Origin of the sequence: Parabacteroides chongii (genome assembly GCF_029581355.1) — a bacterium.
Lineage (GTDB): Bacteria > Bacteroidota > Bacteroidia > Bacteroidales > Tannerellaceae > Parabacteroides > Parabacteroides chongii.
Genome location: NZ_CP120849.1, coordinates 5,566,281 through 5,623,951, shown reverse-complemented (window position 1 = coordinate 5,623,951; position 57,671 = coordinate 5,566,281). Strand labels below are relative to the sequence as shown.

At 42.1% G+C, this 57,671-nt stretch carries 54 protein-coding genes and 1 tRNA gene (2 of these 55 cut by a window edge); 16 read left to right on the top strand and 39 right to left on the bottom strand.

All coding sequences use genetic code 11. The annotated features are described in order from the left end of the window. On the top strand, positions 1-225 hold the 3' portion of the coding sequence (locus tag P3L47_RS21660; protein WP_277782096.1) for a BT4734/BF3469 family protein. The gene continues 1,857 nt to the left of window position 1, outside the view; the window shows 225 of its 2,082 coding nt (coding positions 1,858-2,082); its start codon lies beyond the left edge, outside the window; it ends in the stop codon at positions 223-225. A 197-nt stretch (positions 226-422) separates the two neighbouring features. Further along, complete coding sequence (locus P3L47_RS21655) at positions 423-638, top strand: hypothetical protein (RefSeq protein ID WP_277782095.1); 216 nt, start codon at positions 423-425, stop codon at positions 636-638. Between the two features lie 77 nt (positions 639-715). Here P3L47_RS21655 and P3L47_RS21650 read toward each other — a convergent pair whose 3' ends face one another. From P3L47_RS21650 to P3L47_RS21615, 8 genes are all read right to left on the bottom strand, one after another. After that, complete coding sequence (locus P3L47_RS21650) at positions 716-1,036, bottom strand: DUF4339 domain-containing protein (protein ID WP_277782094.1); 321 nt, start codon at positions 1,034-1,036, stop codon at positions 716-718. A 30-nt stretch (positions 1,037-1,066) separates the two neighbouring features. Continuing rightward, a complete protein-coding gene (locus tag P3L47_RS21645; RefSeq protein WP_277782093.1) occupies positions 1,067-2,389 on the bottom strand; it encodes an SPFH domain-containing protein in 1,323 nt (440 codons plus the stop codon). A gap of 5 nt (positions 2,390-2,394) precedes the next feature. After that, positions 2,395-3,330: a hypothetical protein gene (locus tag P3L47_RS21640; RefSeq protein WP_277782092.1), complete on the bottom strand. Its 936-nt coding sequence runs from the start codon at positions 3,328-3,330 to the stop codon at positions 2,395-2,397. A 1-nt stretch (position 3,331) separates the two neighbouring features. Then, entirely contained in the window at positions 3,332-4,315 is a 984-nt protein-coding gene (locus P3L47_RS21635; protein WP_277782091.1) for a hypothetical protein, read from the bottom strand. 11 nt (positions 4,316-4,326) lie between these two features. After that, positions 4,327-5,274, bottom strand: a complete 948-nt coding sequence (locus tag P3L47_RS21630; RefSeq protein WP_277782090.1) for a DUF6175 family protein — start codon at positions 5,272-5,274, stop codon at positions 4,327-4,329. Between the two features lie 9 nt (positions 5,275-5,283). Then, positions 5,284-5,655, bottom strand: coding sequence for a hypothetical protein (locus P3L47_RS21625; protein WP_277782089.1), 372 nt, complete (start codon positions 5,653-5,655; stop codon positions 5,284-5,286). 138 nt (positions 5,656-5,793) lie between these two features. Continuing rightward, the gene (locus P3L47_RS21620; RefSeq protein ID WP_277782088.1) at positions 5,794-6,273 is read right to left on the bottom strand and encodes a hypothetical protein; all 480 of its coding nucleotides are present in this window, start codon (positions 6,271-6,273) and stop codon (positions 5,794-5,796) included. Positions 6,274-6,286: 13 nt separating this feature from the next. Continuing rightward, positions 6,287-7,846 carry a hypothetical protein gene (locus tag P3L47_RS21615; RefSeq protein ID WP_277782087.1) on the bottom strand — a complete coding sequence of 520 codons (1,560 nt, stop codon included), beginning with the start codon at positions 7,844-7,846 and terminating at the stop codon, positions 6,287-6,289. Positions 7,847-8,449: 603 nt separating this feature from the next. On the opposite strand from P3L47_RS21615, the gene P3L47_RS21610 reads away from it, so the two are divergent. Next, a complete protein-coding gene (locus tag P3L47_RS21610; RefSeq protein ID WP_277782086.1) occupies positions 8,450-9,055 on the top strand; it encodes a Crp/Fnr family transcriptional regulator in 606 nt (201 codons plus the stop codon). Between the two features lie 96 nt (positions 9,056-9,151). Beyond that, positions 9,152-9,283 carry a hypothetical protein gene (locus tag P3L47_RS21605; protein ID WP_255419298.1) on the top strand — a complete coding sequence of 44 codons (132 nt, stop codon included), beginning with the start codon at positions 9,152-9,154 and terminating at the stop codon, positions 9,281-9,283. Between the two features lie 114 nt (positions 9,284-9,397). Here the strand turns inward: P3L47_RS21605 and P3L47_RS21600 are convergent, their stop codons facing one another. The 6 genes from P3L47_RS21600 to P3L47_RS21575 all read right to left on the bottom strand — a co-directional run bounded on the left by P3L47_RS21600 (position 9,398) and on the right by P3L47_RS21575 (position 16,542). After that, the gene (locus P3L47_RS21600) at positions 9,398-10,558 is read right to left on the bottom strand and encodes a sodium ion-translocating decarboxylase subunit beta (RefSeq protein WP_122363506.1); all 1,161 of its coding nucleotides are present in this window, start codon (positions 10,556-10,558) and stop codon (positions 9,398-9,400) included. Positions 10,559-10,562: 4 nt separating this feature from the next. Continuing rightward, on the bottom strand, positions 10,563-10,994 hold the full coding sequence (locus P3L47_RS21595) for a biotin/lipoyl-containing protein (protein ID WP_075558371.1): 432 nt from the start codon (positions 10,992-10,994) through the stop codon (positions 10,563-10,565). A 22-nt stretch (positions 10,995-11,016) separates the two neighbouring features. Further along, the gene (locus P3L47_RS21590) at positions 11,017-11,901 is read right to left on the bottom strand and encodes an OadG family transporter subunit (protein WP_075560077.1); all 885 of its coding nucleotides are present in this window, start codon (positions 11,899-11,901) and stop codon (positions 11,017-11,019) included. Positions 11,902-11,922: 21 nt separating this feature from the next. Further along, the gene (locus P3L47_RS21585) at positions 11,923-13,476 is read right to left on the bottom strand and encodes an acyl-CoA carboxylase subunit beta (RefSeq protein ID WP_075558370.1); all 1,554 of its coding nucleotides are present in this window, start codon (positions 13,474-13,476) and stop codon (positions 11,923-11,925) included. A gap of 38 nt (positions 13,477-13,514) precedes the next feature. Then, the gene (gene mce / locus P3L47_RS21580) at positions 13,515-13,925 is read right to left on the bottom strand and encodes a methylmalonyl-CoA epimerase (protein ID WP_075558369.1); all 411 of its coding nucleotides are present in this window, start codon (positions 13,923-13,925) and stop codon (positions 13,515-13,517) included. Between the two features lie 202 nt (positions 13,926-14,127). Continuing rightward, positions 14,128-16,542: a TonB-dependent receptor gene (locus tag P3L47_RS21575; RefSeq protein WP_277782085.1), complete on the bottom strand. Its 2,415-nt coding sequence runs from the start codon at positions 16,540-16,542 to the stop codon at positions 14,128-14,130. A 145-nt stretch (positions 16,543-16,687) separates the two neighbouring features. Between P3L47_RS21575 and P3L47_RS21570 the strand changes: the two genes are divergently transcribed. From P3L47_RS21570 to P3L47_RS21555, 4 genes are read left to right on the top strand one after another with little or no spacing between them, the layout of a single operon-like run. Then, a complete protein-coding gene (locus P3L47_RS21570) occupies positions 16,688-17,242 on the top strand; it encodes a nitroreductase family protein (RefSeq protein WP_122363504.1) in 555 nt (184 codons plus the stop codon). Then, the gene (locus P3L47_RS21565; RefSeq protein WP_277782084.1) at positions 17,239-18,006 is read left to right on the top strand and encodes a Rossmann-like and DUF2520 domain-containing protein; all 768 of its coding nucleotides are present in this window, start codon (positions 17,239-17,241) and stop codon (positions 18,004-18,006) included. Before P3L47_RS21570 ends, P3L47_RS21565 begins: the two co-directional genes overlap by 4 nt. Then, positions 17,999-18,520, top strand: coding sequence for a KdsC family phosphatase (locus P3L47_RS21560; RefSeq protein WP_122363502.1), 522 nt, complete (start codon positions 17,999-18,001; stop codon positions 18,518-18,520). The genes P3L47_RS21565 and P3L47_RS21560 overlap by 8 nt, the downstream gene beginning before the upstream one ends. A 15-nt stretch (positions 18,521-18,535) precedes the next feature. Next, positions 18,536-19,117: a Maf-like protein gene (locus P3L47_RS21555; RefSeq protein ID WP_277782083.1), complete on the top strand. Its 582-nt coding sequence runs from the start codon at positions 18,536-18,538 to the stop codon at positions 19,115-19,117. Positions 19,118-19,121: 4 nt separating this feature from the next. Here P3L47_RS21555 and P3L47_RS21550 read toward each other — a convergent pair whose 3' ends face one another. Next, the gene (locus P3L47_RS21550; protein WP_277782082.1) at positions 19,122-19,937 is read right to left on the bottom strand and encodes an MBL fold metallo-hydrolase; all 816 of its coding nucleotides are present in this window, start codon (positions 19,935-19,937) and stop codon (positions 19,122-19,124) included. A gap of 204 nt (positions 19,938-20,141) precedes the next feature. Between P3L47_RS21550 and rplU the strand changes: the two genes are divergently transcribed. Continuing rightward, positions 20,142-20,459, top strand: a complete 318-nt coding sequence (gene rplU, locus P3L47_RS21545; protein ID WP_007657805.1) for a 50S ribosomal protein L21 — start codon at positions 20,142-20,144, stop codon at positions 20,457-20,459. A gap of 22 nt (positions 20,460-20,481) precedes the next feature. Next, positions 20,482-20,748 carry a 50S ribosomal protein L27 gene (rpmA, locus tag P3L47_RS21540; protein WP_075558364.1) on the top strand — a complete coding sequence of 89 codons (267 nt, stop codon included), beginning with the start codon at positions 20,482-20,484 and terminating at the stop codon, positions 20,746-20,748. 77 nt (positions 20,749-20,825) lie between these two features. On the opposite strand, the gene P3L47_RS21535 is transcribed toward rpmA, so the two are convergent. Next, positions 20,826-22,049, bottom strand: coding sequence for a sensor histidine kinase (locus P3L47_RS21535; RefSeq protein WP_277782081.1), 1,224 nt, complete (start codon positions 22,047-22,049; stop codon positions 20,826-20,828). Then, a complete protein-coding gene (locus P3L47_RS21530) occupies positions 22,046-23,398 on the bottom strand; it encodes a sigma-54-dependent transcriptional regulator (protein ID WP_277782080.1) in 1,353 nt (450 codons plus the stop codon). Before P3L47_RS21530 ends, P3L47_RS21535 begins: the two co-directional genes overlap by 4 nt. Before the next feature lie 213 nt (positions 23,399-23,611). Between P3L47_RS21530 and P3L47_RS21525 the strand changes: the two genes are divergently transcribed. From P3L47_RS21525 to P3L47_RS21505, 5 genes are all read left to right on the top strand, one after another. Next, positions 23,612-24,310, top strand: coding sequence for an ABC transporter ATP-binding protein (locus tag P3L47_RS21525; protein WP_277782079.1), 699 nt, complete (start codon positions 23,612-23,614; stop codon positions 24,308-24,310). 13 nt (positions 24,311-24,323) lie between these two features. After that, positions 24,324-26,705, top strand: a complete 2,382-nt coding sequence (locus tag P3L47_RS21520; RefSeq protein ID WP_277782078.1) for an ABC transporter permease — start codon at positions 24,324-24,326, stop codon at positions 26,703-26,705. A gap of 193 nt (positions 26,706-26,898) precedes the next feature. Beyond that, a complete protein-coding gene (locus tag P3L47_RS21515) occupies positions 26,899-27,432 on the top strand; it encodes a C40 family peptidase (RefSeq protein ID WP_277782077.1) in 534 nt (177 codons plus the stop codon). A gap of 92 nt (positions 27,433-27,524) precedes the next feature. Next, a complete protein-coding gene (gene serS, locus P3L47_RS21510) occupies positions 27,525-28,799 on the top strand; it encodes a serine--tRNA ligase (protein WP_277782076.1) in 1,275 nt (424 codons plus the stop codon). A gap of 97 nt (positions 28,800-28,896) precedes the next feature. Next, positions 28,897-30,192 carry a DUF3472 domain-containing protein gene (locus P3L47_RS21505; RefSeq protein ID WP_277782075.1) on the top strand — a complete coding sequence of 432 codons (1,296 nt, stop codon included), beginning with the start codon at positions 28,897-28,899 and terminating at the stop codon, positions 30,190-30,192. Between the two features lie 78 nt (positions 30,193-30,270). On the opposite strand, the gene P3L47_RS21500 is transcribed toward P3L47_RS21505, so the two are convergent. From P3L47_RS21500 to P3L47_RS21470, 7 genes are all read right to left on the bottom strand, one after another. Beyond that, a complete protein-coding gene (locus P3L47_RS21500) occupies positions 30,271-32,727 on the bottom strand; it encodes a CoA-disulfide reductase (RefSeq protein ID WP_277782074.1) in 2,457 nt (818 codons plus the stop codon). 65 nt (positions 32,728-32,792) lie between these two features. Next, positions 32,793-33,158, bottom strand: a complete 366-nt coding sequence (locus P3L47_RS21495; RefSeq protein ID WP_122363484.1) for a MarR family winged helix-turn-helix transcriptional regulator — start codon at positions 33,156-33,158, stop codon at positions 32,793-32,795. Positions 33,159-33,315: 157 nt separating this feature from the next. After that, positions 33,316-34,293 (bottom strand): dihydroorotate dehydrogenase-like protein, encoded by a 978-nt coding sequence (locus P3L47_RS21490; RefSeq protein WP_075558340.1) that lies wholly within the window; start codon positions 34,291-34,293, stop codon positions 33,316-33,318. A 22-nt stretch (positions 34,294-34,315) separates the two neighbouring features. Next, positions 34,316-34,984, bottom strand: a complete 669-nt coding sequence (locus tag P3L47_RS21485; protein WP_277782073.1) for a YggS family pyridoxal phosphate-dependent enzyme — start codon at positions 34,982-34,984, stop codon at positions 34,316-34,318. Further along, positions 34,981-35,490, bottom strand: coding sequence for a DUF4494 domain-containing protein (locus tag P3L47_RS21480; protein WP_075558338.1), 510 nt, complete (start codon positions 35,488-35,490; stop codon positions 34,981-34,983). Before P3L47_RS21480 ends, P3L47_RS21485 begins: the two co-directional genes overlap by 4 nt. Positions 35,491-35,775: 285 nt before the next feature. After that, positions 35,776-36,237: a nucleoside-diphosphate kinase gene (ndk, locus tag P3L47_RS21475; RefSeq protein WP_122363482.1), complete on the bottom strand. Its 462-nt coding sequence runs from the start codon at positions 36,235-36,237 to the stop codon at positions 35,776-35,778. A gap of 618 nt (positions 36,238-36,855) precedes the next feature. Beyond that, a complete protein-coding gene (locus P3L47_RS21470; protein ID WP_122363480.1) occupies positions 36,856-37,458 on the bottom strand; it encodes a master DNA invertase Mpi family serine-type recombinase in 603 nt (200 codons plus the stop codon). Between the two features lie 279 nt (positions 37,459-37,737). On the opposite strand from P3L47_RS21470, the gene P3L47_RS21465 reads away from it, so the two are divergent. After that, on the top strand, positions 37,738-40,575 hold the full coding sequence (locus P3L47_RS21465; protein WP_277782072.1) for a bifunctional fucokinase/fucose-1-phosphate guanylyltransferase: 2,838 nt from the start codon (positions 37,738-37,740) through the stop codon (positions 40,573-40,575). Here the strand turns inward: P3L47_RS21465 and P3L47_RS21460 are convergent. The 15 genes from P3L47_RS21460 to P3L47_RS21390 form a co-directional block, all read right to left on the bottom strand. After that, positions 40,562-41,602 (bottom strand): GNVR domain-containing protein, encoded by a 1,041-nt coding sequence (locus tag P3L47_RS21460; RefSeq protein ID WP_427910525.1) that lies wholly within the window; start codon positions 41,600-41,602, stop codon positions 40,562-40,564. The genes P3L47_RS21465 and P3L47_RS21460 overlap by 14 nt on opposite strands. A 5-nt stretch (positions 41,603-41,607) precedes the next feature. Then, entirely contained in the window at positions 41,608-44,001 is a 2,394-nt protein-coding gene (locus P3L47_RS21455) for an SLBB domain-containing protein (protein ID WP_277782071.1), read from the bottom strand. Further along, positions 43,998-45,158, bottom strand: a complete 1,161-nt coding sequence (gene wecB, locus P3L47_RS21450) for a non-hydrolyzing UDP-N-acetylglucosamine 2-epimerase (protein ID WP_277782070.1) — start codon at positions 45,156-45,158, stop codon at positions 43,998-44,000. The genes P3L47_RS21455 and wecB overlap by 4 nt, the downstream gene beginning before the upstream one ends. Before the next feature lie 11 nt (positions 45,159-45,169). Beyond that, positions 45,170-45,877, bottom strand: a complete 708-nt coding sequence (locus P3L47_RS21445) for a WecB/TagA/CpsF family glycosyltransferase (protein WP_122363576.1) — start codon at positions 45,875-45,877, stop codon at positions 45,170-45,172. Between the two features lie 69 nt (positions 45,878-45,946). After that, positions 45,947-47,023 carry a glycosyltransferase family 4 protein gene (locus P3L47_RS21440; RefSeq protein WP_277782069.1) on the bottom strand — a complete coding sequence of 359 codons (1,077 nt, stop codon included), beginning with the start codon at positions 47,021-47,023 and terminating at the stop codon, positions 45,947-45,949. Then, a complete protein-coding gene (locus P3L47_RS21435; RefSeq protein WP_277782068.1) occupies positions 47,024-48,394 on the bottom strand; it encodes a glycosyltransferase family 39 protein in 1,371 nt (456 codons plus the stop codon). It abuts the gene before it with no gap. Further along, on the bottom strand, positions 48,372-49,466 hold the full coding sequence (locus P3L47_RS21430; protein WP_122363474.1) for a glycosyltransferase family protein: 1,095 nt from the start codon (positions 49,464-49,466) through the stop codon (positions 48,372-48,374). Before P3L47_RS21430 ends, P3L47_RS21435 begins: the two co-directional genes overlap by 23 nt. Positions 49,467-49,478: 12 nt before the next feature. After that, complete coding sequence (locus tag P3L47_RS21425; RefSeq protein ID WP_277782067.1) at positions 49,479-50,642, bottom strand: glycosyltransferase family 4 protein; 1,164 nt, start codon at positions 50,640-50,642, stop codon at positions 49,479-49,481. A gap of 14 nt (positions 50,643-50,656) precedes the next feature. Further along, entirely contained in the window at positions 50,657-51,646 is a 990-nt protein-coding gene (locus tag P3L47_RS21420; RefSeq protein WP_277782066.1) for a polysaccharide deacetylase family protein, read from the bottom strand. 11 nt (positions 51,647-51,657) lie between these two features. After that, complete coding sequence (locus P3L47_RS21415) at positions 51,658-53,175, bottom strand: lipopolysaccharide biosynthesis protein (protein ID WP_277782065.1); 1,518 nt, start codon at positions 53,173-53,175, stop codon at positions 51,658-51,660. Beyond that, complete coding sequence (gene wecC / locus P3L47_RS21410; protein ID WP_277782064.1) at positions 53,172-54,380, bottom strand: UDP-N-acetyl-D-mannosamine dehydrogenase; 1,209 nt, start codon at positions 54,378-54,380, stop codon at positions 53,172-53,174. Before wecC ends, P3L47_RS21415 begins: the two co-directional genes overlap by 4 nt. A 16-nt stretch (positions 54,381-54,396) precedes the next feature. Beyond that, the gene (locus tag P3L47_RS21405) at positions 54,397-55,524 is read right to left on the bottom strand and encodes an MraY family glycosyltransferase (RefSeq protein WP_122363469.1); all 1,128 of its coding nucleotides are present in this window, start codon (positions 55,522-55,524) and stop codon (positions 54,397-54,399) included. A 676-nt stretch (positions 55,525-56,200) separates the two neighbouring features. Further along, positions 56,201-56,272 (bottom strand) — tRNA-Met (locus P3L47_RS21400). 178 nt (positions 56,273-56,450) lie between these two features. Continuing rightward, entirely contained in the window at positions 56,451-56,765 is a 315-nt protein-coding gene (locus P3L47_RS21395; RefSeq protein ID WP_122363468.1) for a chaperone modulator CbpM, read from the bottom strand. Between the two features lie 15 nt (positions 56,766-56,780). Then, positions 56,781-57,671, bottom strand: the 3' portion of a protein-coding gene (locus tag P3L47_RS21390) for a J domain-containing protein (RefSeq protein WP_277782063.1). The gene runs 24 nt beyond the window's last position; 891 of the gene's 915 nt are visible here — the last part of the coding sequence; its start codon lies beyond the right edge, outside the window; its stop codon occupies positions 56,781-56,783.

Here is a 57,671-nt window from a genome sequence, read left to right as displayed (position 1 = left end):
GAAGAGCAATTGTTCCTGCGTTATTTCTGTATTTCAGAGGATACGGAAGGGATAGAACCTTTGCTGGCATCGGAGATATTAGATATAATTGCAGAGAAACAGCCCGGTTTTGTTATTACGAAGAAGATGATACTCAACTTTGGTAAACTTTTGAAGCGAAACAATGTACCTAATAAACGGATGACGCGAGGGACTTGTTATTATGTAAAAGTGGTATGTGATTGATTATTAAATATTTGTGTAAGTTGTGTATGATAGTATGATAGATGCCATGATAGTTAAAATAAACAACTATCATGGCATTAATGTGTTTATAATCAGAGTGTTATTTCTCGGTTATGATAGTATGATACTTACTTTATTGTTTTGATTTATAGATACTTTGTGCAGTCAATATATAAACAAGCAAAAGTAATCCGTCTATGATTAGGAACGCTGTTCGATTGAAAGTAAAGAGTGCCTGGAAAGCATGGATTATGATACCTATCAGGAAGAATATTCCTGAAAAGGTCGTTAGCATAATAGCTCCATTGGTTCTCAATGAGCAACCGATGGTGAAACAACTTGTGATCGATAAGAATATGAACGTGCTGCAAAGAAGGACGATCCTTTGTGTCTCATCCTCACATAGTTCATAGAAACCATAGGATATTAAAGCGCTTATCACCAATGCTATAATGGATTTTACCAAGTCTATTTTCATACGAATGCAAACTTATAAAGTTGAATTTAAGACTAAAAGTTCATTCACCTCTTTGATCTCCTGTGCCGATGACCAAGCGGGTAACCCGGGATGCCACATCAGGGAATCTTGTGTCACTTTTTTATTCTTGATCAACTCGGAGAGCTCCCCGCTTGTCACAGGACCGACCTGACGGTTTTCGATAATGACGTGATATATATACTCCGGTTGTTGCTTCGGTGGCGTATAAGCTGGAGAGGGTGTTTGTTTCAATGTGTTCATCATTTGTTGTGAAAGTGACAATCCCATACCAAATTCAACCAGTTTGTCTATGGTATCTAAATTATGATTCATCGTTTATTCGTTTTATGTTTATACTTTTAGTTAAAGGACTCCCGGTGGTGGAGGGGGAGGTGTGTTCCCGTTGAGTTGAAGCAGGTTGTTCAGTTCGTTTATGTTTTCGAGTGACTCCCAGTTGCTCATACCTTGTTTCCAGACATATGTCTTGGTTGTTATCTGGCCTGAGTTGTATAATCCGATCAATTCTTCGGGATTGAAAGGCCCGCATTGTTGTCCGTTTACAATAACCATATATTGTACGACAGGTGGAGGAGGGGGAGTTTGCATGTTTTGATACATGTCCTGGTTCATTCCTTGTCCCATCATATTCATCATATTAGCCATCTGTCCGCCGACGGCACCTCCCATCATCATACCGGCCATCATGTTTGCCGGATTCATACCTGAACTGTCTCCGGTTCCCATATTCCCCATCTCTCCCAGACTGGCTGCGGCTGTTTTCAGTACGTCTGTTTGCTGATTTAAAGCGTGTGTCCGGATATAATTGCTTTCCGTCTGTAGTTTTTGTGCCCGTTGATGTTCTTCCCGGTTGATACGGAGTGTCTCTTCCATATTGTCGAGGTTGATATTTGTTTGCGTATCGATCATTTTTTCTTCCTGTTTACCGGCAACCTGCTGCAAACGTTTATATTCGTCGTTTTCACGATTTACCTGGATGGAACCTATGTCCGCCCTTTTCAGGTTGATCCCGAAATCGTCATAAAACAGGGGTTTCAGCTTCTCTTCGATAAGCGTATTGACTTCATCCAACTTCTGTTCAATTTGTAGGACCGGAATACCGTATTCTTTGGGTGCTTTGGCTATGGCACTTTTTACATATCGGTTGATTGCTGTTTTGACCTGTTCGTGGAAATCATCCAGATTGAATGCTGCCATCCTGTTGAGTTTGACGAACTGCCTGTAATCGGCGATATTGAAGATAAGTCTGCCTTTTACTTGAATAGGAGCACCGAAATTTTGGAAACGGTGATCGTACACCATAAAATCGGGGATATAAAAGGGTATTTGTATATTTCCAGCCAGATTTATGAAATATATCTCTGCCTGGAAGGGGGAACTTCCGCCGAAAGCGAGTCCGACGATGCTGGTCAGTATCGGAAAGTTGGCGGTTTTTATTGTTTCCTGAAAAGGACCTTCTATAAAATCCTGCATAGTCCCGTTGTTTTGCTTGTATACGAAGACTGCTACTTCACCATCTTTTACCTGCAAACTGCTACCATAACGTATGGCATTTTCTTTTTTGCTTTTTTCTCCTGTCGGGCTCCATTTCCAAATCAGGAATTCTTTCTCATCGCAACGGATAGTATCCATGATACCACCTTCTTTGTTATTTCGGAATAGTCCCATATCGATTATTTATAGATTAATTTTTTCAGTTTATTGAAGTCGGAAGGATAATGTAGAGAACTGCATGTCTCCAAAAAATCGATGGCTCCCTCTTTTCTGTTGTTTTTTAGTTGATCTTCGATGATGATTCGGGCACAGCTATAATCGCCCCTCTTTCCCATACAATGCAGCAAAAAGAAAGAAGAAGCCTTTTCCCATTGTTGTTTTTGGGATAAGTGATGGATAACCTGTGTTCTGATATTTTCTCCCTCGTCTATACTGTTCTTTTCTACATCCGGGTAGATGGCGATCGCTTTGTCATATTCTTCCTGTTCCAGATAAGTGATGATCGAACTTTCTTCAGGAGGCAGGTCGGCGGTTGCTATAAATTTTGATAGGGAGAAAATGACAGATCCGGTTACGATCAGGATACAGATGATACTGATGACACCAAGCGTATTATATTGGAAAGCCTGTTTCCGCCATTCTTTTTTAATAGTATCCATTTCCTGGTCCAACGTCAGTGATAACTCCTTCACCTGTTTGTTTTTACCGAAATGGGTATTGGCTTGCCGGCGGTATGTTTCGTAATCGGCTGTTATCAAGTTGAATTGACTGGAGGCTTCATTTTTCTTATTTCTGAACTTTTTTATAATGGAAAAGATAGATAAAAACAAGAATAATGAAACAGCGGACCAAGCCATTATACTCATACTCACAGCCGCCAGTACGAATAGCTGAATGGTAAGGATGATATAAAAGATAAACATATATTTTTTTATACCGGTGAATACAGTCGGTTTATCCTGTTGTTTGAGCTTATGCAGACAACTTTCCATTTTTTCGACCAGTTGTTCCAGCAGGTTGCCTGTATTATCTGTTTGGGTCGCTACGTAACCGCAAACCGGGCAGACTTTCGATAAAGCCGGCATCGGCTCTTTACATACGGGACAATGTTCCATATTAATTGAATTTAGAGATGAACCAGTTATTGATACTTTTCATTAGCGAAGGTTTGTTTGCTTCGTTGTTTGCTATTGCGATATCTCGGGATGCGTTGATTGCCATTTTTTGTAAAGCCACTTCGTCATCGTGGATACGGCGTGCCTCTTCTTGTTTGGCCTCGTAATGTTGCATCTGGCTCGTAATAGCAGCACGCTCAGATGCGTCGATGGATGATTTAATGCTGTTGATCAGGGATGTCGCTGTTTTATATCGGTCGCTTAACGGACTGATATCTGCCAGTAACTCAATGGCTGCCGGATATTCACGAATGGCAATATGTCCTTTAGCTTCTTTGAGTAATTGGTCGGCCTGGTGATTGGCATATTGTTTGTAAATAATTTTTGTTTTATTGGCGATGGCCGGATAACCTTCTACCGATTCCGGTACACCGGCAAGAAGGTTTAAAGCGTCTTCGTAGAAGCCCTGAGCAGCAAGTGTTTCAGCCTGTTTACTTAATGTTGGGATGCGCATTTTGTAATAATCTGTAATCCTGTTTTTAGTTTCTTCTATAAATGCCGATACTTTTTCAGAACGGGGATTGATACGATTTATCGCCTGTATCAGAGCTTTGTGCTCCTGCTGGTCAATACCTTTGCCTGGAAATACGATTTCACTGATAATAGTTTGATCGAAGACATCCACTACATAAAATGATATTTCCATGCTGATCGAGAACATAGGAGGGGCAGTGGGAGTCGCTTCTTTCGTGAGAATAGTGATGTTAGGAGTTAATACAAATCTTTCGGAATAAGAGGCCAGTCCATTCATTGTCAACATTTGCCTTGCTTTCAATTCCAATATCTTTTTTACTCCGTCAGCTACGGGAAGTTCGGTACTGACAAGCGGGGTAATGTCTATCATGTCTTTGGACGACAAGGTTTGCTGCGCCCATCCACTGAGGACAGATGCGAGTAATAACAGGATTGTTTGTATTATTTTCATGATTACAGGTTTTATTTTTCACCGATGATTAAAAGACTTTCTCCTAAACTTTTCAGAACGATTTTGCCTGGTATCCTATAAGGATCCTTTCGCAGATATTTGCGGAGAGAGTTTGTGAAATCTCTTGTATCCATAGCTCTTCCGTCTTCATCATATAAGGGGATACGGACTTGGCTGAAACGTATGTGTGTCTCTGTCGCATCATCAATGGAATAACGTCCTTTGACTGTGTTGTCGGTCATCCAGTTTTTTATAATATCGTATAGTTCATCATCTCCGAATTCAGATTCAAAATCGACTTCGGAGTTTTCGAACAGTTTGATTTCGACGATTACTTCCCGACCGTTTTCAGCCATGTCTTCGAAGTGTTTTTGTAGTCTGTCTGAGAAAACATTCATATTCGATTGGACTGCTTCTCTGAGCATACTGGCTATCTCGGCTGAAAACGAAGGATTACCGACACCGTTGGAACCGGCTATTTGTTTATTTGTAGCAGCGTCCATTCCTCGTAAATCATACGTGATCGAGGCTTCCGGACCGGACCAGTTGATCGTATAATCAATATCCAGAATGATATCAGGTTTCGCTCGTTTTCTTATTTGGTCGAAAGGACTTTCACTGATTGTCGATCCGGATTTACTTGTTATTAGTTCGTCCTCGGCTTTGCTTGTTTCCAATTTTTTCAGTGTGGCTTCCAAATCTTCCAATTCAAATCCACGGTCTTTCATTAAATTATTAATGGTAGAGATAACAATCCTTAAGTCTTTGTTTTTCACTGCTTCATTATAATTGGCGACTTCAGAAACGAGACCTTGGTCATCGTATTGAGTCATGCAATGATTTTGCCGACACCAACTATCGCTGGGGATAACCATCAATTTTGGTTTTCGCGCCTGGCCATATACTGCTAATGAACTGATCCAAAAAACGATAAATAATATGTGTATTTTTATATTCATGATTGTTTTTTATTTTAGTATACCATCTGCTTGTAAGCGTCTTTTTAGTTCGGAACGAAATACACGCACTACAATTCCGTATTTAAGCTGATTTTTATTTGCCTCCTGAATGCGTGTGGTTCTGCCGTTTTCTTCTCCGGAGACAAAGGTTTGATATGAACCTTTGTCCTGAAAGAAGGCATTGAAATAATCCTCGTATTTGTCTGCCGCATTAACCTCAGTTAATAAAGGTTTGACAGAGCATTTTGATTGCCCGTCATGTATTCCTTGGAAAAGAATATCATGTATAGCATTTTTTTTCGCTTGTTCTATTGCATCTTTTTTGTTTTTTCCTGTTCCCCATGCCCGAAGCGTTTGGGAGCCGTCTAATTCGACTCCCAAACATTCGGTTTTATAAGTGTAATAAGAAGATGTCACCGTCTGCTTATTATTACAGGCATTTAGAAAAAGGAGACATAAGAAGCATAAACTTATTTTTATAAAGTTGGATTTCATACTATTCTTTCTTGTGTTAATTGATTAGAATATATTGCCTCCCAGTTTACTGATAATACCGGCTTCTTCCAAGTCTTTCCTCAGCTGACTTTCGGATATGGATATAATCATTCCCAGTCGATATTCCTTCTTGGTTATTTTAAGGTTTTTGACTGTGTTTCCCAGCACGGATGCATATTTGCTATAATCTCCATTTTCAAAGAAGGCATTAAAAAAATCGCTTTTGGCCTGTCTGATTGCATCTGATACCATAGGGGCGACCCGTTCTTGTTGAGGACGTGCGTAACCTTTAAACAGAATGCCTTCTACTGCGTATCTTTTGAATTCTTCGGTGGATAGTGTCGCTTTAGTCGTATTGATCCATACTTGTATCATATAAGTGCCAGATACTCCTTCTGCTCCGCTGTATTCGATGTCATACCCGATAATCGGTTCTTTCTTTTTGGCATTGCTATTGCATACGACAGAAAGACATAGTATTAATAGGATAAGTCTGATTTTCATGGAATTTTTATTATTATTTTTTCTTTTCCAGTTTTAATAAGCATCCTCGCCATTCCGGTTTTACTTTCCCTTTGAATGCCGTATATTTAATCGGGGTGTCTGCTTTTTCTCCGTTTTCAGCATCTTCTTCTCTTTCAATATCTGCTTGATAACGGTTGTCACAAATCTGATTTTTGATGGCTTTTACTTTTCCTACCGTTTCAAAAGAAGTTATTTCGTAGGTAGCAGGATCTATGATCGGTTGAAGAACTGCGTAGACATCTCCTGCTTCCACTCCTTCCCGTAATCCGATAGATGCATAAAGTACGCCTTCTTTGTCATCGATATTAATAACAGGAGTTTTCGTTTTGAATTCGTCATGCTCTCTTTGTAGTTTAACAATTGCAGCATCGATTGCCCGGGTTGTGGCTCTTTTTAATAATTCACTTTCCGGGCGGTTGGAGAAACGGCTGGCCCTGACATTACTGTATGCTTTGTCTTTGCCAACGAATCGTAACTGGCAGATGCCTGATTTGATTAGGTCATCTAATGATTTGTCATATAATTCTTTATAAAATTTGAGCGTTTTTTCTTCATTCCAATCTAATCTGTACAAATAGGAAGTTGCCTGTACGAAATATCCGCTACCCATTGATGCTCCGGCAACTGCTCCGGCTGCCTGGGTTCCAAGAAGCATTAAGTCAGTATTGACTCCAAAGGCTCCGGCTATGCCTGTAGCTACTGTCATACCATCTTGTACTTGCTTCATGATTTCTTCTTTGCTTAAATATTGCAGATAGATAGCCATGATAAAAGTATTCTCTAATAATTCTTTTCCTGCATCTTTGAAGAAAGCTTCTCCTCTTTCTGCATTCAGAGCAATATCCGTTTCCTCCGCAGTAGCACTTTGTCTTCCTCTTTCTTTGATTAATTCCATATTATAATGACTCATGTAATTAGGTCTGATTTCTTTTGCTTCATCATTATAATTGAACCATTTACATAAGAGCATGCTCGGCACTTCATTCTGTTTGAAATATTTGTCAATAACGGCTGGTAAATAGGTCTTAATACTCATTGTATCGATTTCCAATGAGCCGGCAGTTAAGGTGGAGGCTGCTACACTTCCGACCGATTTTACGAATTTACCGAATCCTTTTTGCTTTTTTTCTCCGGTGGTTGTAGCGTTGATAGCTTCCACCTCTTCAAGCGTTACAGGATATTGGTCAAAATCGACTACCCGGGTTTCTAAGCAAAGAGAATCAAACTGTGGTGGAATGGGTATTTCTGCAAATTCTCTTGCGATTAACTCTATTTTAGGAATGCTGTCATCTGCACTTATTTGCTTTTTGCCGGCTTGTGTTTCGGCAATTACGTCTGTAAAGATATTTCCGCTACTATCCAGCTTCTTATCCATTTTTAAGCTGTCTTTATCCGATTTTATTATAAATGTGTAAAGAGAACTGCGACGGAAGGAGAAAGACTTGTCACTGGTTTGTTCTTGTGCCATACCAGATAGTGTAATGCTGAGGGATACTGATAGTAAAAGTGCTTTTTTTACCCATTGGGTACTTGGGATAACAATTTCATTCATGATCATATAGTTTTATAAGTTAAATTTATATGCTGGTTATATTTGCAAAAGTATTGGATTGAAACCTTAATTTTCTTAAGCTATCTTAAGATTTTGTATTCTGCTTGTTTTAATATCTTTTGATCAATCAGGAGATGACTATTTATTCTTTTTAGTTTAATTCTCTTATAATTAGTGGGTTATGTTTAATCTTCTGAATAGGGTATATTTCTTCTTAAAAAAATACAAGTCGTAGTCATTAATTCTGGTTTTGGGTTTCTGTTTAGTTTTCAATATCTTTGTAGCAATTCCTGAGTGTTAAAGCGTTAACTGCTGAAGGAAAGACATATAGGAAACGAAAGCGTTAAAGATATTATTCCCTAATCAGGAAATCCCCAATTTTCAGTATCACAGGAATAATGGCAACAAACGCTCACGTCATTGTTATATACATACCGAATAGGTTGTATAATAGTATTGGCGTGGGCTTGTTGTCTATTATTTGTGATACGGGTATGGGGATACCTCTGATTAAATAATAGCAACAAGTCCCACGCTTTCTATTTATAATTTTCCGGACTGAGAAGTTGAAATGTGAAGATGCCGGATAGCTAGTATTTAATAATGACAAAAGATGTAGTAGTTGATTTAGAAAAATTTCGTTCTTATTTAAACGCTTATTACGCTGTTTCTGATGAGTTGTTTGCTTTACTATGCAAATTGCTGTCACCGGTATTGGTAGCCAGAGGTGAATCGGCAATATTGGAAAAGCATGGGAAGAAAAAGATTTATTTTGTTTATGAAGGGGTATGTGCCTATTGTTATAATAAGAAAGGGAAAGAATGTGTGGTTGATTTTGTGAAGGAAGGTGAATTTGCTATTATATCTCATTGCTTATATCGACAAAAAGGGATTGAATTTTATTTTAAAGCTTTAAATAACTCCTTGTTGCTGGTTCTTTCTTATGATGATTTTATTTCGTTATGGAAAACGCAACATGAGTTTACTTGTTTATTTTATAATGTGATAGAAATCTATTTGGCAAAGGTGGAAATGTTTCATTACCATTCCCGGTATTGTACGGCGAAAGAACGGATTTGTCATTTTCTTCAAGAGCCTGTTGGTTATTATCTTTTGTTACAGATTCCTAGATATTATATCGCTTCTTATTTGGATATTTCTCCAGAGACATTCTCTTCTATTCTTGGACAACTGAGCAAAGGAGAGTAAGACTTACTGATGGAGTAGTCTTGACTATTGAACAAATAGAATCAATTTGCTGTTTTGTTACAAATATTAGGTATAATATCAAAGAATGTCATAAATATGAAAAAGAAAAATGTATGGTTGGTCATCGGGGTAGTTGTGGCAATTGTCCTCCTGATGGTATGGTTATTCGTCGGAACAACAGTGGAAGAAGTGGCTGATCCGGTAGTGAGTCCGATGGTGGTTGAATAAAGTATGTAAGTGAACTGCTATTAATGCAAGGATGGCATGCTAAATGGAGTCTTAAACCCATTTCACATGCCACCTTTTATTTTTAGGATATCTATTGAATATCCCTATTGAATCTTATCCCAAGAATCCTAACAGGATACCGGCAGCTACAGCAGAACCGATCACACCTGCTACGTTCGGACCCATAGCGTGCATCAACAGATAGTTGGTCGGGTCATATTCCAAACCTACGATCTGGGAGATACGTGCAGAGTCAGGAACGGCGGATACACCGGCGTTACCGATAAGCGGATTGATCTTGTTACCTTGTTTCAGGAACAGGTTGAAGAACTTAACGAACAATACACCGGCACATGTTGCGATAACGAATGACAACGCACCCAGACCGAAGATCTTAACAGAGTTCAAGGTCAGGAACTGAGTTGCCTGTGTAGAAGCACCTACCGTGATACCTAACAGGATTGTGATTGTATCGATCAGCGGACCGCGGGCAGTTTCTGCCAGACGACGTGTCACACCACTTTCTTTCAACAGGTTTCCGAAGAACAGCATACCCAACAGAGGCAGACCGGAAGGAACCAGGAAACAAGTCAGCAACAGACCAATAATCGGGAAAACAATCTTTTCTGTAGAAGAAACAGCTCTCGGCGGTTTCATACGGATCAGGCGTTCTTTTTTTGTCGTGAGCAGTCTCATGAACGGCGGCTGGATAATAGGTACCAACGCCATGTATGAGTAGGCTGACACCGCAATAGCCCCCATGAGGTTTGGAGCCAGTTTTGAAGACAGGAAGATAGCCGTAGGACCGTCAGCACCACCGATAATACCGATAGCACCAGCCTGGTTCGGTTCGAATCCCATCTGAAGAGCAATAATGTAAGCACCAAAGATACCGAACTGGGCTGCAGCACCGATCAACATCAACTTTGGATTGGATATCAAAGCGGAGAAGTCGGTCATGGCCCCGATACCGAGGAAGATCAATGGTGGATACCATCCGGAGGTTACCCCTTGATAGAGGATGTTCAGTACAGACCCTTGTTCATAAATACCTACCTGTAATCCTGCATCTTTGAAAGGAATATTACCGATCAGGATACCGAATCCGATAGGAATCAGAAGCATAGGTTCAAACTCGTATTTTATCGCAAGGAATATAAAGAGCAAACCTACCAAAATCATGACGATATGGCCCGGAGTTGCATTATATACCCCTGTGTAGGTGAGGAACAACTGTAGGTTGTCACCCAGGAATGACATAAAACTCTCTTGCATATTCTTATCCGATTACGACGAGATCGGCACCTTCCAGTACAGAATCTCCTTTGTGTACTTTAATTTCAATAATCTTACCATCGCGGTCTGCGTTGATGTTGTTTTCCATCTTCATGGCCTCAAGGATAAGAAGAGTTTGTCCTCTTTTTACAGTGTCGCCTACATTACATTTGATCTGCAGGATAACACCGGGCAGCGGAGTTTTAACAGCTCCCTGTGTGGTAGAGGCAGCCGGGCGTGTGATAACCGATTCTCCTGAAGGGGTTGTCGGAGCCTGAGCCGGACGTTTCAGAGTAACCATTTGTTTTTTTGCCGGTTTCTCCATCTTTACATTATAGGGTGTACCGTTTACTTCTACTTCAGCGATATCGTCAACCACTGAATTGATGTGTACTTTATATACGTTACCGTTGATGGTATATTTAAAACTTTTCATTCTTGTTTGTTTTTAGAGATAATCACTTTCTGGGAGTTTCACGTAAGCTATAGATCTTTGAACTCCATGGAGAATATGCACGACGGACTTTACGGATCGTAAGTACTGTATGTTCGATGTCATGGTTGTCATCGCTCATTTCATACAGAGCCGTGGCGATAGCTGCAAAGACTTCTCCTGAAACCTCGTCAGGTGCACTGGCACTGACTGGAGCTCCGGCTTTCTCTGCATTACGTTTGCTGGCGGCAATCGCAGCTTTACCGACCTGTTTGAAGATAAGGTAAAGAAGGAGCAGTCCCAGGAATACAACAGCCATGGCTGTAATCGTCATACCGATACCTAAAGAGTCATTGTTTTTGAAGTTTTCGATCTTTTCATTCGAGTCGAGTGTCAGGTTGTTTGTGCTGGGAGTTACTTTTGTAAGCTGTGCCCATTCTTCCTGACCGTCTATTACTCTACCATAGCTCACATCCGGTCTTTGTGCAGCCGGAACCGTGATTTCGTCGATCAGTGTTCTACCATCCGCATCGTATAAAGCGATATAATTTTCTTTCGACGGGTCTAGTGTGAAATTAACATGGAAAGTTCCGCGATCCGGCTCTCCGTCAGCCCAAAATAATGTGTGCTGATGAGGAGGAATCTGAGTTAATACATCACCCTTCGGGATCGGATATTTTTTTGGGTTGTTTTTGTCGTCTGTCAAATAACAACCGGCAATGTTTACCGTTCCGGCAGAAGTATTGAATAATTCTATCCAGGCGTGACGTTTGCCGTAGTCGTCAACGAAGTTGTCTTCGTTGATAACCAACACTTCATTTATTCGCATGGAGGTTGCACGCTGTGCTTTTGCTCCGAATGAAACGAGCAAAACGAACAACAGCAATACTCCAATTCTTTTGTTAATCATATTCATTTCCTGTTTTAAGAATTATAGAGGCAGATTGTCATGTTTCTTAGCAGGATTGCTTAACTTCTTAGTCTGCAATTGTTGTAATGCGCGAATAATACGGAAACGAGTGTTACGCGGTTCGATCACATCGTCGATATAACCGTACTGAGCAGCATTGTATGGGTTTGCAAATGCTTTCTTGTATTCTGCTTCTTTTTCAGCAGTTGCTTTTGCCGGATCTTCCGATGCAGCAACTTCTTTTGCGAAGATAACTTCTACTGCACCGCTCGGGCCCATTACTGCGATTTCTGCAGTCGGCCATGCGTAGTTCATATCGCCACGCAGGTGTTTAGAACTCATCACGCAGTAAGCTCCACCATAAGATTTACGCAGGGTAACTGTGATTTTAGGTACAGTTGCTTCACCGTAAGCATAAAGCAATTTAGCTCCGTGAAGGATTACACCATTGTATTCCTGTCCTGTTCCCGGAAGGAATCCCGGAACGTCAACCAATGTTACCAGAGGAATGTTGAATGCGTCGCAGAAACGAACGAAACGACCAGCTTTACGTGATGCATTGCTGTCGAGACATCCGGCCATAACTTTTGGCTGGTTGGCTACGATACCAACTGTCTGTCCGTTGAAACGAGCGAAACCAACGATAATATTTTTGGCATAATCGGCGTGTACTTCAAGGAATTCGCCGTTGTCGATAATTGTTCCGATCACTTCATACATATCGTATGACTGGTTAGTGTTATCCGGAATAATATCATTTAATACATCATCCAAGCGATCGATAGGATCGTTACATTCGATCAGCGGTGTTTCTTCCAGGTTATTCTGCGGAAGGAAGCCGATCAATTTGCGGATCAGTTGCAGACCATCTTCTTCTGTATCGACAGCGAAATGAGCAACACCCGATTTGGTCGTGTGTACGCTTGCGCCACCCAGTTGTTCCTGGGTTACGTCTTCTCCGGTAACAGTTTTTACAACTTTCGGACCAGTCAGGAACATGTAGCTTGTTCCGCGTGTCATGATGTTGAAGTCTGTCAGTGCAGGAGAATAAACGGCACCGCCGGCACATGGGCCAAAGATACCGGAAATCTGTGGAACAACACCTGATGCCAGAATGTTACGCTGGAAAATTTCGGCATAACCGGCCAAAGCGTTGACACCTTCCTGGATACGTGCTCCACCTGAATCGTTCAGACCGATGACAGGGGCACCCATCTTCATGGCCTGATCCATTACTTTACAGATCTTCATAGCTAATGACTCTGACAAAGCACCGCCGAATACTGTGAAATCTTGTGCATAGACGTAAACAAGGCGGCCGTCGATCGTACCATAACCTGTTACAACGCCATCACCCAGGAATTTTGTTTTTTCGATACCGAAGTTGGTACAACGGTGTTGAACGAACATATCGAACTCCTCGAAACTACCTTCGTCAAGTAACATGGCGATACGTTCGCGTGCTGTGTACTTGCCTTTTTTGTGCTGAGACTCGATTCTTTTTTCTCCACCACCGAGACGGGCTTGTTCGCGAAGAGCGATAAGCTCTTTTACTTTTTCAAGTTGGTTACTCATTGTATTTCTGATTTGTTGTTAGAAATGAAGTGTTTTTGTTATTTGTTACCAGGCATGCAAAGTTCTGTCAGAACGCTGCAGGTTGATTTCGGGTGAAGGAAAGCGATGTTCAAACCTTCTGCACCACCACGGGGAGCTTTGTCGATCAGCTTAACGCCTTTTTCTTCAGCTTCATTTAAAGCAGCCTGTACATCGGGTACAGCAAATGCGATATGATGAATGCCTTCGCCTTTCTTTTCGATGAATTTAGCGATAGTGCTGTCTTCGCTGGTCGGTTCCAGTAATTCAATTTTGGTCTGGCCTACTTTAAAGAAAGCAGTTTTCACTTTCTGGTCAGCTACTTCTTCGATGTTGTAGCATTTCATGCCTAAAATTTCTTCGTAATACGGCAGACAAGCTTCGATGCTTTTTACTGCAATGCCCAGATGTTCAATATGTGTAATTTCCATGTCAATAATAATTTATTAATTGATAAATGCTTTTTGTTCTGATGGCAAAGGTACATTCTTTTTGAAGAATCAAGAAATATTTCATTAATAATAATTTGCCAATATATCAATATGTCAATGTGCCAATGAAAGCTTTAACTTCTCATTGACACCCCCTGTCTTTTTATTGGCATATTGGCAAATTATCTCATTGACATATTATTTAGAAATCCACTATCAGCCGAGCGTTGAGTTGTCGACCAGTCAGATAGTTAGGTACTGCGTACTGCTGGTTGTCGATGTTGGTGATCCAGTAGTAGGAGCTGACATTTTTTATATCAAATAAGTTAAAGACATCGAGTCCGATCCAGATGTTTTTCAGGTGGCGGAAAAAGCCGCGGTCCATGATCGCATCGGTGCCTCCGGCCAACTGGTAAGAGAAGCCTAAGTCGACACGTTTATAGGCGGGGGTACGGAATGTTCCTTTGACATCTTCGTATTTTGTACGCGGTGCTATAAAAGGAAGTCCGCCGGAGATAACGCCTTTCAGATTCAGTTTTACACGTTTGTATCCCGGGAAATAATCCTGGAAGAACAAGGAAACGTTATATCCCTGGCTGTTTGGCATGGGTACGGTTACTTTGTCGCGAATGGTTTGCTGGGCTTTCATCAACGAGAAACTGATCCAGGAGTCGGTTCCGGGAACAAACTCGCCGAAGAATTTGACATCGATACCCATAGCATGCCCTTTGGCACAGTTTTCACCGTAATAACGGATCTTTACATTGTCGACGGTATAGGGGATCAAGTCATCCAGTTTCTTGTAATACAGGTCGGTGCTGACTTTGAAGTTACGGTTGCCAGCCTTAAAGGTATAATCGCCCCCCAGAATGAAATGGATGGAACGTTGCGATTTGATATCTTTATTCAGCGCGATGACATCATTGCCTGCCGCATCCTGTACCGTGGTACGCAATTCTTTATAGAACGGTGATTGATAATATATACCCGTTGCTGCACGGAATGTCAGCCGCTGGTCGAAATTAGGAATGAATCCTAGAGAGACACGCGGACTGAAGATAAACTCTTTGTTATAGCTCCAATAGCTTCCGCGAACGCCTCCGATAAGCGTGAACATACCCTGTTTGGTACGGAATTTGAAAACATCCTGAATGTATCCCGATACGCGTGTGCTGGATAAATCGTTATCCGAATATAGGTTGGAGATTACATTGACACCGTTTCCTGTCTGGGGCAGTGAGTAACCTGCCGAGTCACGTTTTTCCCACTCGCTGATGCGGTCGTTTATCTTTTCCATCTGTACGGTCGCTCCCCATTGAAGTGTATGGTTTTTGATTTTGCTGCTACCGAAATGACCTACGTTCATGATCGTAGAGCTTAGTCGGTTGCGGGCATGTTCGTGATAACGGGCTACCTCAAGAGCTTCTTGTCCGCTATTGTTTTCTGTTGTTGCGTCACCCAGCCAGTATTCACCGGTGATGTCGTACGTTTCTATTTCTTTGCTGGAGAATGCCGAAGCCTGAATACCCAGCTCGGTTTTCTCGTTCGGATTATGTTTCAGGGTCAGCGCTCCGAATAAAGTCTGGAACTTATCCCGTTCGCGGCTGTTAGGGAAATATACTTCAAAGCGCTGGGCGTTTTCTACCGTACCGAAGTTGGTTTCACGTTTATTTGGTGTGAATTTGAACGTGTTGGATGCCAGGTTTCCCAGGAAGTTCACTTCCCATTTCGGAGCCAGCTGATAGGTCATGTACGATTGCAGGTCGACGAAGTCCGGTTGGTATTCTGCGTCCGTATCCATTGTTTTCAGCAGGGAGCGTCCGGTCTTGTAACGAATACCTGTTACCTGGGTAAACTTGCCGATCGAACTGCCGATATAGGCATTGGCTCCCAGCAGACTGGCGGATGCCGAACCTTCGAACAATTTCGGTTTTTTATAAGTGATATCGAGAACGGAACTCATCTTATCGCCATACCGTGCTTCGAATCCTCCGGCAGCGAAGTTGACGGCTTCTGTCAGGTCCGGATTGATAAAGCTCAAACCTTCCTGCTGCCCGGAACGGATCAGCAACGGGCGGAACACTTCCAGGCCGTTTACGTAGACTATATTTTCATCGTAGCTACCGCCGCGAACCGAATATTGGGAGCTCAGCTCGTTACTGGAAGAGACCCCGGCAAAGGTGACTACCAGGCTTTCTATACTACCTCCGGCAGGGTCGGGGAGCAGCTTGACACGGTCTGCATTGAGCGATTCTAGCGTCGATGTTTGCTTGCGGATAGCGGTAGCGACGACTTCGCCCAGGTCGATACTGGTGTAGTTCATCTGCACATTCAGCCTCATGTCCTGTTGTAGGCTGGGCAGAATGCGTTCCGCTTTGTTGTAACCCAGGCAGGAGAATATGACCGAAACGGAATCACCCGGAGAAGTTGTGATCGAATAATATCCCTTTTCGTTTGTCATTGCCCCGTTCAGGGTATTTTTTATCTGGACAAGTACCAGTTCGAGCGGACTACCGTCGGCATCCCGTACATATCCCGTTATTTTGACATGCTTTTGTCCAAAAGCGCTGATTGAAACCAATATAAATAGCAGTGCAGCTATCGCACGAATCTTCATAATATATAATGTTATAGCTTTACTAACGCGAAAAATGAATGAAGCGTATATTCAGCGTGTAAAAAATCTTTATCTTTGTCCTGTTCGGAAATATCTTCCCTGTAGGATGAAGATGATTAATTAACAGTACAAAAGTAAGATAAAAATGGAGAGTTTTGCATCACTGATCAAGAATAGAAGAAGCACGCGTAAGTTTACCGACCAGTTGCTTTCACCTGAACAAGTCGAAATGATTTTAAAAGCAGCCTTGATGGCTCCCGCTTCCAAGCGTAAGAATCCATGGCAGTTTATCGTGGTGGAGGATAAGGAAATGCTAAAGAAGCTGGCGGGGTGCAAGGCGGCAGGTTCTTCATTCCTTGAAGGGTGTGCACTGGCCGTTGTGGTACTGGCGAATGTGATGGAAAGCGATGTTTGGGTAGAGGATGCCTCTATTGCTTCCATTTATATGCAGCTTCAGGCAGAAGATTTGGGATTGGGAAGTTGCTGGTGCCAGATACGTAACCGTCAGACGGAGGACGATACGGATGCCAATACGTATGTGCGTAATCTGCTTGATATCCCTTATCAGCTGGAGGTTCTTTCAATAATCGGTTTCGGTTATAAGGACCAGGAGCGTAAGCCGTTTGACGAAGCTCATCTGCAGTGGGAAAAGATTCACCTGGACAGTTTTAAAATGCCGGAAGAAAATAAGGAAGCATGAAAATAGTTTTTGTTGGAGCCGGAAATCTGGCGACACGTTTGTCACTTGCCATGCAGCGGGTCGGTATGCAGATAGGACAGGTGTACAGCCATACGGAAGAGAGCGCCCGTCAGTTGGCTGCACAACTGGGTTGTCCGTGGACCAACGATCTGTCAGCATTGCAGGCTGATGCGGACCTGTATGTTTTTTCATTGAAAGATACGGCTTTGCAGGAGGTGATTTCCAAGGTTAAACCGAATAACGGAATGTGGATTCATACTGCCGGAAGTATGCCTATGAGTGTTTTTGAAGGATATGCCAGACGGTTCGGGGTGCTTTATCCTTTGCAGACGTTCAGTAAGGGGCGGAATGTGAATTTTGAGGTGATCCCGTTTTTCATCGAAGCCAATACGGAAAAAGATGCGGATTATCTGAAGAATATAGCGAGTGCCCTTTCAGAGAATGTCCGTTTCATGTCTTCTGAAAAGCGTAGGAGTCTGCATCTGGCAGCTGTGTTCGCTTGTAATTTTACCAATCATATTTATACGTTATCTTATAAATTGCTGGAAAACGAATCCATCCCGGCAGAAGTCCTGTTGCCGCTTATCGACGAGACGGCAGCAAAGATACATTCCATGTCGCCGGTAGCTGCTCAAACCGGTCCGGCGATCCGGTATGATGAAAATGTAATTAACAAACATCTGGCTATGCTGGACGATCCGGATATGAAAGCGATCTATCAGCTTCTTAGCCAAAGCATACATAAGGAGGCCCAAAATGAGTAGTATCAATTATGACCTGACGAAGATAAAAGCATTTGTGTTTGATGTAGACGGTGTGTTGTCGTGTGATGTGATTCCTCTCCATCCGGACGGTGATCCGATGCGTACCGTCAATATTAAAGACGGTTATGCCCTGCAGCTGGCTGTAAAGAAAGGCTATCAGGTGGGAATCATCACCGGTGGGTATACAGAGGCTGTTCAGATCCGTTTTTCCCGCCTGGGTATTGAACATATCTATATGCGTAGTGCCGTGAAGATACATGACTTCCATGATTTTCTGCAAAAGACCGGGTTAAAGCCTGAAGAGGTCATGTATGCCGGAGACGATATTCCGGATTATGATGTAATGAAGCTGGTTGGATTGCCTGTCGCTCCTGCAGATGCAGCGCCGGAAATCAAACAGATAGCCAAATATATCTCCTTACGTAACGGGGGTGAAGGTGTTGCCCGCGATGTGATAGAACAAACAATGAAAGCACAAGGCCATTGGATGAGCTCGGAAGCCTTCGGATGGTAAATAACAATGAGGCATATGTTGACTAACCTACTAAAATACCGTATTGTGCTGGGATCAAACTCACCCCGCCGAAAAGAATTATTGTCCGGGCTGGATCTCAACTTTGAGGTCGAAGTCATTCCCGGTATCGATGAGTCGTATCCCGAAACATTGACGGCTGAAGAGATCCCTTTGCATATTGCCCGTAAGAAAGCGGAAGCATATATGGGGAAAATGACTGATAACGAACTGCTGATCACGGCTGATACGATCGTTGCCACTTACGATCGTATTTTGGGTAAACCAGCCAATCGTGAAGAGGCGATCGAAATGTTACGTTATTTGTCTGACCATGTGCATGAAGTTGTGACAGGCGTTTGTTTGACTACCAGGGAAAAGAGTGTTTCTTTTTCTGTTGCTTCGGCTGTCTGCTTTGCGAAGCTGGAAGATGATGATATTATCTATTATGTAGATAAATATCGTCCGTTCGACAAGGCTGGCAGTTATGGTATACAGGAATGGATCGGATACGTCGGAGTGGAAGCCATCAACGGTTCGTTTTATAACGTAATGGGCTTACCCGTACAACGTTTGTACCAGGAATTAAAAAAGTTCTAAGTTGTCATAACTCTTCTATTCCGATAACACTTCCTGTATAATTATAGAATACACGGTCGTTGAATTGCTGATGGAAGAGAGCATATTTATCGACACCCGTACAATGGCAAGTACCCATTCGTTCGGGCGGATTCGCAGCCAAATAGTGAGCGATCACATTGAATTTTTCAGTTTCCGCATTATGAATATGAAAACCTCCCAGAATCAGATCGGGAGATAAAGCCGGAAATCTGTTTTGTATGGTTCGGATCATATTGGTGATTCCCCGATGGGAACAGGCACTGATGACGGAAAAAGAATTATTTGTTATCAGGGCGATCGCCAGTTCATCTTCAAAGATATCGGGAATTTTACTTTCGGCTTTTCGTGTATAGAAACGGTCGAAGTGCGTGTCTTCCGGATCGACGATTTCTATATGTGGAAAAATAAAAAGACCGGGAACCAGCTCTGTTGTATTATTTATGTATAAGAAGCGGGAACGTTCAGGCAGTTCTGTTTCCCTGATTCCGTTTTCCCTGTTTTCTTTAAATTTCGGATATAATATTTCTTTCTTACAGGCTATTTTTGCTGTTTCATTCAGTGTCATGAAATGTTGCAAACCTCCGGTATGGTCGCTGTGCCCGTGCGAAAGGATGAGGTAGTCTACTTGTTTCAAATCAATATTCAGTACATTTGCATTATGGATGAACAAATCCGATGCTCCTGTATCGAAAAGTATTTTGTGTTCAGGAGTTTCTATATATAACGACAAGCCATGTTCTGCACGGAGTTGGCGTCCGTACACGCAATTTTCTACCAGAGTGGTTATTTTGTATTTCATACGAGTGTATTTTGGATGTGTTGAATAGAATTTAGTGATAAAGATAAATAAATATTTCGGGAAGAATAAAAAAATACCAGTAATCCTTGCATAATATATTCGGAAACAGTAATTTTGCGGTCTGAAATTCTGCAGAGGGTAAACAAGTGATACTTAATATGTATCCACCCCCGGGACATAACCTGTTTAAATATAAAAAGACAGATGTACGTAATCGTAGAAATTAACGGACAGCAGTTCAAAGCTGAAGAAGGAAAGAAATTATTCGTTCATCACATTCAGAACGCAGAAAGCGGAGCTGTTGTTGAGTTTGACAAAGTATTGTTGGTTGACAACAATGGTGAAGTTAAAGTAGGTGTTCCTACCGTAGAAGGCGCAAAGGTAGTATGTGAAGTACTGTCTCCGCTGGTAAAAGGTGATAAAGTGCTGATCTTCCACAAGAAGAGAAGAAAAGGTTATCGTAAACTGAACGGTCACCGTCAGCAGTTCACTGAAGTGAGTATTAAAGAAATTGTTGCTTAACGTTTAAAGGAGAAAAGAAGAAATGGCACATAAGAAAGGTGTGGGTAGTTCTAAGAACGGCCGTGAATCACAAAGTAAAAGATTAGGTGTTAAGCTTTTTGGTGGTGAAGTTGCTAAAGCTGGTAACATTTTAGTTCGCCAGAGAGGTACAGTTCATCATCCGGGTGAAAACGTTGGTATCGGTAAAGATCATACGTTGTACGCTTTGAAAGATGGTGTTGTTACTTTCCGTAGAAGTAAAGAAAACAGATCTTTCGTTTCTATTCAGGAAATCGTAGCAGAAGCATAATTCGCTTTACTCGAAAGAATAAGAAAAGCGGAATGTCCGAAAGGATGTTCCGCTTTTTGTGTTTCATCGGGAGGAGGCTAATGTTTGTTTGGGGAGCTGAATAAAACGGTGAAAGCACTTCCTGCACCTTCCTGGCTTTGCACATGCAGCTTTCCGTTATGAAGTTTGACGATTTCCCGCGAAATACTCAGTCCGATGCCGTTACCGTTCTTTTTAGAACTGAAGAATGGGATAAATATCTTGTCACGTATCGTATCGGATATACCGCATCCATTGTCTGCAACGGTGATGTAAGGATGTCCTTCGTTATCACAGCCGGAAAAAAGATGGATTTCCGGATTCTCCTTTTCTTTTACGGCATAAGTCGCATTGGTGACAAAATTAATTATCACCTGTTCGATCAGATCCCTGTCCATATAGGCTGTCACGTCCGGATTATCTGTTTTAAGAGTGAATCCGATCCCTTTCTGCTGCAAAGACGGGTTCATCAGGGAATGAATAGCGTTTAACAGCTCGTAGAGGTTGTAGAATTTCATGTCAGGCACTATCTTCTGGCTTAGACTACGATATGTCTCGGCAAAACGTAGCAATCCGTCACTCCGCCGGTGAATGGTGTCCAACGCAAATTCCATATCTTCCACATCCGGTTCCGACAGTGGGGAAGAAGTTTCTTTCAGTGCATGTATCTTCCTTCTGAGCGTATCCGAAAGAGAGGAGACGGGTACGATAGAATTCATTATCTCATGGGTCATCACATTAAGCAATCCTTTCCATGCGCCCGATTCGACCTCTTCCATTGTGGCGCTTACGTTGTGGAAAGCTATCAGCTTATAGGTTTTTCCTCCTGTTTGAAAGACGGAAGCATTGGTCATTGTTTTGATGGTTTGTTTCCGGGCATGGATAGTCAGCAGGGTACTTTCGTTTACCGGAATATCGAGCAATTCATTGAACAAGCCTTCGTTCTGTTTTTTTAGCCAGTTGATATTCTTGATATGAGGAATGTTGAGCATCGTTGTAAAAGCGTCGTTCATCCATAATGTTTCATAGGTTTCTATATCGTAGGCGAGAATGCCGGTGTCGACCAGTTCCAACATTTCTTTCAGATAATGTTGCTGGGCTTCTTTTTCACGTGCCAGGTTCAGGAATGCATCCGTGATGGTTTGGAAGCGCGGATATTTTTTGGAAAAGTCTTTGTAAAGAATCGACTCGGCAAACTCGTCGATTTCCCGGTTTGTTTTTCTCCGTACATATATTATATATATAAGGAGCAGGACGATTAAGGTGGATAACAGGATGGTCATAGTCCGTATTTTTCTAACCGGCGGTATAAAGCTCCCCGGGTCAGTCCCAGTTCTTTGGCCGCCTGTGATATGTTTCCGTTATGTTTTTGGATCACCTGCTCGATAGCGGCTCTTTCCAGATCTTCCAGGTTGTGGGTAGGTATCGGCTGATTGTTCCCTTCCGGCTGTTCCATAGGAGAGAAGGTGATATCCTCGGCTTTCAGAACATTGCTGTCTGACATGATAACACCTCTTTCAATGGTATATTGCAGTTCGCGTACGTTTCCCGGGTAATGATACAGCATCAGTTTCTTTTTGGCTGAGTCGGATAAACGGAACTTTTGCTTGAAATACTTTTTCTCATACATCTCCAGGAAATGTTCTGCCAACAAGATAATATCTTCACCCCGCTCACGGAGAGGGGGCACCGTTATTTCCACCGTATTGATCCGGTAGATCAGGTCTTTACGAAAACGTGTCTCATTAGCCAGTTCCCGTAATGGTAGATTGGTGGCGGATAACAGACGGATATCCACCGCTGTCGGTGCATTGGCTCCCAGACGTGTTACCTCCCGGTTTTGTAATACGGTCAGCAGTTTGGCCTGTTGTTGTAAAGTGATATTACCTATTTCATCCAGAAAGAGTGTACCCTTGTCGGCTGCCTCGATCAATCCGGTTCGGTCTTCGCGTGCATCTGTAAAGGCTCCTTTTTTATGTCCGAAAAGCTCACTTTCGAAAAGAGTTTCTGTCAGGGAACCTACATCCACTTTTATATACGGGTAGTTCCGGCGCAGGGATAACTGATAGATATAACGGGCTACCAGATCCTTTCCCGTCCCGTTTTCTCCCAGTATTAGTATATTGGCATCGGTAGGTGCGATCTTTTGTAATTTATGAAACAATTGCTGCATACTTTCCGAAGCTCCTACAATCTTTACATCTGTTTTCTTTTCATTTATTTTTTCTTTGACATCGGAAGATGTCTGCTTGTGAAGCGTTTCCCTCAGGATATTTATCAGGTTTTCATTATGCCAGGGTTTGACGATAAAGTCGGCTGCCCCTTCTTTCAGGCTTTTGATAGCCAGATCGATATCAGCATAGGCGGTGATCATGATGACGGATTGGGCAGGCTTCCATTTCTTTATTTCCTTCAGCCAGAAAATACCTTCATTGCCCGTGTTGATGGAACTTCTGAAATTCATATCTAACATGACAATGTCGATATCGTTGGTCATGATCAGCTTATGGATATTTTCAGGATTCGTTTCGGTCAATATCGTTTTTACTTCCATCTTCAGCAAGAAACGTACTGCGGTCAGAACGTCTTTATCATCATCAACAATCAGTATATTTGCCTGGTGTAAGTTCATAATAACTCTTTTTAGTAGATTGCAAATATATCAAGAATGAGGTGAATCCCAAAGTTGTTTCTGTTTTTTGTCCACAGACATACAGAAGGTGTCCGGTAATGGACACTTTGGAAATTTGTGTGTTAGACTAATGCTTTAATAGATAGGATGTTAATGTTTTGGTACGCTGCTTGTTTTCGAATATAGGTAATATGCTGAATAACTTATAATACTATGATTAGAATAAATGATTTGAGAAAAGTATACCGGACGGATGAAGTAGAGACAATTGCGCTGGACAGTATGTCGCTCCATGTAAAGGAACATGAATTTGTTGCTATCATGGGGCCTTCGGGATGTGGTAAATCCACTTTATTGAATATCCTGGGATTGCTCGACGATCCGACTTCGGGTTCTTATCTTCTTAATGGTGTCGAAGTGACCGGCCTGAATGAAAATAAACGATGCGATTTGCGACGGGGGAATATAGGGTTTGTTTTCCAGAGTTTCAACCTGATCGAAGAACTTACCGTATTTGAGAATATTGAATTACCCCTGGAGAATTGCGGAATGAAGGCTTCTTTGCGGAAAATGAAAGTGGAGAAGGCTTTAAAAAGCGTTCTGCTTAATCACCGCCGTAACTATTTCCCGTCACAACTTTCCGGTGGACAACAGCAACGGGTGGCAATTGCCCGCGCCATAGTCAATGACCCGAAACTGATCCTGGCGGATGAACCGACCGGCAATCTGGATAGTCAGAATGGTCTGGAAATCATGGATCTATTGACTTCTCTCAACGATGCGGGTACTACCGTCGTTATGGTGACGCACAGCGAACATGATGCCCGTTACAGTCATCGTGTCGTTCACATGCTGGATGGAAAACCGGTTACGGAAAACTTCCTGAAAGAATTGGCTTACACTACAAACTAAAAAAGTAATACGAATGAATATAAGAAGATCTATCCGGATTATTTTCCGGAGCAAAACATATAGTTTTTTGAATATCATCGGGCTGGCAATCGGGATTACTTCGGCAGCGCTTATCTTTCTTTGGGTCGAGAGTAAGGTGAATTTTAATAAGGCTATTCCCAACTACCGGAATATGTATATCGGAGCTTATACCTATTATCCAACTACGGGAGATTGCGTCACTGTTTTTGAAACAAATAATTCGCTGGCGAAAACACTGGATGACGAGTTTCCGGAAGTGGAAAACAGTACGAGATACAATGACAAGACACTTATTTTTGTACCGGAAAATACAACGGATTCTTTTGAAGAAAAAGGAGCTTATGCCGATTCTACTCTCTTTAATATGATCGGTATGAAGTTTATTTATGGTGATGCATCCTATGTTTTTGAATCGCAATATTCGATCATTCTCAGTCGTTCGATGGCGCGGAAGATTTATGGAAAAGAAAACCCGATAGGGAAAGGCTTGATTAATGAAGGTACTATCTATCAGGTGACGGGCGTATTTGAAGATATGCCCGGTAATACTTCCTTCCAGTTTGAATGGGTAATACCTTTTCGTGTTCAGGCACAGGCGATGAAAAAAATATTGAATATAGACGAATGGGGTGTTTCCTGGTTAAAAACTTATGTAGAATTGAAACCGGGTGTGGATATAGACCTGTTGAATAAGAAAATGAATGTATTGGCTTCCCAAAAGGCCGGTCCTACTTATAAATCTATCCAAATGTTTTTCTATCCTCTCGATAAAATATTATTGTATGGTCAGTTTAAAAATGGGGTGGAAACCGGAGGCGGTTATATCAAGACTGTTTCTCTTTTCTTTCTGATCGGTGTACTGATCCTTTTGATTGCCTGCATTAATTTCATGAACCTTTCGACGGCGCGTTCTCAAAAGCGTGCATTGGAGGTTGGGGTACGGAAAACGTTCGGAACTAAACGTAAATACCTGATCCGGCAATTTCTGGCAGAGTCAGGCTTGATAACAGCAATAGCTCTTATCATTTCGATTGGGTTGATCTGGCTGACCCTTCCTTTATTCAATGGACTTATAGAGACTCAACTATCTTTTAGTCTTCTCAATCCAACGATTGTGATAGGCCTGGTGGCGATCGGTTTGTTCTGTACCTTCCTGGCCGGTAGCTATCCTGCCTTGTATTTATCTTCTTTCAATCCGCTGACTACACTGAAAATGCAGAAAGTGAGTAAAGGGGGGAGTGCGGCTTGGATACGTCAGGGGTTGGTTATTTTTCAGTTTACGATGGCATTTATTCTGATCTGTACCACTTTTGTGATCTTTCTGCAGATACGATTGGCACAAAACCGTGATATCGGGATGGAAAAAGAGAATATGATTAGCTTTCCTGCCACAAAAGAATTATGTAATTCTTATTCCGCTGTGCAGAATGAATTGAAGAATACCGGTTTGGTACAGAGTTGCGGATTTGCAGACAGTCCGCTTCTACAGGTAAGTTATACTACGAATCCCTGGGTTTGGAATGGGAAAGATCCGGATGAAGAAGTTTCAGTCTGTTTCACTTTTGTATCGGATGGATTGATCGATGCTGCCGGAATAAAACTGGTCGATGGGGTTGATATCGATCCCTCTAAGAAAGATAGTAAAGGCGGTACAGGAGTTTTGATCAATGAAGCTTTGGCTAAATTAATGGGACCGGAAGGGCGTGTAGGAGGGAAGATCGGCCAGTCGGAAGGTAACAAAAATGAGATTGTGGGTATCATGAAAGATTTTGTATTTGGAAATCTTTATGCATTGGAACCGGAGCCTGCTTTGTTTTTCTATAATCCTAAAAGAGCTAATTATTTATTTGTCCGCCTGAAACCGGATGTCGATGCAGTAGAAGCAATAATACGGATACAGACTGTATTACGTTCCTTTACACCGTATCATGCGTTTGAGCCGACCTTTATGACCGAACGCTTTGATCGTATGTTTAGTGATGAACGCCTGATAGAGAAATTGTCGGCATTGTTTGCGGCTTTGGCTATTTTTATATCTTGTCTGGGACTGTTGGGATTGAGTGCTTTCTCTGCCGAGCAGCGAACCAAAGAGATCGGCGTACGTAAGGTATTAGGTGCTACTATAATCGATATTCTGTTCTTGTTAGGTAAAGCCTATACGGTACTTTTACTTATATCCTTTGCGGTAGGTATTCCGATCTCTTTATATGCAGCCAATCATTACCTGAAGGATTATGACTATCGGATTATGCTCGGTTGGGATATTTTTGCCGGAGTAGCCTTGTTTATCACGCTGATCGCCCTTCTGACGGTTAGTTTCCAGTCGCTGAAAGCGGCGGTTGCTAATCCGGTGAAGTCGATAAAAACGGAGTAAAATAACAGGAAGGTCAATAAACCTAATAGAAAAACAAATAAATACATAAGAACGAATCTTAAGAGGGATAAGGAAAAATATTGGAATTATATGAAAAGTCTGTTATCTTTGTATTATGTCCATGAAACCTATTCTTAAATAATAAGAGATGGTTTGTATATTATATGAGACTGTTAGATATTAGAGAACAAATATGACTCGTAGAAATTTCATTATATCCCATCTTTGGATACTGTTGTTTATTTTGACACTGACATCTTGCGGCAGTAAAAAACGTGTTGCGCTTCCTGCTGACTTCAAAGGGCCGAAAGAATTGTCGCGTTTATACGGTGTTCGTATCACTCCCGATGATAATATCTTTCTTTATAATGAAGGGGCGAAATGGCTCGGTACGCCTCACCGGATGGGAGGAAGCACAAAGCGGGGAGTGGATTGCTCCGGGTTTGTGGCAATTGTTTTCCGTGAGGTTTATAGAAAACAATTGGCTCGTTCGTCGGCCGATATGCTGAAATATAATTGTAAGAAGGTGAGCCGCTCTAAGTTACAAGAGGGCGATCTGGTGTTTTTCAGGACAGGTAGCGGGAAGAAAAAAGTGCCGAACCATGTCGGTATCTATCTGAAAAACGGAAAGTTCATACATACCAGTACCTCGAAGGGAGTGATGGTCAGTAGCCTGAGTGAGCCTTATTATACGCGGACCTGGATAACAGGCGGACGGGTGAAGTAAAATATTTTTGTAAACATCTGAATGGAAGTTGCTTTTTTATGTATTAGGTTTACACTATCTTTGCACTTCAAAATAATAAACATAGATCAAGTATGTTGACGCTTAAAATGATTACGGAAGAAACAGACCGCGTAATTCGTGGTCTGGAGAAGAAACACTTTAAGGATGCTAAAGAAGCTATCGCTAAAGTGATCGAGCTAAACGATAAAAGACGTAGTACACAGAATCAATTAGATAATAACCTGGCAGAGGTAAACTCGCTGTCGAAAGCTATCGGTGGCCTGATGAAAGAGGGCAAAAAGGAAGAAGCTGAGGCTACTAAAAAGCGTGTTGCCGAAATCAAGGAAGTCAGCAAGGGTATCCAGGCTGAAATGGATCAGGCGTCGGAAGAAATGCAGAACTTGCTTTACACCATTCCGAATGTTCCTTATGATGAAGTACCCGAAGGTGTTGCAGCCGAAGATAATGTGGTAGAGAAAATGGGCGGTATGGAAACGGAATTGCCGAAAGATGCACTGCCTCACTGGGAATTGACAAAGAAATATGACTTGATAGACTTTGACCTGGGTGTGAAGATCACAGGTGCCGGTTTTCCGGTTTACAAAGGACAGGGAGCACAATTGCAGCGTGCCCTGATAAACTTCTTCCTGGATGAAGCCCGCAAGTCCGGTTATATGGAAATTATGCCGCCGACAGTGGTAAATGCCGCTTCCGGTTTTGGTACAGGTCAGCTTCCTGACAAGGAAGGACAGATGTATCATTGCGAAGTGGATGATCTTTATCTGATACCGACAGCCGAAGTTCCGGTAACAAATATCTATCGCGATGTTATTTTGGATGATAAGCAGTTGCCGATTAAGAACTGTGCCTATACACAGTGTTTCCGTCGTGAAGCAGGTTCTTACGGAAAGGATGTACGCGGTCTGAACCGTCTGCACGAGTTTTCCAAGGTAGAACTGGTTCGCATCGACAAGCCGGAACATTCAAAACAGTCACACCAGGAGATGTTAGATCACGTGGAAGGCCTGCTTCAGAAGCTGGAACTTCCGTATCGTATTCTTCGTCTGTGCGGTGGGGACATGAGCTTTACGGCGGCTCTTTGCTTTGACTTCGAAGTTTATTCAGAAGCTCAGAAGCGTTGGTTGGAAGTAAGTTCTGTATCCAACTTCGACACTTACCAGGCAAACCGTTTGAAATGTCGTTATCGCGATGAAAATAAAAAGACTCAGCTGTGTCACACTTTGAACGGTAGTGCTTTGGCCTTACCGCGTATTGTGGCTGCTTTGCTTGAAAACAACCAGACTCCTGAAGGTATCCGCATTCCGAAAGCGTTAATACCTTACACAGGATTTGATATGATCAAATAATATTCGTAGATTAGCTGCGGAGGAAATAACAGGAAACGGGACGGAGAGTAATAGGTTTACTTCCGTCCCGTTTTGCTTTAAATCTAAGAAATAGACAATGAAGAAGATCAAACAAGTTATTTTACTGGGTATGGCTGTATGGATGATGTGCAGCTGCCAGGGTAAGAAGTTGGAACTGTCTGCAGAAGCAGTTGCTGTTCCGTTAGGTGGTAATACGTATGTGACTGCCGGAAAAGAGGGTGCGAAGGTTTCTACCGCAGGCATCAAGTCGTGGACAGGCTCTGATGCTGTTCTTTCGTCGTGGTTTAAGGTTAGCCAGGCCGGAGAATTGAAATTGTTCCTGAAGGCTACTGCTACGGATGGTCCGTCGGTTGTGAAAGTTACTTTCGGTGGGAAAAGTTTTACAGTAAAGATCACAGAAGCGGAAGAAACGATTGTTCCGGTGGGTAGCGTATTGCTTGCGGAACCGGGTTATGTTCGTGTGGATTTACAAGGGGAGGAGAAGGAAGGTGCTCAGTTTGCCGGTATTTCCGAACTGTTGATAGACGGGCCGGCTGCTCAGGAACCTCTTTATTTTATCCGGGACTTTGAACCTTATTGGGGTATGCGCGGGCCTTCGGTACACATGAAATACACATTGCCGGAAGAGCCGGTTGAATATTTCTACAACGAAATAACCGTTCCCGAAGGGGAAGATAAGATCGGCAGTTATTTCATGACTAATGGCTTTGGTGAAGGATATTGTGGTATCCAGGCGAATAGCGATACGGAACGACGTATTTTGTTTTCTGTCTGGAGCCCGTTCGAAACGGATGATCCGAAAGCTATCCCGGAAGATCATCGTATCAAGTTACTGGCTCAGGGGAAAGATGTACATATCGGAGAGTTCGGCAATGAAGGCTCGGGTGGTCAAAGTTATTTGATTTATCCCTGGAAAGCCGGGCAAACTTATCGTGTGATTACACGTGTCCATCCGGACGGAAAAGGGAATACCGCTTATTATGCCTGGTTTTTTGCTCCCGAGGAGAATCAGTGGCGATTGATAGCAGGTTTCCTTCGCCCGCAAACAAATGCCTGGTATACCGGGGCGCATTCTTTCCTTGAAAACTTTATTCCGGGGCAAGGCTATCTGGAACGTAGCGTACGTTTCGGCAATCAGTGGGCTCGTACGGCTAAAGGTGAATGGAAGGAACTTACGGAAGGGATGTTTACTTATGATGCAACCGCCCGGGCCGGTGTTCGTCAGGACTATGCCGGTGGTGTGGCTGATAATATGTTCTTCCTTCGTAACGGCGGTTTCTTTAATGATAATACGGATTTTAAATCAGTTTTTACGCGCCAGCCGAATGGAGTGGCTCCTGAAGTCGACGTAACGACGTTGCCTTTAAAGTAAAAGCATACGACCTCTTTAAAAAAAGGATGCACCCTCTTTTCGAAAAGGGTGCATTCTTTTTTTTGTAGTTAACCGCGTTTAGATGAATAGGTTAACATTGGCATCTTCTGCGCGTTCCAGGTAAGTGGCAACACCGCCCAGTGTAACATTATCCATCAGTTCTTCTTCCTTGACGCCCATCACATCCATACTCATGGTGCAGGCAATCATTTCGACACCGTTTTCGGCGGCCTGTGCGATCAGGCTTTCCAGGCTGTCGATATGTTTTTTCTTCATGATCAGACGCATCATCCAACTTCCGGCACCTCCCATGTTCATCTTCGATAGCTTCAGTTTACCGCTGTGGGCAGGAAGCATCCAGCCGAACATTTTTCCGAAGATATCTTTCGATACGGCCGGTTTCTGTCTTTTCTTGATTACGTTTAATCCCCAGAAGGTAAAGAACATGGTCACTTTCTTACCGGTAGAGGCCGCTCCGTTGGCGATGACGAAGGAGGCCAGCGCTTTATCCAGGTCGTCGCTGAATACGATCAGTGTTTTATTGTCGGCCCCGTTTACCATTTTGCAGGAACTTTTGGGTTCTGCTTTTTCGATTGTGGCGTGAATGATACCTGATTTATTCTCGACACTCACCAATTGTGCCCCTGTCATGTTACACCAGGCTCCTACGTCTTTGCCGAAACCCTGGTCGGTAGCTGTGATCAGCAAACGATCGCCTGTATTTATTTCGGCATAATGCTTTTTCAATTGCATGACCGGGCCGGGGCATTGCAGGCCGCAGGCATCGATCTGTACGGTCTTCTGTGAAGCAGGGCGAGCGGAGGTTACAGCAGACGGTTCTTCCGGTTTTGTTGTTTGTTGATTACTTTCGGTCTGTTTTAAAACAGGTTTAGCGGTTGCGATGCTCCATGTTTTATAACCACCCGACAGGTTCTTTACATCTTTATAGCCATGCTGAACCAGAATGCGATAAGCCAGGTATCCGCGCAGACCAACGGCACAGGTCACCACGATCGGTTTATCTTTAGGCAATTCCGACAGGCGGTTGCGGAGTTCGTCGACCGGAATATTGATTGCACCCGGAATAGATCCCAAAGAATATTCGTCGGCCGTGCGTACGTCTACCAGGATGGTGTCGCTATTCAGTTGGCTTATTTTACGCCAATTTATAACCTCTACCTTTTTAGTAAGAATGTTTTCTGCCACATATCCGGCCATATTTACCGGATCTTTTGCCGATGAATAGGGGGGAGCATAGGCTTGCTCAAGTTCGGTCAGGTCGTAGATTGTCCCTTTGCGTTGTATAACCTGTTCAAGCATTTCGATCCGTTTGTCCACTCCGTCGAATCCGACAACCTGTGCGCCTAGTAGCTGTCCGTTATCCGGTGAGAATAATATTTTGATAGACATCGGGACTGCTCCCGGATAATAACCGGCATGTGATGCCGAATGTGTATACGACGACTGATAGGGGATACCTTCGCGTTTTAACAACTTGGCATTGGCTCCGGCAGCAGCAACTGTCAGGTCGAATACCTTTGCAATAGAGGTTCCGATAGTTCCCTTGTAAGTTTCTCGGTTACCGAACACGATATTGTCGGCAACGATGCGTCCCTGTTTGTTGGCCGGCCCGGCAAGTGGGATCAGGGCTGGTTTTCCTGTTACCGGATTGAGTACTTCAACGGCGTCTCCCAAGGCGTAGATGTCCGGATCGGAAGTTTGCATGTAGTCGTTTATGGCAATGCCTCCTAATGATCCCAGGGATAATCCGGCTTCTTTTGCCAACCTGGTTTCAGGACGAACTCCGATACTGAGTAATACCAGGTCGGTTGTAATCTGTTTTCCGCTACGCAGATGAACGATGATCCCTTCAGGTATTTCTTCGAAACGAGATACACCATCTTCCAGGCGGAGGTCCACCTGTTTTTCTATTAATTGCTGATGTACAATGGCAGCCATGGAATAATCCAACGGAGCCATGACTTGGTTTGCCATCTCAACGACCGCTACCCGGATGCCTAGATGATGCAGGTTTTCTGCCATTTCCAATCCGATAAATCCGCCGCCCACTACTACTGCATGGCGCGGATTATTCCGGCTGACGTACTTTTTGATTGTGTCTGTATCGGGTACATTACGTAATGTGAATATCTTATCGCTATTGATCCCTTCGATGCCGGGACGAAGCGGTTCCGCTCCGGGAGAAAGAATTAATTTGTCATAATTTTCAATGTATGTCCGAGCTGTATTGAGTTCTCTTATTTCAACAGTCTTTTCTTTCGGATGGATGGCTGTGACTTCCTGCTCGGTACGAATATCTATATTAAAACGGGCGGTAAATCCCTGCGCTGTCTGTACGAACAGTTTGTTGCGCTCAGTAATAGTTCCGCCAATGTAATAAGGTAGTCCGCAATTGGCATAAGAGACATATTTGCCTCGTTCGAACAGGATTATTTCTGCATTTTCATCGATTCTGCGTAAACGGGCTGCTACGGTAGCTCCACCGGCAACTCCTCCAACTATTAAGTATTTCATGTTGTAGATATATTATTTTTATTATACATATTTGTCAATGGAAAACATATTGATAAAAAAAGGTTTTACCCTTTTTTCATGCATTGCTGCAATTTATCGAACAGACTGTCGAAACGCAATTCGGCATTCATCATCTGTTGAACTTTCTCTTTGCCTTTCGGGGTAAGAGAGAAGAACATCTGCCGCTTATCTTCCTTACTGATTGCACGGTGGATGAATCCTTTGTTTTCGACGGAAGTAATAACCTTGGATACTCGTGAATTCGATAAACCGATATAATCACAAATCGTACCGGCTGATTTTGCCTGGTTGTCTTTCAGGCAGCAAAGCAGCATGGCTTCATTGATTGTGATCTCATGTACCTCCGAGAATGCTTTCTCAAATTGGTACAATGTTTTATAGATGTCCTTTATTACGCAAATTGCTTCCATCTTGTTTTCTTTAATGATGGTGCAAATATAATAATATTTCAGATATAAATAGTGTTTAGTGGAAAATATATTTTAAAAATGCTTTTGACTATGATCAAGGGATAAAAAAATGGACAAGGCTTCACAACCTTGTCCATTTTTATTTTATAAGATGAATTTAGTCTCTGTTTGAGAAGTATTTCATAAACTGTGAACGCTCGTACATTGCCGGATTAGGAATGTTGGCATAGTTCAGTTTACCCTGGAATTGTGACAGGCTTTGATAGTGTGCCTGGTGCATCCATTCTTCTATGCAGGTAAGTACCTGTGAAATGATTTCACCGCCATGTGTATATAATGCGCTGCACATCTGTACGGCTGAAGCTCCTGCCAACAGGCATTTGATCACGTCTTCCCAGTCATGAATACCGGTAGAAGAAGCAATGCTTATTCCGGGTACCTTTCCGGATACAATTGCGGTCCAACGGATCGTATCACTTAGGTCGGAGTGGTTGCTGAACACATTGCCGGATACTATCTGCATATTATTAATGTCGATATCCGGCTGGTAGAAACGGTTGAACATAACGATACCGTCTGCTCCGTTTACCTTTAATGTGTTGACCAGTGCCGGGATATTTCCGACATTTTTCCCGATCTTTATAATAACAGGTATTGAAATCGTTTCCTTTACTTTCCGGATGATATTGACGTAGAGGTCGCGTATCTCGTCGGGGTTGTATTCCAAACTCGTTTCAAGGAAGAATACATTCAGTTCTAGAGCGTCTGCTCCTGCCAACTCTATCTGGCGGGCAAAATCAATCCATACATCAGACTTGTAACAGTTGATGCTGGCAATGATAGGAATGGTACACTGTTCTTTAGTCTTTTTGATCAGTTCCAGGTAGTTGTTTACCTGGTTTGCTTTTACATAACCGCGGATATAGTCAGCGGCCTCCGGATAATCGGAGTCCTGCATAAGCGAATCGCTCTGCATTTCGATTTGTTCCTCAAAAAGAGATTTGAGAACAATGGCTCCGGCACCGGCTTTTTCGAATTCCTTGTTTCGCTCAGGATTATTTGTCAAACCTGAACTTCCTACAATTAAAGGATTGCGAAGTGTTAGTCCCGCGTATTGGGTTTTAATGTCAATCATGTCAGATTCAATTTTAATGTAATTAGTACTCGCGTTCGCCGAAAATACTGGTTCCAACCCGTATCATAGTGCTACCCTGACGAATGGCAATCGGATAATCGTGGCTCATTCCCATGGATAACACTGCAAAATTATCATTTCCTTTGAAATATATAGATTTTAATTCACTGAAAAGTTCATGCAAGGTGTGAAATTCCTGTTCGATGAGCGTTGTATCATCTGTATAGGTCGCCATTCCCATCAATCCGCATATCTGAATATTCCTTAGTTCGGCGAGTTGTTCGTTTTGCAAAAGTTCGCGGCATTCGTCTGGTGACAGTCCGTGTTTTGTTTCTTCCTGTGCAACGTGTATTTCCAGCAAGACACGAATAATACGGCTGTTTTTTAAGGCTTGCTTGTTTACCTCCTGCAATAATTTAAGGGAATCGATGCTATGGATCGTATGGATAAAAGGTGCGATATCTTTCACTTTATTGCTTTGCAGCGGACCGATAAAATGCCATTCTATATCACCCGGTAGTACTTTTTGTTTAGCCGTCAGCTCCTGTGCCCTGCTTTCGCCGAAGACACGCTGGCCAGCATTGTAGGCTTCCTCCAATGCTGCTGCCGGATGAAACTTAGACACGGCTACCAGCGTGACGTTTGCCGGTAACGATGCCTTTAGCTGTACTATATTTTGGGAGATGCTCATGCTTCCTGTGCTTTGTCTTCAGCCTGTTTCTTCTGTTCAGCAATCAGTTCTTCTCCTGATTTAGGTGTTTTGTCGTCGCTGGCAGAGAATGGGAATACATCCATCAGCATGGTTTCCGTAACCGATGCGATCGTGTAATCGGCCATTGTACCTTTCATGCCTTCTTCCAATACAGCGATGGCTTCTTTTAATGTGCATGCCTGGGCAAGCATTTGTGCTGCTGTTTTTTTCTCAGCACCGCTTTTCTCGTCGAGCGTGATGAAATAGACCTTGATCTTGTAGAAACGGTCGCCGTTTTCGTTGAAGAATAATTCAGAGAGGCGTGCGCGTTTAATGTCTGTAACAGTAAATTCGCCGGAAATGAACGGGCGGATTTCTTCGATGATACGTGCTTCTGCTTCCGTAAAGGAGAGGGCATCGACCAGGTAAGGTTCTGTTACTTTCTTTTGCATTCCGTTCTCCAGTACTTTTTCAAAGGAGACTTTACATTCAAACCAACTATGCATATTGTTTTCTTTTAATTTTTGTCTGTACTCATGTTTAAAATACAGTACAAATATAGGTCCAATTCGGGAATAATACAACTGCAATGAATTTCTTTATTTATTTGGAAACATTTCATGCAAAGGGCTTGTTTATATGATATAGTGTGTTTTTCATGGTATTAGATTTTTAGATTAGTAATGAGGTTGTTCATCCGGTCCGGGAGGATAGGATGAGATATCTGAAATAGAAAAGCCGGAAAAGAGTATGAAATTTCTTTTTTCCGGCTTTTTGTTTTGTTTTATTTCTCAGAATTCGTCATTTGCGTAAAGGCTGAGCAGGTTTTTTGTCTCATAATTAAATAATTCGTCATCATTGAAGAATCTTTTTAATTCGATGGCAGCCGTCTCCTGTGAGTCGGAAGCATGTACGATATTTTCCTGTACACTCATGCTATAGTCCCCGCGAATAGTACCGGGAGCAGCGTTTCTACCATTGGTAGCGCCTGCCAACGTGCGTACTACATTTACGGCATCGACTCCTTTCCAGCAACAAACAACGACAGGACATACTGCCATTGCATCTTTAACTCTTTGGAAAAAAGGCCTTTCTTTTAGGTGAGCGTAATGTTCGCTCAAAATTTCATCTGTTAACCAGGTCATTTTCATACCTTCAAGGATCAATCCTTTTTTTTCGAAACGAGCAATGATTTCACCGATCAAACCTCGCTGAATAGTGCATGGTTTCAATATTACAAGTGTTCTTTCCATTTTGAATTTCTTTTTATAAGGTTCAACGAATATTCCACTTTACGCTAATTATTCCAAAGATAGTATATTTATTCACTATTACTTAATTTATAGTATAATAATGTGTAAAAAAGAGATAGAAAAGTCATGTTTTCTCTATACACAACTAATTCTTTACTAAAGTAAGATATGGAGTCTTTGTCCTTTTAATTTCTTGCTGCGCTATGGAATCATCTTTTTCATTTTTTAAACAGGATGCCTATATCCATTTTGTTTATTCCTTGATTTTTTTCTCTTGGTGTAATTTTTACAATCTCTGATTTATTATCAAAAAACATCTGCCTTGACCGAAGATTATCCGTATATCTGCCTTTAATGCGTAAATCATTGTAAATTAATTTTATACAGATTGATAGTTGATGCTAAATGGCTGGAAATTAGTGTGTAATTGTGGGTAAAATATTCCCGTAGAACACAAACAGTATTAATATTGGAAATTTCAATACCGGCGTTTCCCGTGTATTTAGAACAAACAACTATAAATAAACAATTTAGCTTAGAATTCATTTACTAGGATTGCATTGTTTAACAATTTAGGCATATACTCTTCGGATGACAAAAAACTTAATATTTCTATAATCAGTCCAATTCCGGATTCATTTTCATAAAATCCCTTAGAGTTTGTCTGTTTACACCTAATTTTTTACTAATGTACAGCTTGGTTTTCTTTTCCTCCAGGAGCTTTCGAATCATGCTTTCCTTACCGGAAAGTTTGTACAGTTCAGATTTTCCTCCTTTAGGACGTCCCAGCTTTGTACCTTCTTTCTTTTTTCTGGCTAATGCCTCTTTGGTACGTTGTGAAATCAGGTTACGTTCGATCTCTGCACTCAGGCTGAAAGCGAATGCCAAAATTTTGCTGTTGATGTTGTTTCCCAACTCATAGCGCTCCTTTACCGTAATCACAAAAATGTCTTTTTCCATGCATTGATGGAGAAAGCTCATAACCTGCATCAGATTACGTCCTAAACGTGATAACTCGGTTGTAACCAGGATATCTCCCTTACGAATTTGTTTAATTAAACGGCCAAGCTGCCGTTCTGCGACATCAGTCGTTCCACTGATTGTTTCTTCTACCCAGCGATCAATACGCATGCTTTTGGCTTTTGCGAACTTTTCTATTTCAAATCGCTGATTTTCAGTACTTTGCTTATCTGTACTGACTCTTACATAACCGTATATCATACAATTGAATATTAAATGAATAACTAAAGATACGTTAGAAAACTAAATGAGAGGGGGTGATTAGTAAAAACCAACGTTTTTTATCGTCAACTGGATATGTAAGTTGTTTTTCCCTACAAATATGAATATAATAATTTAAACCAATAGCATATTGAATGGTAAAATTAAATTAAAATTTAACTTCCATGTAATCGAAATGGAAGGAAAAACTACTTTTGTAACAAAGATTAGATTAATTGGATGGAATTGATTTCATCATTTCCTGATACATATATAAATATGAAGAAATTATTATCATTGCCTCCCAATTTGGTAAACAGTTTCCACAGAATAACAAAAACAGATGTGGATGAGTGGTTTTGTACTTCAGATCCGGTAGGTGCCCGTTTGGGATCCGGAGGAGGAACTACCTGGCTGATTGAAGCGTGTCGGCAGAAAGAGGCATCTAGTCTCCCTGTGAAAGAATGGTTGGCAAAGGAGAAAAGGATATTGCTACATGCCGGTGGGCAGAGCCGGCGTTTACCGGGGTATGCTCCTTCCGGAAAAATATTGACACCAATTCCTGTCTTTCGGTGGGCGAGGGGGCAGAAGTTATCACAAAATCTATTGTCTTTGCAGCTTCCCCTTTATGAGGAGATTATTGAGAAAGCTCCTGAATCGCTCCATACACTGATTGCCAGTGGGGATGTATATATACGAAATAGTGAACTGTTGCAGGATATTCCGGATGTGGATGTCGTTTGTTACGGGCTATGGGTCGATCCGGCTTTGGCAACCAATCATGGCGTGTTTGTGTCGAACAGGCAGGCACCCGATAAGCTTGACTTTATGCTTCAGAAGCCGTCTCTGACCGATCTGGGGCAGTTGGCCCAGACCCATCTTTTTCTAATGGATATAGGCGTGTGGTTACTAAGTGACCGGGCTATGGAGTTGCTGATGAAACACTCGTATACAGCCGATGGAAAGACCATGAAATCATACGACCTCTATTCCGAATTCGGACTGGCTTTGGGTGAACATCCCCGTATTCCCGATGAAGAGTTGAACCGGTTGAGTGTGGCTATCCTTCCTTTGGAGGGAGGGGAGTTTTATCATTATGGGACGAGCCGCGAACTGATCTCTTCGACGCTGGCTGTGCAGAATCTGGTCCGCGATCAGCGGGCTATCATGCACCGGAAGGTTAAACCTCATCCTGCCATGTTTGTGCAGAATGCATCGATTAATATCATCCTGACTGCCGCGAATTCGGAGTTATGGATTGAGAACAGCTATATAGGTAAGCACTGGAAGCTGGATAACCGACATATTATAACCGGAATTCCTGAAAACGATTGGACATTGGATATCCCGTCCGGTGTTTGTCTTGATGTTGTACCTGTCGGAGAACAGGACTGGGTGGCTCGTCCGTATGGATTCAATGATCCGTTTAAAGGAGCATCGACTGATGAGAAGACAGTCTTTATGGGATATCCTGTTGCTAAGTGGGCAGAGGATAGAGGTATCCTATTGGAGGTTTTCGCTGACTTACAGAATGCTGCATTATTCCCGGTATGTAAAAGTATCGAAGAATTGGGCTTGGTTATGCGGTGGATGGTTTCTGAACCGGAACTGGAAAGTGGCAGGGATATATGGCAGTCGTCGGAGAAAATGTCGGCAAATGAATTATCCGATCGTGCTAATCTGAGCAGACTCTTTGTTCAGCGTGAGAAATTCCGTTATGCCAATTGGCCTATGTTGGCAGCCAATCACGAGAAAAGCGTATTCTACCAGTTGGACCTGGCAGATGCTGCTCGCGAGTTTGTTGGAGGAAATCTTGATTTGCCGGATGTACTTCCTACTGAAACACCATTGATGAAACAGATACATAACCGGATGTTCCGAGCTCGTGTATTACAATTGGAAGGGAAACCGTATGAGGGAGAGCAACAGCAAGCTTTTTCTTTATTACGAGAAGGATTGATCAGTTCCGTATCCGGAGAAAAGCAATCTCCTTATCTGAATGTATATCGTGACCAAATTGTGTGGGGGCGAAGTCCGGTCCGCATCGACCTGGCTGGTGGATGGACTGATACTCCTCCTTATTGCATGTACGCCGGAGGGAATGTGGTTAATGTAGCCATCGAGTTGAACGGTCAACCACCTTTGCAGGTATATGTAAAGCCTTCGAAAGAATATAAGATCATCTTGCGTTCTATCGACCTGGGGGCGATGGAAGTTGTTTCTACCTGGGATGAATTGCGTGATTATAAAAAGATCGGTTCTCCTTTCTCTATCCCGAAAGCGGCTTTGTCTCTAGCCGGCTTTATCCCTGAATTTTCTGCAACGCATCACTCTTCATTGGAAGATCAGTTAAAAAGTTTTGGTAGTGGATTGGAAGTTACTTTACTGGCTGCTATTCCGGCTGGATCGGGACTCGGGACCAGTTCTATTTTGGCTGCGACCGTGCTTGGAGCAATATCCGATTTTTGTGGTCTGGCGTGGGATAAAAGTAAGATAGGATATCGTACCTTGATTTTAGAGCAACTGCTTACAACAGGCGGAGGCTGGCAGGATCAGTATGGCGGGGTATTACATGGTCTGAAACTGTTACAGACAGGAGAAGGCTTCAATCAGAATCCTTCCGTGCGTTGGTTACCGGAATATTTGTTTACCGACCCGCAATATCAGGCTTGTCATTTGTTATATTATACAGGAATAACCCGTACGGCCAAGAATATTCTGGCAGAAATTGTACAAGGTATGTTTCTGAATAGTACCACACATCTTCGTCTGCTTTCAGAAATGAAGACGCATGCTCTGGATATGTTCGATGCTATTCAATGCGGTAATTTTGAAACGTACGGTAAACTTATCGCAAAGACCTGGGAACAGAAGAAGGCACTCGATTCCGGAACGAATCCCCCTGCAGTAGAAGAACTGATCGCGCAGATAAAAGATTATGCCTTAGGTTATAAACTACCTGGGGCAGGAGGTGGCGGCTATTTGTATATCGTAGCAAAAGATCCGGAAGCTGCTTTGCTGATACGTAAACAGTTGACGGCTTCTCCGCGTAATCCGAATGCCCGTTTTGTAGAAATGGGGCTTTCGGATAAGGGGTTGCAGATCAGTCGGTCCTGACAGTATTATCTTTTATAAACAGGTATCCTATAGTGGCTATTAATGCCATAAAGAAGAATGCTATTATAATAATCACTTTATTAGGAGAGATTGCTTTTAAAGGTACAGTAGCAGGGTCGATAATTGCATATACCGGCGTTTGCTCCTGTACTTTTAGTTTATCCTGTTCATATTTTTGTGCCAGTGAGTTGTAGACATTGAATGTTAATGTCATTTCGTTTTTTAGGCGTTCCTGTTCCGTGCGGTAGCTGGCAGATATGATATTTTTGTTGGAATCCTCGAATTTTGCGTATGCCTGTTGGGATTTATAATAGGCATCCCGGGCTTCTGCATACACTTTTTCTGTAAATTTCAAATCTTGTTTTGCCTTTTGGGTCCGATAGCTGGTAATATAGGTCTGGAGTTTCTCCAATATGACATCTGTTAATGTTGCAGAAATGACAGGATCTTGCATACGGACATTAATCGTTATTACCATTGTTTTTTTGTCGACAAAGATGGATATACGATTTCTTAATCCATTTATAACCTGTTGCTGCTCGCCTGTCAGATAGAAAGGATTCACTTCATCCGATTGTTCTCTTTTTTCGGAAAACAGTTGTTTTATAGCTGTCAGTCCTCGGGAAGGAATACCTAATATATAGTTCCACCAGGCTTCACGCTGGTGTTTACTGATGTAATCATACACTGACAAGTGGAGTGTCCCTTTTTTATCTGTAACTTGCACAGGAAATAATTCAACCAGAAAAGGTATGCTTTGAACAACATCCGGATACAGTTCAGGAGAGATGGCATCGGAACTGCCTGTATTATTCAGGTTGATACCAGCCATAGCTGCCAGTCCCCCTAAATCTCCGACCTTTTTGGTATTATCATTTGTTTCCGGAGCCAGTTTAGCGGTAGTTATATATTCTTTGGGAATGCTGACTGCTATAATCAAACCGATGATAATAGCAGTTCCACACGTTTTTAGAAATAACATTCGCTTTTTCCATGCATACAGGAGTAGTCTAATTTCATTACCCATGGATATTATTTTTTAATCATATTTATGATGGAAGTTACCATTGCAGCCATTGATGTTGCAGAACTGCTGATACTCATTATTTCTGATAAGCTGGCTCCACGGTTACGCTGCGATTTGCTTGGTACGACAATTTCACATCCGGGTTCGACTTTCGGATATCGTTTAAAGAATATTCCGGTCCTTCGGGTTGTTGCAACCTGTCCGTTCATATAAATGACGATCGGATATTTGCGGGAAAGATCGTTATAACCTCCGGCTTGTGAGAGACAATCGCGAACCGACATTCCTTTGTTATAAGTGATACTGTTAGGATAGGTTACTGCTCCACTGATCTTTACGGTGCTTTGTAACTGAGGAATATATAGAATGTCTCCATCCTGTAAAACCAGGTCCTCCGTACATCCCGGATGAGACAGTGCTTTCTCCAGGTCGATACCGACCGGATAATCATGTATGTCTGCCATCGATAAGGCGATCGAATCTTTACTTTGTTTATTGGAATTGCTTAATTGTAAAAGAGTTTCGACCTGTCTGATCTCGTCGTCGCTGAGTTTTCGTTTTAGGCTGGCTCCTTTTACATAGGCTCCCGGGGTGATACCTCCCGACTCTTTGATCAGATCGCTTAATCGTGTGTTTTTATGCGGAAGAGCATAGCTTCCGGCAAACATAATTTCGCCGTTCACTTTCACAACTTGTTGCTTTTGGTATTCCGGAGAGAAACGGACATATACTTCGTCAAAAGGATCCAATGTGAATAATGTGTCACCAGAGGTTATTTCTAAGCCATCTTTTAGGGTAAACTTGAACACTTTGGCTATTTGTTCCGTACTTTGGGAGGATTGGGGATTTTTTATGCGCCTGGCAACTTCCACATTGACAGTTGCCGCCGCTTCCTGTAATCCTCCTGCCAGTACGATCGCATCCTCTATTGTCATATTCTTACGATAGGGTAAGACGGTATCCGGCTGGTTCACGGCTCCTCCAATCTTGATCGTATAAGGCTCCCGCAAATCAAACAGTGAGGGGATATATAACTGGTCTTCGTTCTGTAACTCAATGTCCGGTGAGATGCCGTTCAATATATCTTGTATATTGATCGCAATGACAGAATGTGTGAAATCGGGATTCAAGCGGGTAATTTGAGCTCGCCCTGTAAATTCATCTCCTTTTAAACCTGCAGCCTGCTGTATCAATTGTTTGACTGTATGGACAGAAGGACTCAGTTCATATTCTCCCGGACGCCATATGGCACCGGAGATGGTTAATCTATTTTCGTAAAAAGGAATGACAGAGTCAACCAGTAGTGAGTCACCGTCATGAAATGTGAATGTGGGGAACTGTTCCTCTGTAACTGTTGCAATCTGATAACGTGTTCCGGATTTTCTTTTTACGGTAACATCCCTGGTGTATGCATCTCCGGTAAATCCTCCCGCCATATCCAGTAATTGTGAAAGAGTTTCTCCCTTTTTTAATTCAAAGATTCGATTGCGTTTTATTTTTCCTTTGGCTACTACGAGCTGTTCATACGGACCGATGATGATCATATCGTTATCTTCCAGTCGTATATTTGTATTGTATTCGCCGTGGAGCAAATAATTATAAACGTCCAGATTGGCAATTTCTTTACTGTTACGGTATACTTTGATACTACGCAGCGAACCGATGTTGTTTACTCCACCGGCAGCGTATAAGGCATTGAACAGAGTGGCAAGTGAGGTCAATGTGTAAGTTCCGGGAACTACTGCCTCACCGACAATGTTGACCTTGATGCTGCGGATCTGTCCAAGACTGACCGATACAAATGTATTAGGCTCCCTGCCGTCTATAGTAGCCATAATGCGGCCGAGTTCCTGTCGTATCCGTTGTTCGGCAGCTTCTATGGTCAGTCCGCTAAGGGCGACAGGTCCGATATCGGGTATAATAATTGTTCCATCGGGCGATATTGTCAGTTTCAGGTTTAATTCCGAATCTCCCCATACATGGATGAGTACTTCATCACCGGCTGAAAGCCGGTAATTAACGGGCGTCGGAATATTTAAGACCGGTTCAAAAGTCAGATTCTTTTCTGAGAATATTTCACGTCCGAATACGATATCTTCCAGTTTCTGTTCCGGCTTATTCTCTTCTCGCTGGAGTTCCAGGGGAGGTAATTCTTTATTGGTAAGAGGTGCCCGGCCAGGAATCTCTTTTTCCGGAATGAATTGTTCTGTTTGGGATTGTTGGGTAGTTGTTGACGTTTTCGTCTTATCGATGTATTTTGACATTTCCTGCTGAATCTGCTCCTCCGACATACCTGCCTGCCGGGCTTTATCCAGTAGCTCCTGAGATACCTGTGCTTTGATGCCGGTACATATTAAAAGACAGAAAATACAAAAAGAGTACCTTTTTACAGTGTTCATACAATTTCTTTTGTTTTTGTTACGATTCTCTGGCAAGCGAACCCATCTCCATACGGATTCACGGCTTTACTCATTTGATCATAATACGTACTGTCTTCCAGTAGTCGGGATGTCTCCGCTACGATCTTGTTGAAGTCCGTTCCGACTAACCTGACAGTTCCGGCGTTTAATGCTTCCGGGCGTTCTGTTGTTTCACGCATGACCAAAACCGGTTTTCCCAGTCCTGGTGCTTCTTCCTGAATACCTCCGCTATCTGTAAGAACAAGTGTTGACAGTTCCATCAGATAGATGAACGGTAAATATTCCAAAGGTTCTATAAAGAACATATTGGATGGTTTTGAATCTCCGAATATTTCCCGGATCGGTTGCCGTACATTCGGATTCAGATGCATTGGATATACAAAGTCGATATCCGGATGATTCTCGGCTAATGTCTTGATCGCTTTGCATATAGAAATAAATCCTTTTCCGAAGTTCTCACGACGATGACCTGTTATTAAAACCAATTTTCGGTTACTTTGTTCGGTTAACCGTGAGATTTTATATCCGGATCTATTCAGTTCATTCTCCAGTTGTTGCCTTAATTCTTCATTCTTTTTTATTTTTTCTACCATCTGATACAAGGCATCGATGACCGTATTTCCCGTAACGATGATATTCTTTTCTGCAATATTATCGTCCAGTAAATTTTTTTTGCTTAATTGTGTGGGGGAGAAATGAATGGAAGCGATTCGTCCGGTAAGTTGCCGGTTCATTTCTTCCGGCCACGGGCTGTATATATTATGTGTCCGCAAGCCTGCCTCTACATGTCCGACAGGGATTTGCTGATAGAACGCGGCGAGGGCAGCAGCGGTAGAGGTGGTGGTATCTCCGTGTACCAGCACGAGGTCCGGACGTGATTCGGATAAGACCTCCCGCATACCAGTCAGAACCCGGGCGGTTACATCATATAAATCCTGTCCTTGTTTCATTATATTCAAATCGTAATCAGGGTGGATGTCGAAGATATGAAGGACTTGGTCCAACATCTCCCTATGTTGTCCTGTGACGCATACGATGGTCTGGAAATCTTCCGGATATTTCTGATATTCTTTAATGAGCGGAGCCATTTTGATTGCTTCGGGACGAGTGCCGAATACTAACATTACTTTTTTCATACTTGTGTTGATTATATTTTACCTAGTTTGACTAATATTAAAAAGCGGATCAGATGGATTTGCCGTTTGATACGGCTGGGTTGTTTTATCAGACGGTAAGCAAACTCCAGGTTATGGTCGACCCACCATTTTGGAGCACGTTTGACCTGACCGGTATAGACATCGAAACTTCCACCCAATCCTTGGTAGATGGCCGGATGTACTTTGAACATTTCCTCCATAAGCAACTCCTGTTTAGGTGATCCCATGGCAACAAATACGACATCAGGTTTCTTACTTTGGATATCGGCGAGTAACGCCGCTTTCTCTTCTTCGGATTTGATATATCCGTTTCGATAATTGGCGAATCGGATACCAGGATACTCCTGTTTTAATTTGCTGATGGTTTGTTCGATGACTTCCTGTGTACTGCCAACCAGATAGAATGTTTTATTTTTATCATACAATGCAGCTGTTATTTTCAGCCATAATTCACAGCCTGGAATCTTAGCTACATTTTTATAACCTTTCTTTTTCAGCGCCATAACGGCTCCATATCCGTCACAATAACCGATGTTCCGGTTTATGATATCGCGCGTCTGGCTGGTTGCATGTAATATCTTTTCTGCGTTGATAGCTATTAAGATTCCTTTCCGGCTATTTACATATTGTAAAAGCTCTTGGGCAGAAATAAAGGGGAAAACCTTTATACCATTTAATGTAACTTGTTTTTTTTGCATATTCCTTATTTGTGTTTCATTGTTTTCTTTATATTGGAACAAGTGTTTCATATGGTAGAAACAGTTGTTTCACCTAAGTGGAACAGTTGTTTCATCAGGATGAAACACTTCTGATAATGCCGTTTCCAAACACTTGGCAACGGTAGAAGCAAGGAAATGCTCCAAGGCATATCGGTGATTGGTCTCTGATATTGTTCGGGTGAGTTTAGGATTTACTATCAGTTGTCTGATGGCTTCATAGAAATCCTGTGCGTTGAGGGTCGGGATCAGATAACCCATTTCTCCTTCGATAAAGTAATCGACGATACCTCCGACAGGTCTTGAAACGATCGGCAGACCGAAAGCCATTGCTTCCAGAATGGAAGTCGCCATACCTTCTTCATAGGAAGGAAGGATGTATAGATCGCTGTTTTTGAAAGCGTTGATCAGAGTGTTACCTGAAACAGCTCCAGTAAACAGGACATCCTCCAGATGATTTTGCAAAATATATTCTTCGGCTTTGATTCGGTCAGAACCCTCTCCGCAAACCAATAGTTTCAGCCAGGGAAATTCTTTTTTCAATAGTCTGAAAGTATCTAGTGCAATGAAAATTCCTTTGGTTTTGATAATCCGTGCCAGAAAGAGTATTTGCCGTATCTCACCATTCCTATGGTTAATATCGAAGGTTTTCAGAAGTTTGTCATCCACTTTGGTGGTAGTTAACCTGATGGGACTGGTAATCCCCATACGAATTAGTTGTTTCTGGAATTCACTGGATAAGACAAACAGGAGAGAGGATTTATTATATACATATTTAAACAATCCGGGTTTCCTGATCAGAACAGAGGCCAGGCTCGTATCCCAGCCATGAATAAAAGTCACGACCTTTTTGCGGAATAGTTTAGCCAGTAAAATGTATATGCCGTCCCGTATCAGTTGATACCTTCTTAATGAAGGATTGACGAATACGATATCTATCCGGCAGAACATCAGTTTGAATATGTATTTGAGGATATCGAAAGGGAAACAGATGATGGCCGGAATCCCTTTCCGTTTCCCATAATATTCATAAGATACGGGGAAAGTCCAGTAATCATGTAATCCCGAATAATGGTTGGCAACTCCTCCCAGATTCGAAAGGTCCGGAACAACAAACAGTAAATTCATTTATGATAATCTTAAATTATAGATGAGGATAAGTATAAATACACCGCCTATATAAGTCGTGAGCATCCGCTTTCCAACTTTGCTTTGCTGATGAACGAATACATTCAATCCGTATCCGGCAATGATCAGTTGAAACGGGATATGAGGTAATTGATAACGGATATGCAGCGTATAGAAAGTAAAGAAAATCATTATGCTTTGCAGAAAGATAAAAGCAAGCATCGGTAGATAATAGTAAAGTTTCCTTTTGAAAATGTACCAGATTCCGTAGAGATAAAAAAAGGAGAACAGCATCTTTATAAATGCCGTATAGCTGTATATAGTAATATAATTAGCCTTGTCACTGTCAGATATAAAGTTGGGGAAGGGGCCAATTAGCATGGCTGTAAAATTAACCAACATAGTAAAAGTACCTCCGTATGAATTTTCTCCGATCCGGTAAGCAACTGCGTCGAGTAGAGCTTCATAAGAACCTCCTTGTAATGTTGCGATAAGATCTACGGCAATCTTGAAAGCAAAACCACCTAAAACACATGCTCCGATAAGCAGATATTTCAGTCTTTTGCTACTTTGGCTGTTAAATAGTAGTAAACCGGTAATCAATGAAATGAACATCATAAAAACGAGTGCATATCTGAAGAAGAATAACCCGGAAGTATAGATCAGAAAGTACAGGAGATTTTTCAGGTTCTTTTTTTGCAGATACCTATACATATAATATAAAGACGAGATAGTAAAGAACAGAAAAAAGTTTTCTTTCAACCCGACTACCGTTGTGTAGGCCAGAAACGGTAGCGTCCCCCAAATAAATGTAACCAGGAGCGCATAACTTTTGTCCAGAAAATAACCGGCTAGTTGATATAGCCGGAATGAAGAGATTGTGATAACCAGTATGTTGAGAAGTAATAGCAAATCGATTCCTATATTATCTCCCAAAATATGGTAAGCAAAGTAGACAACAAGAGGGAATCCCCAGTCGTCTACATTAAAGCTATTACTCTTCAGATAAGTGAAGAATTCTTCCAGCGAATAGTTCTGAACCGCAACGCCTGTTGAATGGTATAGCCATGAATCGATCGGATTATATCCCAGTGGATTTCCGAAATGTTGGATATAATAATAACGTAGTGTCACCGATGCTATATATTGGAATAGAATAATACCCAGTAGGCATCCGGTTATTTTATTTTTGGAAAAGACCTCGATGCCCAATATAAAAATCAATAAGGCGAAAAATAGTTGAAACAGAATCATCCCGTTATCCGGAGCATTTGCCGGATAAAACAAAGGTAGCACAATGGCTAATCCTGCATAAGAAACGAAGATGCAGGAACTGATGAAGACTGTGTTATAATGATTGGTATATAACATCTTTATACATCTTGTTTATAGAAACCGAATGATAAAAAGCGAGTGCTTTTTTACTATAAAACTCATATTCGCTATCTATAGCCTGGATTGCATTCAATATCTCTCCAATCCTATCTGTATCTACGCAGATGCCTGCCTGCGATGCTCCGATAGTCGATTGAAGACCCGGTATATTGTTTCCGAGCATCGGTATGCCAAAACCTGCATATTCCCAAATTTTATTAGGTGCACAAAATATGTTATTCAGTGATTCATACGTATAAGTGACAATACCGATATGTGCATGACTGGTGATATTAAGGTGAAGAGGCGGGGAAACATAGTTTTGATGGATGATAAACGGAAACCGGCTTTTCAGGTCGACCAGGTAGTCCGTTTCCTTACCCATCAGGACCAGGCAGTAATCCGGCAATTGCGATATGGCTTCACAGATAGCATCCAGTCTTCTTTCTTCAATGATGTGTCCTTGATATAGAATGATCTTTTTAGATATATGTTCTAAAATGGTGTTACCGATTTGGTCGACAGACAGATTCTTACAACACGGATGTTCGGAAGGTTTGTTCGGTATGACAAACGGAGTTTCCGGCAGATTGAACCATACCCGGAATATATTGGCTCTGTTTATTTCAGGAACTACTATGTTGCGGGCATACGCAGATAAATGATGCAGCCATTTTAACCGAACGGGAAAAGTATCGTAAAGTTCAAACAGGTTCAGGATAAAATTATGTTTCTCGATGATCCCCCGTAAGTGGAGGGCTGTATCGGCTGTTGCTACCCACACAACATCATATGCATTGTTTGTCAAATAGTTCTTTACAAACTTCCTGTATTTAATGATCCGGCTTATACGGTTGTATGCTTTGTGGAGCAGATTTCCCATATAAGGTTTCCCGTACAGGTGGAAAAAGGTTGCCTGTTTCTGATAACGTTTATCCATGTTGGGATCATGTTCTCCCTCGATAACGGTAACGGAGAAGTCTTCTTGCAGGGTTATTGCATCCAAAAGGGCTATAACGGGAGGGTATCTTTCGATATTTGTATCAATTAGAACAACGATATGTATCATAGTCGATTTACTTTAAGCGTTTATGTATATTTGATATAATTTGTTTGTCTGTTTCTCTATATTGAATGAGTCGTTCCATCTTTCTTTGGATCGGATAGCCATCTCACGACGAATTTTTTTATCCTGATATAGTTTATAAAGATAATGAGCCAATTGGACCGCAGATTCACTTTTTATCAGGAAGCCATTCGATTCGTGGGCAATAACCTCCGGTATCCCGCCAACTCTGGTCCCAATAAGAGGCAGTCCGGCAGAAGCCGCTTCCATCAAGGAGACTCCTATGCCTTCTTGTCTGGAAGGATGGATGTACACATCAAAGGCCGGTAATATATATTGTATATCAAATCTTTTCCCTAGCCAGACGATGTGTTCCTGGACCTGAAGACGAGCTGACAGCTCTTTTATCATTTTTGAATAATTGTCATTTCTTCTGTCAGTCCCTATTAAGTAAACTTTGAAATCCCTTAATTGATACTTTTCTTTCAAAAGGGCTGCAGCCTCAATGATTATATCTATTCCTTTCAGATGTTCGAAAGCGGAAATATGACATATCCGAAATCTCGTTTCATCTTCAAAATGCAGTATTCTTTTAGCCTTTTCCTGACTGGTTATAGTAGGATTAACTCCTAAATACAGACACTTGACTTTTCTATTATGATGTAAAAACTGAAGATACTGTCGCTTTACAGCTTGGCTGACACAAATAATGGCATTACTTTGCTGATATATAAAGCGGCAATACCAGGTGTAAAGTAATGTTTTGACAAATCCTTTCTGTTTCCTGTACTTTTTATAGGAAGAGCAAGGGTTTACTGTCGAATGAAAAGAGATAAACAGTTTGAAATGATAAAAAAGACGAAGGAAACAATTCAGCAATTTGAATAACGACGTAAAATGAACATGGACGATCGCAGGTTTGTACGAATTGAAACAGGTTAGATATTCCTTCAATAGTTTCAGTGTACCGGATTTGGAATCCAGTAAAACGATCGTATGTCCGTTTTCTGTCAGTTCCTCGCGATAGACAGGAGCATATTCCAGTGTATCATAAAACATGAATACATTCTGATAATGGTCTTCTGCCAATTTGTTTGCCAGCATAAGAGTAAACCGGTCGAGTCCTGAGTATACCTTTGGCGAGTAACACATGCAATGGAATATATATTTTTTATCCATATTTCGTTTATGTATCAGTGATCGATAAAGTCTGTATACAAATGAAACTCAACGTTTCCTTCCAGTAAAGTCAAAAAGGATAAAGCTGAGTATGTAAAATCTTTGGGATGGTCTAAAAATACCAGCAATTCCTTTTTCTCTTTCTTTAAAGCATAGAGCAATACATAAGGAGACAGGCGTGACAGCGTGAATCTGGACAGGATCGAACTATTCTTCCGGATCTTTGTCGGAAGAGTCCCGTAAGAAATCCGGGAATGGGTGCCGTCTGTTGTTTGTCTGAATAATCCGGGATTGATGTATCGGTGTATACTATTGATAATCCGCATAGGAAATGTATATTCGTAGGAAGATATCGGAAATTCAACAAATTCTCCGTCTTTATCTTCTACCAGGACATCGTCTTTGAATGTATATACCGGTTTGTCCGGCACATGTGTGAAATCATAAAAGGAATCGTTCCCTTTGTAGCGAAATCCGCAGGAAACGGAAGAGTCTATTTTTATATTCGCTTTCTTAAAAGCTTTGTGTAAATGGGAAAAAGGTTGTACTGCCCATCCGCCTGCCCGGAAAGCTACCACCTTATAGGATGGATCGACAGTTCCGGCAATTTTGTTCAACATCTCGCAACCTTCGGTAAATAGATCGGAAACAGTGTCTTCCGGCAATGAATTCAAACTGTAGTGGGTGAAATCTTTAAAGTCCCAGGTCCCGTCTCCATTGTAACGGGCATCTATCCAATGCGGATGGATGTGTAGTTCGATACGATGGCCTTGTTGTACTATTTCCTGCAGTTGGGTTGTTATCTTGCGGGCCTCTTTGGTTGTTTTCGGCTGTGCTTCTAAATATTTGATCATTAAGTAATCGACGAAAAAGGTTGCTTTCCCGTTGATCTTATCCAGTTTATTAAGTAATAGTTCCGTAGGACGTATAATACTGTTGTCTACAGTACCGGATCTTTCTCCGAAAAATAATTCATAATCGAATGATAATATAACTTTCTTCATGCAATCAATAATTATAAGATCGATTTGACTTTGTTTTTCACCCAGTCCCTGGCCTGTTTGTCCAATACGATGAAATAGGAGCATGCTATGACGGAGAATGATGATGTTACGACGACCATAAATAGTCTTAACAGACTGCTATTCATATGTAAATAAACAAGGACGGGCAGAATGGATGACAGGGTTACCATATAGAAGAGAGGATAAATGATCTGTTGTAAGATTACTCTTCTGGAAATATTTATCCATTTATTCAGATAATGAGTTTCTACCACCAGGCAGAGAATCACTACTATAATATTCAGTATGAACGGTGTATAAAAGGGTAATCCGATCTTGAGAAGCAGGTACGACACCGGTAATACCATTATCTGCATAGGGCCGGTAAACAGATTTATTTCTTTCATGCGTCCGACTGCCTCGATAGCAATATCGAACGGACGGTTGAAGGTATAGAACAGGCTTTGTATAATCACCAGCCGGGCCATGATCATAGTTTCGGAAGGAACTTCTTTCAACCATAAAACGAGTATTTTGTTTATCTCCAGCAAGACCGGCAGTGAGAGAAGCCATAGCAATGAAAAACCGTATTTTGAATTTTTATACAACAGGTTTTTCATTGATTCCTGTTGGTCGTCGGCATATAACTTTACGACTTGAGGTGTTACGGCAATCTGGAAATTATTGACAAACGAGGTTAAAGCCGAGTTTATTTGATAAGCGATCGCACGTGCAGCATTGATAGCCGGATAGAAGAATATATTCAACAATATATTTATTCCCTGGCTGCTGAGTAGATAGCCGAACATACTCATCATGTTCCAGCCGGAAAAAACAAGTATGGGTTTATATAATGCTTTATCTCTGACGATTATAAATGCGCATTCCGGGTATTTTTTTCGACAATATAATATGTATATTCCAATGACTACCAGATTGACAAGGAATACCAGCAGTGAATAGAGTATCAGTTTATCCGTATTTATCACTACCAGTAAATAAACGATCAATAGCTTGAGTACAACATCTATAATACTGACATACGCATAGATATTCATGCGTTCATGGGCAATAATACAAGCGTTGTAAGGAGACTGGATAATCGTTAGCAGACTGGCTGCGATGGAGAACTGATAACACCACTGTGCCGCATACATCCTGTCTGGTGGAATGTTCATCTTGTAATCGAGAAACCACAGTCCGACTGTTTCCGCCAGAATCAGGATCAGGATAGCCAGAAAGAAATGGATGACGAGAGTGGCAGAAAATGTTTTTTGAAGTCGGTTGAAATCCTTTCTGCCTAGTTCGAAGGTGAGGAACCGCTGTGTTCCGGAAGTTAATGTCCCTTTCAAGAAAGAGAACATGGTAACTACTCCGCCGACCACATTGTAGATTCCATAGTCATTTACTCCCAGCGCATTTAAAACAACCCTGGAAGTATATAAGGTAACTGCCATAGTCAGCAGCATCCTTATATACATCATCATAGCATTTTGGGCAATGCGCTTGTTATTATTTGTCGTTGTCATTCCCTTTTGTAGACTCCGGCAAAATCAAGTATTATTTTCTTTGGGTCGTAAACTAACTCTTTGAAGGGGGCGTGTTTCACCAGGAATACCACAATATCCGCTTTTTCATATGCCTCCCTGTAATCGGTGAGTTTGAACACTTTGTGTACTTCTACGTTTGGTTCCACCACTAATATGTCTGCATTATTATGGCTTTGCATCACTTTGGTTGTGATGTATTTGGCAGGTGACTCCCGTAAATCGTCGATATTTGGCTTGAAAGCCAGTCCCATCATGGCAACAATCGGTTTACGGTGATGCTCCAGTTCGAACTTCAGCATGGCGCTCTCTACCTTTTCCGCGCACCAGAAGGCTTTGTAGTTGTTGATCTCCCGTGCCTTGGCGATTAATTGTGATTCATAAGGAAATTCAGCCGTGATGAAATAAGGGTCTACAGCAATGCAATGGCCGCCTACACCGGAACCCGGTTGCAAGATATTTACCCGCGGATGCTTGTTTGCCAGTTCAATTAGCTCCCATACATTGATCCCTGCTTTATCGCATATCAACGACAGTTCATTGGCAAAAGCAATCTGTACGTCCCGTGAAGAGTTTTCCGTTAGCTTGCACATTTCGGCAGTCTTGGCATTTGTTTTGTGCAGGGTCCCTTTTACAAACCGGCTGTAAAACCCGATCGCTTTTTCTGTCGACTCTTTGTTGATGCCACCGATAACCCGGTCATTGTGTACCAGCTCGTAGATCACATTACCCGGAAGAACACGTTCCGGACAATAAGCGATGTATATTTTCCCCTCCAGTTCCGGACGGAGTGAATAGATCAGTTGAGTCATTTTCTCCGTTGTTCCGACAGGAGATGTCGACTCGATCACAAACAGATCCCCCTCTTTCAGTAAAGGTATGACAGACCGAGTGGCTGTTTCCACATACGAAATATCCGGTTCATGATTCCCTTTGAACGGTGTAGGTACAACGATCAGGTAAACATCGCTCACTTCCGGTTTCACCGAAGCCCGTAGATGACCGGATGCCACCACTTTCCGGCATAACTCCTGTAATCCAGGTTCAACGATATGTATTTTCCCTTCATTGGTCATATCTACAACCTGCGGGTTGATGTCTACGCCAATTACATCGATGCCGTGTTCGGCTGCTATTATTGCTGTGGGAAGGCCGATATAGCCTAAGCCCATAAAACATGCTTTCATAATTCAATTAAACCTTTTAGATGATTTTTTTCTCTTTCAATGAATTCTTTTTGTTTTGTATTTTATCCAGATAAACGTTCAGTCCTGTCCAGATCACTATATCTCCGATAAATAGAATGTTGATGTTTACATAGGGAACCAATATGATATTCAGACTGCTGAAAGTCCATGAAATAGCCAGGATATAAAGCAGGGCCTTGTGGGGGCTGCAGCCCATTTCTAGGAATTTATGGTGTATATGATTTTTATCGGGAGAGAACAGGCTTTTACGTCTGCGGAACCGTATCAGCATCACCCGTATTACATCAAACATGGGAACGATCAATGTGGAAAATGAAATAAGGATGGCGCTGGTGGAGTAGGGGGCAATATCCGGATTGTATGCTGCATAACGGATACACAGGAAAGCCAGAATATATCCTAAAGTCAGGCTTCCGGTATCTCCCATGAATATCTTTCTGCCATGTTCTGCCTGTCCGAATACATTATAATAGAAAAAAGGAATCAGCACCCCCAATGTGGAGAATGACAACATGGCATAGGCCCACATATGATTGTGCAGGAACAAAGATCCCAATATAAGCAGGGCGGCTCCGCTTAACCCTGATGCCAGTCCGTCGATACCGTCGATCAGATTGATCGCATTCGTAATGAACACGATAACGAAGATAGTCAGCGGCATGCCGATCCAGGGTGCCAGTTCGTGGATTCCAAAAAGACCGTAAAAGTTATTGATCCATAATCCGGAAAGAGGGAGTAGGGTGGCGGCGATGATCTGTACGATAAATTTGGTATGGTACCGCAGTCCGATCAGATCGTCTTTGATGCCGGCAAGATAAAGTATGATCAAGCCACAGGTGAGCAAATAGAAATCCGGAGTGATACGCGGAGTAATATCGGCAGGTATTTTGAACCCGTATAAATATCCCAGATACGCGATAGCCGATACGAAAGCTAACGAGAATAAGATAGTTGGAGCGAATGATATGCCACCCAGGCGGGGGATAGCTCCTGTATGTATTTTTCGTTCGTTCGGCATATCGAAAAGTCTTTTCGTCAGAGCCACGATCAGAATACGTGGGATTATCAGCATGGAAAAGACTACTGATATGATAAAGGCCAATAAAATCAAGAGGTATATCATTTGCGTTTTAAGTTAAGTTCTACGACAATGTTCGTCAGTCACATTTACTGTGACTGACGGAAATACAGTTTGGCTTATAAAATACATACCTGATTTTGGCTGAAGGGAGATTCTCCCCGGAGAGGTATGTGTTTTTTGTTTAGCTGTGTATATAAACAGAAAGAACTGGAAAACGTTCAATGTCCAATAGGTTATTACTCAATTTTAACTCTGAATATCAATGTTCTAAAAGAGGCTTGGAATAGATGGACAATTTATGGATCATATGAAAATCCGCCTGTCAAAAAGAACGCTTTTATTGACAAAACGACTTTTTATCTTTACGGGAAGTAAGCATTTCTAATACTAAGATTCAGAGTAAACTATAGGATATTTAAGTATAAACCATTAATATTTTAATAATAAAAGATTATGATTACATAAATGCAGGGTATGCCTTGCCTTTATGTAATTATAGTGTTGCATATTTGTAGAGTATATATATTAATTTTAAAAGTCGGGAGATTGTTGTTTAAAAGATAGGAGCCTGAAGGTTAGTTGTCTGGTGGGGGCAGCTTAACAGTAGAGATGAGATTAACCGAGCTGTTTTAGTTAGGTTCATGCGTGGTAGTGACCGTTGAGGGGGATTTCAAGACATAAAAAAAGAGAACCAACATTGTTGATTCTCTTTAGATAGTTGCGGAGGCAAGACTCGAACTTACGACCTTTGGGTTATGAGCCCAACGAGCTACCACTGCTCCACTCCGCGATATAGTTGCTATCATTATCTGATTGCGAGTGCAAAGGTACGAATTATTTCTTATGATCCAAATTGTTTTGCAAAAAGTTTTCAATCCTCTGCTGGAAGCTGGGGATTAAAGGTGTTTTTTGTAACAAAATGACACATCTACCTGGTTGATTGTAAGGTGGATGTGTCGTTTTGTATTTTATAATTCATTTTCTTCAAAATCTTTTGCCTCATATACATGAAGCATCTTCTTCAGGTGTCCGATCTGCTGTTGCATGGACTTGATACGGTTCAGTAGATGATGGATGGCATCGATCCCTTCGAAGTTGATCGCCAGGTCGTAATACATACGTGTATATCTTTCGATATCCTGTAATTGTTCCGCCTGCAAATACTTCTCACCTTCGACAATGCGGATTTCAATTAGTCCGCCTTCTTCCAGTCTGAAAATGAAGGAAGGTTCGATATGGCATATCCGGCAATATTCGTTGACTATAATTAAATCTGTTTGCATAGTACTCGTGTTTTATTAATTAAGACTCTGTATTTCGCGGAACAACTCTTTCTGTTTTTCCGTCAGATTCGTCGGTATCTCAATAGAGTAGGTGACGATCAGATCGCCGAACTGTCCGTCTTTTTTATAGACAGGGAATCCTTTGCCTTTCAATCGTACTTTGCTGTTATTCTGCGTACCGGGAGCTACTTTCAGTTTGACTTTGCTATCCATCGTTTCGATGATCTGTTCTCCTCCTAATATGGCGGTGTACAGGTTCAGAGGAGCCGTTACATACAGATCGTCGCCCACACGTTTGAAGCGACCGTCTTCACCTATACTGAACGTTATATATAAGTCGCCTGCCGGTCCGCCGTTTACACCCGGACCGCCTTGTCCTTTCAGTTTGATAGTTTGTCCGTCGGCTATACCGGCTGGGACGGTGATACGCAGGTTCTTGCCATTGACCGTGATAACCTGTTTGTGCGTTTTGGCAGCATCTGCCAAAGAGACGTGCAGCTCTGCATTATAATCCTGGCCGCGGAATGCATAGTTTCCTCTGCCGCTGCTTCGACCGCCTCCGCCGAACATGGACTCAAAGAAGTCGGAGAAGCCGCTACCGTCGTCCGACGCACTCCACTGAGCGCCTCCTCCGTTGCCGCCAAAGCCTCCGAAACCACCCTGGTACTGTCCGTATTGATTCTGTTGAGCCTCGAATTGATCAGCATGTTTCCAGTTTTCACCGTATTGATCGTATTTCTTTCGTTTTTCCGGATCACTTAAAACTTCATTGGCTTCGTTAATCTCCTGAAATTTCCGATGGGCGTCCGGATCATTCGGATTCAGGTCCGGATGATATTTACGGGCCAGCTTCTTGTATGCCTTTTTGATGTCATCCTGCGAAGCTCCTTTGTTCACCCCTAGAAT

What these genes read in the sequence shown, in the direction of transcription:
- P3L47_RS21490 (WP_075558340.1), bottom strand. Translation starts at nt 34,293, where the DNA reads ATGATTGACATTAAAACCCAATACGCGGGACTAACACTTCGCAATCCT.
- P3L47_RS21465 (WP_277782072.1), top strand. Translation starts at nt 37,738, where the DNA reads ATGAAGAAATTATTATCATTGCCTCCCAATTTGGTAAACAGTTTCCAC.
- P3L47_RS21445 (WP_122363576.1), bottom strand. Translation starts at nt 45,877, where the DNA reads ATGCAAAAAAAACAAGTTACATTAAATGGTATAAAGGTTTTCCCCTTT.
- P3L47_RS21535 (WP_277782081.1), bottom strand. Translation starts at nt 22,049, where the DNA reads ATGACCATCCTGTTATCCACCTTAATCGTCCTGCTCCTTATATATATA.
- wecC (WP_277782064.1), bottom strand. Translation starts at nt 54,380, where the DNA reads ATGAAAGCATGTTTTATGGGCTTAGGCTATATCGGCCTTCCCACAGCA.
- P3L47_RS21610 (WP_277782086.1), top strand. Translation starts at nt 8,450, where the DNA reads ATGACAAAAGATGTAGTAGTTGATTTAGAAAAATTTCGTTCTTATTTA.
- serS (WP_277782076.1), top strand. Translation starts at nt 27,525, where the DNA reads ATGTTGACGCTTAAAATGATTACGGAAGAAACAGACCGCGTAATTCGT.
- P3L47_RS21550 (WP_277782082.1), bottom strand. Translation starts at nt 19,937, where the DNA reads ATGAAATACAAAATAACCACTCTGGTAGAAAATTGCGTGTACGGACGC.
- P3L47_RS21630 (WP_277782090.1), bottom strand. Translation starts at nt 5,274, where the DNA reads ATGAATATAAAAATACACATATTATTTATCGTTTTTTGGATCAGTTCA.
- rplU (WP_007657805.1), top strand. Translation starts at nt 20,142, where the DNA reads ATGTACGTAATCGTAGAAATTAACGGACAGCAGTTCAAAGCTGAAGAA.
- rpmA (WP_075558364.1), top strand. Translation starts at nt 20,482, where the DNA reads ATGGCACATAAGAAAGGTGTGGGTAGTTCTAAGAACGGCCGTGAATCA.
- P3L47_RS21420 (WP_277782066.1), bottom strand. Translation starts at nt 51,646, where the DNA reads ATGAAGAAAGTTATATTATCATTCGATTATGAATTATTTTTCGGAGAA.
- P3L47_RS21595 (WP_075558371.1), bottom strand. Translation starts at nt 10,994, where the DNA reads ATGAAAAGTTTTAAATATACCATCAACGGTAACGTATATAAAGTACAC.
- P3L47_RS21585 (WP_075558370.1), bottom strand. Translation starts at nt 13,476, where the DNA reads ATGAGTAACCAACTTGAAAAAGTAAAAGAGCTTATCGCTCTTCGCGAA.
- P3L47_RS21530 (WP_277782080.1), bottom strand. Translation starts at nt 23,398, where the DNA reads ATGAACTTACACCAGGCAAATATACTGATTGTTGATGATGATAAAGAC.
- P3L47_RS21620 (WP_277782088.1), bottom strand. Translation starts at nt 6,273, where the DNA reads ATGAAAATCAGACTTATCCTATTAATACTATGTCTTTCTGTCGTATGC.
- P3L47_RS21395 (WP_122363468.1), bottom strand. Translation starts at nt 56,765, where the DNA reads ATGCAAACAGATTTAATTATAGTCAACGAATATTGCCGGATATGCCAT.
- P3L47_RS21470 (WP_122363480.1), bottom strand. Translation starts at nt 37,458, where the DNA reads ATGATATACGGTTATGTAAGAGTCAGTACAGATAAGCAAAGTACTGAA.
- P3L47_RS21600 (WP_122363506.1), bottom strand. Translation starts at nt 10,558, where the DNA reads ATGCAAGAGAGTTTTATGTCATTCCTGGGTGACAACCTACAGTTGTTC.
- P3L47_RS21555 (WP_277782083.1), top strand. Translation starts at nt 18,536, where the DNA reads ATGTTGACTAACCTACTAAAATACCGTATTGTGCTGGGATCAAACTCA.
- P3L47_RS21520 (WP_277782078.1), top strand. Translation starts at nt 24,324, where the DNA reads ATGAATATAAGAAGATCTATCCGGATTATTTTCCGGAGCAAAACATAT.
- P3L47_RS21440 (WP_277782069.1), bottom strand. Translation starts at nt 47,023, where the DNA reads ATGAATTTACTGTTTGTTGTTCCGGACCTTTCGAATCTGGGAGGAGTT.
- P3L47_RS21455 (WP_277782071.1), bottom strand. Translation starts at nt 44,001, where the DNA reads ATGAACACTGTAAAAAGGTACTCTTTTTGTATTTTCTGTCTTTTAATA.
- P3L47_RS21425 (WP_277782067.1), bottom strand. Translation starts at nt 50,642, where the DNA reads ATGGATAAAAAATATATATTCCATTGCATGTGTTACTCGCCAAAGGTA.
- P3L47_RS21505 (WP_277782075.1), top strand. Translation starts at nt 28,897, where the DNA reads ATGAAGAAGATCAAACAAGTTATTTTACTGGGTATGGCTGTATGGATG.
- P3L47_RS21560 (WP_122363502.1), top strand. Translation starts at nt 17,999, where the DNA reads ATGAGTAGTATCAATTATGACCTGACGAAGATAAAAGCATTTGTGTTT.
- P3L47_RS21515 (WP_277782077.1), top strand. Translation starts at nt 26,899, where the DNA reads ATGACTCGTAGAAATTTCATTATATCCCATCTTTGGATACTGTTGTTT.
- P3L47_RS21650 (WP_277782094.1), bottom strand. Translation starts at nt 1,036, where the DNA reads ATGAATCATAATTTAGATACCATAGACAAACTGGTTGAATTTGGTATG.
- P3L47_RS21495 (WP_122363484.1), bottom strand. Translation starts at nt 33,158, where the DNA reads ATGGAAGCAATTTGCGTAATAAAGGACATCTATAAAACATTGTACCAA.
- P3L47_RS21570 (WP_122363504.1), top strand. Translation starts at nt 16,688, where the DNA reads ATGGAGAGTTTTGCATCACTGATCAAGAATAGAAGAAGCACGCGTAAG.
- P3L47_RS21460 (WP_427910525.1), bottom strand. Translation starts at nt 41,602, where the DNA reads ATGGGTAATGAAATTAGACTACTCCTGTATGCATGGAAAAAGCGAATG.
- P3L47_RS21575 (WP_277782085.1), bottom strand. Translation starts at nt 16,542, where the DNA reads ATGAAGATTCGTGCGATAGCTGCACTGCTATTTATATTGGTTTCAATC.
- P3L47_RS21500 (WP_277782074.1), bottom strand. Translation starts at nt 32,727, where the DNA reads ATGAAATACTTAATAGTTGGAGGAGTTGCCGGTGGAGCTACCGTAGCA.
- P3L47_RS21605 (WP_255419298.1), top strand. Translation starts at nt 9,152, where the DNA reads ATGAAAAAGAAAAATGTATGGTTGGTCATCGGGGTAGTTGTGGCAATT.
- P3L47_RS21615 (WP_277782087.1), bottom strand. Translation starts at nt 7,846, where the DNA reads ATGAATGAAATTGTTATCCCAAGTACCCAATGGGTAAAAAAAGCACTT.
- P3L47_RS21640 (WP_277782092.1), bottom strand. Translation starts at nt 3,330, where the DNA reads ATGGAACATTGTCCCGTATGTAAAGAGCCGATGCCGGCTTTATCGAAA.
- P3L47_RS21655 (WP_277782095.1), top strand. Translation starts at nt 423, where the DNA reads ATGATTAGGAACGCTGTTCGATTGAAAGTAAAGAGTGCCTGGAAAGCA.
- P3L47_RS21430 (WP_122363474.1), bottom strand. Translation starts at nt 49,466, where the DNA reads ATGATACATATCGTTGTTCTAATTGATACAAATATCGAAAGATACCCT.
- ndk (WP_122363482.1), bottom strand. Translation starts at nt 36,237, where the DNA reads ATGGAAAGAACACTTGTAATATTGAAACCATGCACTATTCAGCGAGGT.
- P3L47_RS21480 (WP_075558338.1), bottom strand. Translation starts at nt 35,490, where the DNA reads ATGCATAGTTGGTTTGAATGTAAAGTCTCCTTTGAAAAAGTACTGGAG.
- P3L47_RS21565 (WP_277782084.1), top strand. Translation starts at nt 17,239, where the DNA reads ATGAAAATAGTTTTTGTTGGAGCCGGAAATCTGGCGACACGTTTGTCA.
- P3L47_RS21435 (WP_277782068.1), bottom strand. Translation starts at nt 48,394, where the DNA reads ATGTTATATACCAATCATTATAACACAGTCTTCATCAGTTCCTGCATC.
- wecB (WP_277782070.1), bottom strand. Translation starts at nt 45,158, where the DNA reads ATGAAAAAAGTAATGTTAGTATTCGGCACTCGTCCCGAAGCAATCAAA.
- P3L47_RS21590 (WP_075560077.1), bottom strand. Translation starts at nt 11,901, where the DNA reads ATGATTAACAAAAGAATTGGAGTATTGCTGTTGTTCGTTTTGCTCGTT.
- P3L47_RS21645 (WP_277782093.1), bottom strand. Translation starts at nt 2,389, where the DNA reads ATGGGACTATTCCGAAATAACAAAGAAGGTGGTATCATGGATACTATC.
- mce (WP_075558369.1), bottom strand. Translation starts at nt 13,925, where the DNA reads ATGGAAATTACACATATTGAACATCTGGGCATTGCAGTAAAAAGCATC.
- P3L47_RS21485 (WP_277782073.1), bottom strand. Translation starts at nt 34,984, where the DNA reads ATGAGCATCTCCCAAAATATAGTACAGCTAAAGGCATCGTTACCGGCA.
- P3L47_RS21525 (WP_277782079.1), top strand. Translation starts at nt 23,612, where the DNA reads ATGATTAGAATAAATGATTTGAGAAAAGTATACCGGACGGATGAAGTA.
- P3L47_RS21405 (WP_122363469.1), bottom strand. Translation starts at nt 55,524, where the DNA reads ATGATATACCTCTTGATTTTATTGGCCTTTATCATATCAGTAGTCTTT.
- P3L47_RS21415 (WP_277782065.1), bottom strand. Translation starts at nt 53,175, where the DNA reads ATGACAACGACAAATAATAACAAGCGCATTGCCCAAAATGCTATGATG.
- P3L47_RS21635 (WP_277782091.1), bottom strand. Translation starts at nt 4,315, where the DNA reads ATGAAAATAATACAAACAATCCTGTTATTACTCGCATCTGTCCTCAGT.